The organism is Cyanobacteria bacterium GSL.Bin1 (assembly GCA_009909085.1).
Lineage (GTDB): Bacteria > Cyanobacteriota > Cyanobacteriia > Cyanobacteriales > Rubidibacteraceae > Halothece.
Window position 1 is genome coordinate 1 of the sequence record JAAANX010000036.1, and the last position, 57,671, is coordinate 57,671.

Genomic DNA, 57,671 nt, shown 5'->3' on the forward strand with positions numbered 1-57,671 from the left:
TCTGGGTGTTGATGTTCTGGCACTTGCGATAGGTATTGGCACAAAAACCTTTGTGCAACCTTCCACCTTTGCCCATCGTTTGAGATGCCCGCCTAGAAACGGACTTGAGACGTTTGTCTCGACGGTCTATGTCTCTTCCCGGGTGAATGAATTCACGATGGATTACAGTACCGTCGAAGGTCACGACTGTCACCGTTGCTGTGGTATTGATCCCCAGGTCAACGGCAACAACATTCTCATCTGGCTTCGGCTTCGGAGGAACACAGTGAAAAGGAACCGAAAGATGACAGGCTTTGCTGTTGAAGATGAGGGATGGCGACAACATCTTATTGCCGGGTACTTGATGGCGTTCCCGAAGTCCACTAATCTGAACCGTTGTCCAGATCCAGTCAGACCCAGTAAACACCTTGAGCTCAACCGTATCATAGCCCTGCCACTTGTAGCACTGGCCTTGATAGAGTGCAGGATAGCAGCCCGCATCGGTATTGAGCGTAGGCGGCTTGGCATCCCGCCGTTTACGGGAGAGACCACTTTGCCAATCTCGATACCGTGTCATGTAACTACTAACCTGCCCGATCGCAAAACTGATTGCAGATCTGCGATAGTAACTGGGGAATTTGTGAAAGACTCGATTGAGCTGCGGGTACTTGACAATGGGTCGCTTCGCCGTCGAATGCATCAACCGCTCTACGGCGGGGATCTGCTCGTCAGGTGACAGAATCCCTAACTCTAGCCAGTGCGTCAAGATAATGCCGACCAAATATCTGCACACCCGACGATAGACATTTACCGTTTCACCAAACAGATGGCGCTGTTCAGCACTCGGGTTTAATGTCCATTTGTCAGTACGGATGATTTGGGAAGGCTTTTTGACTTTCATGCTCCTATACTACCATAGTGACAGTAAAAGGTCTTGGCTCAAAGTCTTGGTAAATGGCAAACAAACTCAGGTCGTTTTCTCATAGTGTCGCGCTCCTGAAGGTGCATCTTGTCTTTGTCACGAAGTACCGGCATCCCGTCATAACTGACGAAATAGAGGCTGACATTAAGGCTTTGGCTGAAAGCATCTGCGCGAAAAACGACTGCATTTTAGAGGATGCAAAAGCAGATTTAGGCGCAAAAGACCACATTCATCTATTGATTGACCTGGCGCCAAAGGTGTCAGTGTCCCAACTGTGTAATACCCTCAAAACCGTTACCAGTCGAGAGATTCGCAGGCGTTACGCCCACCAGCTAAAACCGTATTACTGGAAGCCTGTTTTCTGGAAACGTGGATTTAGCGCCATCTCTTGCGGTGGTGCTCCCTTATCGATCCTGAAACAGTACATTGAACATCAGGGCTATGACGATTGACACCCTGCCGCTCCTTAACCCCCACCTCGGGGCAGGTGGGGGAATGCGTCGCTATTTTCGTTCAAAGCTAGAAAAGCGCAATTTGGTTTGAATCATTTTACCGATCAATTGCTAAGCATTACTCTTTTTTTCTCGACGACAGCCAATGGGATAGGGGGAATGATAGGTTTGCTCTCGTTTACCAAACCATTGATAACGATGATCACGAATTTGATCGTAGGCGCGATCGCCGAAAGCTTTTAAGCCGGGGATTTGTCGGTAGAGGGCAACTAATCCTTCAGTAAAGGGAATTTGACGAGCAATTTCTTCTGCCGCTTCACTGCCTTGCCAACGTTGGTCTGGGTTTTGGGCATCGATCAAAATCATCCCCAATTCACAATCTTTTGCAGTGATGTGGAAGCGCTTCAGGGTAGCTTCGTCTTGCATCGGAAGATAATCAAATTGCGCTCCTTGATCCAACTTTTCTAGTTGTTGCACCAAGGAAACACAAAGATTGCAATTGCCGTCGTAAATGACGTGGTACTTCATTTTGAGTTAATGGGAGACTTTTTGTCCAATTTTTGGTTCGGTTCCCGCCAGAATCCGCTCCACATTGCCACGGTGTCGCCAAAAAACATAGAGGGCGGCACAAACGGCAAAGATCATGTAAGGAAGCGGTTCGCCAAAGCTAATCATCAAGATATTAATCGCGATCGCGCTGACTAAGGAACTTAAGGAGACCATGCGGGAGGCAGCTAAAGTCACGCCAAAGGCAGCAACCCCTGCTAAAGCGACACCCGGTGTCATCATCAATAAGGTTCCTAAACTCGTTGCGACTGATTTGCCCCCGGTAAAGTTCAACCACACCGACTTGCTATGACCGAACACTGCCGCTAACGCAGCGAAAATAATCAGCCAAGCGATTGAGTTTTCTGAGAGAGACAGGGCGGGGACCTGCGCTACACTAATCTTAACAATTCCCACGGCGATGGCGCCTTTAAGTAAATCAACCAATAACACCGCAACCGCTGCTTTTGTACCTAAAACCCTTAAGACATTCGTTGCCCCTGTCGAACCGGAACCATACTCGCGAATATCAATCTTTTGCAGCCAGGAACCCGCTAAAAAGCCAGTGGGAATTGACCCTAACAAGTACGCGGTTAGGAGCAAGACAACATTAATGAAAACTAAATTTGACATCATTTGATTGCAACCTATAATTTTTTATTTTTAGCGATCAACACGGAAATTAAATCTAAAAAAACACTAATAAATCCCCGTCTCGCCTTCTTTTTGAGGACGAGACAAAAGAGGAATGACCAGATAAGTCAAGCCAGAAATTAGTGTGAGGAAGACAGCCAGCCAAAATAAGACCTGAGCAAAAGTGAGCCAATTGGTATCAGTAATCGGAGCAATTAATGCCGCGATCGCGATGATTTGGCAAACGGTTTTTACTTTTCCGAGGCGGTTGGCACCGGGGATATCTTGACCGGCAAGATTGGGATTCACTCGCCATCCCGCGATCGCGAGTTCCCGTCCTAAAATCAAGAACACGCCCCAACTCGGAATTGTCCCCCACTCAACTAATATCAAAAGTGGCGCAAAAATCAAGAGCTTATCCACTAATGGATCTAAAAATTTTCCTAAATCGGTAACTTGGTCTAATTGACGCGCTAAATAACCATCGAGCCAATCGGTTGCTGCGACCAGTAAAAAAACGCCTAAGCCCAGCCAGTGGGAAGTAGCAGTGGGCTGAGCAAGAAAATAAAAAATAAACGGAATCCCCAAAAGACGAGATACCGTGATTTGTGTGGGAAGATTAAGCATGAATGAAAACCTACCATCTCAGCCTCCCGATAGGCAAATGGCATCTCCCAAGATTGATGTAGAGAAAATGAGTTCCCTGTTTAAATTTTAAAAGAAAACGCGATCGCGATGGTGCTCCTCTTCGCAATTCAAAACGAGAGAGAGAACCACGGTAGAATCGTATAAACTTAAACCCGCAAGCAGCAGATGAGTTATTTAATTATTGGCGCAAGTCTGAACCCAGATAGCCACAGCCAAGTCTTAGCCGAACAAGCGCAACAACTCTTACAAGCCCGTGGGAAAGAAGCCCAGTGGCTTGACCTTAGAGAAATTCGTCTCCCTATGTGTGATGGCAGTAGGGCTTATGGCGATCCGGTTCTTCCTCCCCTCAGTCAAGCGGTTGCAGAAGCCGAAGGTATTTTAGTTGCAACGCCGATTTACAACTACGATGTCAATGCTGCGATTAAAAACTTTTTGGAATTGACCGGTAAGTCTTGGCAAGAGAAAACCGTGGGCTTTCTTTGCGCTGCCGGTGGACAGGGGAGTTATATGTCAGTAATCCCCTTTGCCAATAGTTTGATGTTAGACTTTCGTTGCTTGATTATTCCCCGTTTTGTTTATGCCACAGGGGATGCGTTTTTAGAAGGCAGATTAGTGGATGAAACGATTAAAACTCGCTTAGCTGAGTTAGTAGATCGTCTTGTGGAAGTCACCACTGCCTTAAACGGGCAAACCGCCAATGTCTCTTAGGAATTGCAGGTGCTGGTCAACCGAAGCCACCGTATTCGCTGTGATCGCGCCACTGGCGGCAACGGCGGGTAAGCCAATCCCTGGAAATGTAGAATCGCCACAGCACAGTAAGCCATCCCACGGGGTGTTGGCACCGGGAAAAAGACCATTTTCGGCATTAATGGCTGGTCCATAAGTGCCGCGATGCCGTCTTAGAAAGCGTTCATGGGTGAGGGGGGTTCCGATTAAAGTGACCTCAGCGCGATCGCGCACCTCAGGAATGGCTCGGGCAATGGCATCCCACAACACTTGCGAGCGTTCTTCCTTCAGTTTTTGGTAAGTGTCACTGCGCCGATCTAACCCTTCCCATAGCGAGTAGGGTTCACTTGCCGGGGTATAAGCATGAATGACGTGCTTGCCCGCCGGTGCCAAATTAGGATCGAGTAGGGAAGGGATTGAGACCAAAACCACGTTTTGCTCTGCTGTTACTCCTTTTTCCCAATCGTTAACCACAATATGATGACAGGGCAAATCCTCGGGTAAATCCGTGCCATCTATTCCTAAGTGCAAGTGCATAAAGCTGGGGCATTGCGGCAACGATTGCTTTTCTTGACGAAACGTTTGGGGAATTTTTTCTGAGGGCAGCAGTTTCAAGGTATCCCAAATCGAAGCATTAGAAATAACTGCCTTGGTTGCTCGCAGTTCTTCCCCACTTTTGAGGCGAACGCCCACAGCCCGCTTGCCAGAGAGTAAAATTGCTTCGACAGTTGTCCCTAAACGCAACGTCCCGCCGTATTTTTCTAAGCCTCGCACCAACGCTTGTACTAAAGCATCACTTCCACCCAAAGGATAATCCAACTGAACATTCGGGCGATACCAATCGGCAAACATAAACGCCATTTCTGCGGCACTGGTGCCATTTGCCGGTAAGCCCGACAGGAGATAACAGAGTAAATCCAGCCAGTTTTTTAAGAAGGGGTCACTAATGGCGCGATCGCGCAACCGTTCAAATGCGCCCATTAATTGCAAAGTTTGACCGCCTTGTTGCATCAACTTCGGCACAAAAGGCAGTAGCGTCCGCACAATCCCCCAATCCGCTCGCACTGCGGTTGGCGGGAGGGCAACCGCAGCACTGGCTAAAGGTGCCATTAGGGTTTGCAAGTTTCGCCACTCCCTCACTGCTTGCTCACCCCGCAACTCCTTTAAGACATCACAGAATTGGTCTGCCCCAACGGCAGTATTAAAGTTGCCTTCCGGTAGCCAACACCCCCAAGTATCGTATTGCACACAGGGTACTTTCTCATCAATGGCATCGAGCACTTGACGCAGCGGATTGGGAGAAGGAGTTGATAAACCCGAATAGAGAGAAGGACCTGAATCAAAATAATATCCCTGACGTTCAAAGCTGTGAGCTGCCCCACCAGGGATGGTATGACTTTCACAAACCGTGACCTGAAAGCCATAACGAGCCAGCAAAGCGGCTGCACTCAAGCCACCCATTCCACTGCCAATTACAATTACATCTACCTCTGCCATTCCTGTTTTTCCTGTTTGAACCCGTTTCTTCTCAATGGTGCCAAACCCGATAAAAAAAGGGGAAATTAATCCCCTTTTCAGAAGCAGGAGGTGTAATTTAGTTCTCCAGAGTTAAAGTATCTGTCCCTTTCACACAATCCAACATTCTTACAGTTGCCGCAGCAGCATAGTTCCTCTGTGCCGGTTGATCGGGCGCAAAATTCGTTCCCGTCTCATTTAAAGGAGAGGCAACGCCACAATAGGCAGACATTTCAGTGACTAAATTGGCAGACCAATGATTACTAATATCGCTGAAATCCAGTGCATTCTGTGTATTTGGCAGTTCTCCCACTTCGCCCAATTGGTTACGAGCATATTTTGCTACTTTATTCTCTACTGCAATCAATTCAGCGCGAGTCACCGGTTGCGTGGGACGAAAGGTTCCATCAGGATACCCAGTGACAATATCGTTTTCTTTCGCCCATTGGATTTTTGCTGCACTCCAACGCTCGCCATCCACATCAGGATAAGGAGAAGCATTTACTTGCTCTGGAAGCATTAGATTCAATTCCGGAATTGCTCTTAAGGCTTCAATGGCAATGGAAACCAGTTGCTCCCGGGTTAGTTCTGCTTCGGGGCGGAAAGTATTATCTTCTTTGAAACCAGAAACAAAACCAATATTAACAGCAGTGGCAATTTCATTACGATACGTATCATTAGCAATATCCCCAAAGGGCAACTCCATCCCCGTGGTCTTGGCTAAATAAACGTGACCGAGCGTTTTCTCCTCATAAGTGCGTTTGGCAAAATCCCATTCCGAGCCCAATTGAATCTTCAAGTAGCCATCAGCCATTCCATTGGTTCGTCCGACAATAATTTCTTCACCCTGATTGTTACGAGGGGTTCCCACTAAAAGGAGTTCATTATCTCGCTCAACAATTCGTAGGAGATAATCTAAACCATAATCTTGTCCGTCAACGCGGATGGAATAACCATTGCTATCTGTCGCGCGCCCACAAATCCCTGTAAAATCAAACTCTCGCAAGAGCGGATCAATCACAACTGGATTTGAACCACTCTCACGCCAACACGCTCGTTGGTCAGATTTTTGTTCCAAGATCAAGAGGTTATAGTTACCTTCGCCAAAAGGCTCAGCAACGGCAACATAATCCTCTTGTGGCACTTCTTTGGCACCAAAATTTTGCGCATTACTGCCTTGAACGCTCAATAGTGTTATCAGAGCGGTTACTGTTGTTAAAGCTGTAAATTGTGTCCAACGCATAGGTGTGTGCTAATTCGGATAAATTGAGGAAATTCATTCAGTGAAATTAACTGTGTCTTCCTCTTAACCTGCTTGATGATTTGAGGAAGGTACTGATTGTTCCTTAGTTTTGAGAAAATCATTGCTATGTCTTTGTCCATAACAATGATTTTCTGCGGAACAAGTGGCAATTGGGCTTTAGTTTTACTCTGAGTGATGATTAATCATTATCAAAGAAAATTTCAAAGAAGCGAATCCCTTGGAAAATCCGAGATACGGGTTCAAGAAATAGGCCCACTGTATCGGAAATTGAAGCCACAGTTGACCGTTCTACGACAATGACATCATTATTCCTGAGGGCAGGATTCGTCTCTGCATCGAGACTGCCGGTTCCTTGATCAAGATCAATTTCAATTTCCCTTTTCGTGACAGTACCGTTGGGGTTCAAACGAACCAGTTCAACCTCTCCTTTATCGGCACGGTTGTTAAAGCCGCCTGCTGCCAAAATGGCTTGATTAAGGGGAGTATTCGGGGGCAATTCTAAGGTTCCTGTGCTTTCTGCTTCTCCAATCACGCTGACTCGAATGGTTTCGGGAGAGAAACTGGAAGAGGCTAAATCTTGGACTTCTGTGGGATTGATGTCTTGAGCACGGGGAACCACTACTGTATCTCCGGGCTGCAATAGAAGATCTTGACTGATATCTCCATTTTGGAGTAATGTCCATAAATTAGCAGAAAGGCGTTTAGTCCCCTGACGAGTGATCCGTTCCACTTCAACATTGCGAATATCAGAGAGGTTGGTAATGCCACCGGCTGCTTCAATAGCTTGCGTTATGGTTGGTGGATTTCCCAAGATGTCTTGTGTGACTTGGCTTGATACATCATAGGTCCCGGGGCGATTGACTTCCCCGACGACAGCGACTTCCACAACTTGGTCTCCGGGCGCGATCGAGCTTTGAGCAAGCGCTCGCGTTTCCTGAGGCTTATTTTCAGAAAGTGTGGGTACCACAATTCGATCGCCATCGCGTAGCGTGACATCTTGAACAAGTTCTCCGTCTTGAACAAGTTTCCAGAGATTAACATTGAGCACATACTCTTCTCCGCCAAAAAAGCGATGTAGCTTGACTTGTCGCACATTAGCCGCACGAGTAATCCCGCCTGCTTCTTCAAGTGCCGTGGTAATGGGCGGAAACCCTTGAACGTTGTTATCGCCAGCAGTCCTTAAAGTATAAGAGCCGGGCTGGTTGACTTCTCCCGCGATCGCGATGCGGACGGGACGGGGCTGTACTAACGCCACAGAAACAATCGGACGCTGTAGAATTCTGGAATAGCGTTGTATAATCAAGTTATTCGCTTGAGGAATCGTCAAGCCCTCGACATTAATCGTACCAACAACGGGCAAACTAATTGCTCCGTCAACCGTAATGCGATAGTCTCCACTATATTCAGGAACATTAAAAATATTAATATTAACGACATCTCCTGATCCTAAAGTATAAGGCGTTTCTTCATAACGAACGGGAGTTTCAGCTTCTTGAGCAACGGGAGAAGTGCCATTGGGTTGAACGGGAGCAGACTCCGCTCCGGGAACGAGAGAAGTACCATTGGATTGAACGGGAGTAGACTCCGCTCCGGGAACGAGAGAAGCACCATTGGGTTGAACGGGAGCAGACTCCGCTTCTTGAGTGGGTGGTTGCAATTTTGAAGGAAGCTGTGCTTGGGCAGATATTCCTGACCATAAATATCCCCCAATAGGGATTAATGTACTGAAAGCAACCATTAACCATCGATCATGAATCTTATAGCGGCAATCAGAGTGATTTTCTTGTTGCCTGAAAGCTGGATTAGGTTGCGTGGTAGCCCTTAAATCTTTTTCCATCAGTTTCCAGTAATTTGCGTAGATTTGACAATTGACTTTCTAAGTAGACTATTCTACGTCGTTTCTTGTTTCTCAGAGGAAGAATTACCATTCCTGTTAGTGGCAGCGAGAGAGCGTTGAGAAGAAGCCGACCCAGCATAATAATTGTGATAATAGGAATAGTAATAATAGTATTCTCCCATACTTCTCTGTTGACATGCATTCGGTACGAGTCCTAAGACGTTTGTTCTTGACAAACGTAGGGTGTCCATAACGTCTCTAAAAAGACTGCGATCAATAACACCTAATCCAACGACCATAATTAAACCACTGGTTAGGGGGGCGAGTAATTTCGCATCGGCAATTCCACCTAAAGGAGGAGTATCATAAATTACTAAATCAAATGAATTTTCCCAATTTTGAGCAAGTTCTTGCATTCTCTCGGAAGCAAGCAGACAATTTGTATCCGGAGGGGTCGGTCCAGAAGTGAGAAGATAGAGATTATCATCAATCGGGGATTCTTGCATGGTCTCTTCCAGACTTAAGCCAGCGGAAATCACATTAGATAACCCATATTGATTGGGAATTTCAAAGGTTTGATGCAGTCGGGGGCGACGCATATCGGCATCGACTAACAACACACGCTTGCCCACTGCTGCTGCTGCTCGGGCTAAATTTAAGGCGACTGTGGATTTCCCTTCTCCAGGAACACAAGAACTAACAATCAAGGATTTGACCGGGTGATCCGGCTTGAGAAAGGAAAGATTGGTATGTAGGGTTTTAAAGGCTTCTGTAAAGGCAAAGAATACCGTTCCTGTAATCAGGGGTTTTTGCTCTTTTCCTTCTACAGAATTTAATCTCGGTTTCGTCTCTGCTTCCGTCTCTGAGTTATCATCAACAGAGCTAAGACCATTGTCTTGCTCTCCTTCCTGTTTTTGTAGTGCTTTGACAAAGGGAATCACCGCTAAAATAGGGAGACCGGTTTTCTCTTTCACTTCCTCCACACTATGGAATTTATTATCGATTTTCTCCGCTAAATACGCCGCCCCAGCACCCGCTAACAGGCCGGCAATTGCCCCTAAAATCAGACCGCGACCTTTACCGGCTATGGGTTCAGTGGGGAGGTTTGGTGGTTCTAAGGTTGACCAAGGTAGCGTTTTTCCTACAGCCTGAATTTGCAACTGCTCTCGGCGACTAATCAGGCGTTCCATGTTAGTTTTGGCAATCTCTAACCTCTGCACCATACTTTCATATTCTTTAGCCAGGTTAGCCAAGTTATTCAAATTATTCCGCACTTCTACTTCTGCTTCTTCCAGTGCCGCTTCACGGACTCTTAAGACACGAAGTTGATTAGTAGCGGTAATTAAATCTTGAGTTAAAGACAGTCGAACCGGGTTTGGGGCACTTACTTGCGAGTTAATTTTTTCACTGACTTCCTCTTGACCTAATATGGCCAAAGCTTCTTGGCGTAGTAATTCTAAAAGTCTTTGTTTTTGTTGCTGTAGGGTTTGGATCTGGGGGCTATCTTCTCTAAAACGCCCAAGCTCGATCGCGATTTGGGTTTCAATTTCTTTTAATTGGTTGAGAAGTTCTTGGTAGCGCGGGGCTTCACTGAGCGCCACTGTTGTCATTGCCTCATCTAACCCTAATCCCAGCTGCTGTAGTAAACTTTCTCGTAAAGAGATATTTTCTGAAATCGCCACTTCTGTGTCTTGTTGGCGCTCTTCCAAATTACTCATTTTTTCTGATAAGAGAGTGCCTCGCTCAACGGGGTCAATAATATTGTTCTGGTTCCGAAATTGTTGAATTTCAATTTGAATAGAATCCACTTTTTCCTGCAATTCTGGCAGTTGTTCTTCAATCAACTGTAAAACTCTCTGCTCCCCTGATCTCTGCTGCTCTTGAGAGTAGCCAATATATTCTTCAGCAATGAATCCAGTCACAGCACTTGCCATTTCAGGATCTCCAGATTCGTAACTCACTTCTATAATTTTTGTTTCTCCCAAGCGTTGTATCGTTAAGTTTCTAATTAAACCTTCGTAAGTGAGTGTTGGATAGTCCTCTTTTAATTGTCTATATATCGGTTGCATTGTCTGAGAACTTTTTAAGACTTGGATTTGTGTCGGATAATCCAGCCCTGAGCTTTGCGATGATAAAGATGCTCGAATGGATTCATTGCTTTCCCCAAGCTGTTCACTTAATTGCTGATACGTTTCGTCGCCAGCAATGGGTTCGACTAAGAGTTGGAAACTACTGCGATATCGAGGGGGTTGGGTTAAGGTCTTTGTCCATATTGCTCCCGTCACAGTCACTGAAACAATCAAAATTAACCAAACCCGACGCCTAATGATTGCTACTATCTGTCGATAATTGAAGGAATCTTCATCTGTCGGGTTCAATATCTCTGGAGGAGAGGTGGTAGCACTCAAGGAGCTTGCTGTAGAAGAAGGCGCATTTGCCAGGGGATACGATTGGTCTGAAGATGCCATATTACTTTGTCCTGGAGTCAATAAAGTTAGAGTAGAAAAATTGTTTGGATTTGATTTTGCTTTCCCATCAATCAGTTTGGAGCAAGTTTAACTAAGCTGTTGAGTTTTTACTTGCTCTAAGCAATTATTAGTCGGTAAATCGAGTAAGACTTCTGCATACTGCTGAGCAATAACTTGGGGAGTAAAATATTTTTTTAGATAACGACGACCCGCTTGACCCATTGTTTCTGCTGTTTTAGGATGTGCAGCTAAAAAGCGAATATATTCAGCTAATCCTTGACTATCTCCATTGACAAAACTTTGGCCGCAACCTGCTTCTTTAATTAATTGCTTAAGGTAAGACTGCTCTTCACAAATGGCAGCTATTGCTCGACCTGCGCTCAACATCCCATAAAGCTTGCTTGGAGCCACTAAACCTTCCATTCCTTCACTGATTGTCACCAAAGAAAGGTCGCAAGCAGTTAGAGAATTGGGCAAATTTGTTTTCGGCTGAAACGGTAAAAATAGACAATTTTTTAAACCCCATTCTTGAATCATTCGAGCATAACAATTGTCGTACTTGACACCACCGCCAATAAATACAAATTGAACCGGATCTTTCCTTAACTCCCAGGCTGTTGCCATAATCGTTTCCATATCATGACAACGTCCCATATTTCCAGAGTAGAGAATCGTGAATGGTTTAACTAAGTTATGTTCAATCGCAAAAGGATTTTCAGTTTTTGGTTTTGGGATTATGTACTCGGGGTCGCACCAACTATGAATAACAGTAATTTTATGAGCAAGATCAGGATTTTTAGAAATAATACGCTGTTTCATGGTTGGACTCAGGACAATAATTGCTTTGGCTTGGTCCCAGATTTTTAAGTTAAGCCAATTCCAGAATTGAGCTAGCCAGTGTTTTTCGGACAGGACATTGAGCTGAATAGCAATATCAGGATAAAGATCGTAAAGTAAGCAAACATACGGAAGATTAAAAATAAGTTTTGCGAAGTAACCGATTAATAAAAGATAGGGTGGTTCTGTTGTTAAAAGTAATGTTTCTCCACGGTAATCAGGTTTCAGCAGTCTTAAGGCAGAATAGAAACAGAATAGTAAGCCATTCATAATACGTCCGCGAAGCCACTTTGGAAAAATTCGGGAAGTTAGGGATCGCCGGATCGTAAGAAATTTCTGCTTTTCTCTACGAGGAGCAATTGGTTGTTTTCCATTACCATAAGCCGGTTGACCAGTAATAATTTTGACTGTTATATCTTGGAAAGTTAGCTGTTGAGCTAACTCTTCAATTAATTGTCCGGTAGCAGCGTGATCGGGTGGATAGAATTGAGTGATAATTGATAATTTAGTCATTCTTTTCTAGATCGCTATAAACTATTCAGCTTTATTTTAATCAAATGAATTTGATTAGTTTGTAATCTATTAAACTCTAAAAAACAGCTTTCTTTTGCCCAAAAAAACTACGTGATACTATTTATTTTTTAAATTATGATTAAACCATTTAAGTATTTTCTTGGGGAGCATTTCACTGTTTGAGGATAGCTCAAACAGATAATAACCCATTGAGGTAGGCACAGCGATGAACAAGGACTTGGGGTACGTTTTCACACTTCCTTTGTGCTCCGGAGATTTTAGTGCGACGGTCCACTTGTTTAACAGCAGACTCAACCGCACCAGATCCAATTGAGCAAATCTGTTCAGCTTGATGGTCCTCGTAGTTGATAATGCGATCACGATGCTGATGCAAGATAACGGCAAAAGTTTTGTGCTGGTTTACGTTTCTAATCAGAAAATCAAGCTTTGGCAACATCATTTTCATCGTTAATATTAGCACTCACCCGTAAACAGCAAATTTTTAAATACGGACTCAGTTGACTGTTAGTAGGAACTTCCAATTGCTGCGCTTGTTGGCTTGTTATTGGCAATTCTCCCAAAATACTTTTCATTCGTTGTTGATACCCTCTACTTGTGTCTGTAACCCTTTCCATAAAAAAACCTACTTCTGGCATGATACACTTCTGTATTTGATTCCTCAATGCTTCTTTAATCACTACAATATTAATCACTTTTTGCTGGTGATGTATCTTCATATAGGGTGTTGGCGATTGCCTGTATCTGTTCTTGAAGAGCTTGCTGTTTTTCTGGAGTCATTGTTTGGTAAGTCAACTCGTCTATTATTTATCCTGCCCGATTTTTAACGTCTTTGCAAAAAACTGAGATGCTCCCTTTTCTTGCACGTAAGATTTTACATTAATTATTATTGAATTCCAATATAAGATAGCAAAAATCAGTTAAATTACTTGAGTTTTTTATTCCGTAATTTTCTTGATTATTGAATATCTATTTCACTCAAATTAAGCTTATTTTACGTAAGATTACAGTTTTAAGGTTGTAATTGATTTTTAAGTCAATACCAAGATCGTACTGAATCAACCATAAAATTCAAACGGCGATTGAGCAACAGATGAAGAGTCTTGGTTGGTGGATCTATGTGACTAAACACTAAAAACCGACTTGATCTCTGTTTCAGGCGGTAACGGTCGATCAACAAGAGTATTTAATTGAGCAGGGCTTTAGACGACTGAAAGGATAACCCCTCTCGGTGCAACCGATGTTTCTACAACGTGAAGATTCAAATCAAAGTCTGATTCGGTTAAAGCGCGATCGCGCTTTTTTTTTAGCAAGCCCTACTGATCTTTTGGTCAAGTAGCTTCAAAAAAATTGGGATGTATTTGTCTCTTAAAAAGCGAGTTTTGACTATTTTCTAGTTTAAAATTCGTTTAAGTTCCTCTATTTCGTATAAGACAGGATTACAATTCCAGCTAAACATAACAAAATTCCAATAATCTTACTAAAACTAATGGTTTCATTGAGGAATAAAAACGCTAAAATTGTTGTCACAATAGGGTATAAACTGGTTATCACTACGACTTTTGAAGCTTCCCCTTGACCAATTGCGCTAAAGAATAAAAGTGTGCCAATACTGGCAAAAATACCGACTGAAATCCCCAGATAAGTCCATCCGTTTTGCCACTGAAATGAAAAAGAATTACGATAAGTCAAAATATAGAGGGGAATACCAAGAGCAGATCCCATTAAAGAATAAATGAGTAAACTCGGTGCATTCAATTCTGAACTCAAGAACTTTGAGAGAAATCCCCACACCCCATAAAAAAATAAACAAATTAAACTTAAAGTTAACCAAGACATAATTTTTTACGCTTAAATTTCTTCACGAGGATCGAAAATTTCGCTCAGCCCCTCTCCTAATAGAGAGAACCCTGAAACCATGAGTGTCATGGCTAACCCCGGGAAGAAAGTAGTCCACCAAATTCCTGTGGGCAGTGCATCGAGGGCTTGGCGAAGAGCATAACCCCATTCGGGTACATTTTCTGGTAAACCTAGACCTAAAAAGCCTAATCCACCTAAGATGAGGATAGCATCAGCTGCATTGAGGGTGAATAACACGGGAACACTTTGAATGACATTAAAAAAGAGATAACGGGACAAAACATGACTGGGAGTAGCCCCCATAGCTCTCGCTGCTTCGATGAAGAGTTCGGTTTTGACGCTGGTGGTGTGGTTACGAACCACACGGTAGTATTGGGGAATATAAGAAATGCTCACCGCGATCGCGGCATTAAAAACACCTCTGCCCACCACAAAAGCCAAAGTGACTGATAACAATAATCCCGGCAGCGTATAAATTGTATCCATCAAAAAGAGTAAGGCGCGATCTAGGCGTCCGCCCAAATATCCACTAATCATGCCAAGCGGCACTCCCAGAATCAAACTGATTGCAGTAGCAATAACGACAACCTGTAAGGCAGCACGGGTTCCAAAAAGCGTACGCGATAAAACATCATAGCCTTGGCGAGTTGTGCCAAACCAATACTCAGCATTGGGTGCTTGATGAATGGGATTACTCAGCGATTCAGTGGGATTAGTCAGCCAACCCCAACTTGCCCAGGTTGGGGCAAAAATGGCAACTGTGACAAAAAATAGCGTCAGCAATAAGCCTAGGGCGAGTAGGATCCGAGAAACGCTTGGACGCAAAAAGAGGGGAATTTGTGGGCGGATACGACTTTTACTGACCATCCAGAAATTAAATTGGTTAAGGGTTACAAGGTGAAACTCTCAGTACAGGACAAAAAATGAAAAGAGGGGTTGCCAAGTGAGACAGGAAACGGGTTTCATGGAAAGTTATCAGACCTAATCCACAAAACCTTATGAAACAGATTAACTTACTTCGTAAAACATTGAAACCATATTGGGCTGGCATGGTGCTAGACTCAAGGAATGAACCCGAACGCGTGCCTACGGCGCGGGCTTTCGCCCTACGGTTTCACAAGCCTTGAGCGTTGCTCAGTTTCTTGGCTCTCTTCCTGATTGCTCTATTAAGAGTGACTCGTTCCCCGGAATTCAATTCCGGGGCTTGCGAGTCACCGTTGGTGAAAACCATTAGACATCTCCAGAAATGAGGATTTGGCAACGGACTGGCAAGGTTTTCAGCTTTGTTTTTGGGCTTTATTGGAGATGTCTATTAACTTAACTGAGGTCGCCACTGGATTCCGAAATACCGCACAGCTGTACTGCCTTGCCAGCGGAGATGATAATATCCTTTTCCCAACAAGTCCATTCCCGCTTTGGCTCGCCATCGGGCGATGGTGGAACTATCCAAAGCATTGATTTCCCGTTTCTTTTGACCGATGCACACTGGTTCAACTGGCAGGTTTTCCAGACACCATTCCAAACTTCGATCGAACAATCCATCTAATGATACTTTTCCTCTTTCCATTGCCATTTCTACTCGATGCCATCCCCACTTGAGATGAAAGACCAAGAGTAGAACGGCACGAGCTAAACTGCCTTGAGAGTGAACTAGACGACCTGTCATCATCACAATTAAGACGATACCGATGCAGTAGGCAGTACCTGATGGTAGCGATCGCACCAGATGATTGACTGCTGCTGCTGTCAACTCAACTAACTTGTCACTAATGAGCTTACCCTGAATGAAATCACCGAATAATCACCGAATAATCACTGATTTTTTCAGGGTTTTAGTTTATACCTGAAAAGGTTCAATAAAAATTTACATTATCTATTCTTTTGCGGTTAACAATAAACCGAAGACAGTTTGAGAAGACACCAAGAGTGCACTTAAACTTTCTGAAGAATTGGGGGTAGTAGTGCCATTTTTCTCGTAAACATCAACATCGGATTGTTAATTACCAGTATTATCAACAAGAACAAATCTGTTCTATCGGCTCAGGTGGTGTCGAATCAGCAATCAAGCAAATCAGTAGTCGTATCAAAATTTCAGGAGCACAATGGAAGGAGGAAAATGTTCCTCAAGTTCTTGCCCATCGATGTGCCTACGTTAATGGACTGATTGGAGTGCAAAGGTGACATGCTACCGTTCTCATGCCATTAGGGCGAACTTAACACCTCACTTGGAAACAGATACAAAGTTTAGCCTTGGTTAATCTCTGCTCCAGAGTCCTAGAACAGCCCTACCCACCACTACTATAGAATTTAGCTAAATCAAGTCAATTAAAGCATCATATTTGGGAGAACTCTCTTGATTAACATATTCTAAAGCCCCCCCCAACTTCCCCATTTACTAGGGGACTTGATATCAGAAAAATGCACGAAGAGGTCTTCTCCCAACTGGTGCCATTGTGTCAAATACTCCCGATAAATCTCCCCCATTCTCGGGTCGCGATTAGCCTCGATAAACAGATTCGTAATCGCTTGATTGTTTTCAATACCCCCTCGGCTCACTAAATGCTGACCGCCCTCATAAGCCAGCATTAGTTTGGTTACGTAATTTTTTTAGTAAGCCCCATCTAGTAGAACTTAAAATTTATGAACAAGCATTTACAAGCATCTCAACCTAATAATTTTGAAGACTTACAAGAAGTAAAGTTAGAACAACCAAACTGGCTACCTTACTTAAGAACGCTACGGCGAAAAGCTTTATTAATTTTTGGTATAGCAGGATTAACTACTTTTGCCGTTTTCTTAAATACCTTACGACAACCCCTTAGTTATGGGGGTGATTTTCGGTTGCTTATCGAACCGTTAACTTCAACTGATAAACTGACAGATCCTTCAACGATTACCCGAACTGAGGGAATCCCTAATGAAGATTTATTAAGTGTAGATTATCCTACACAGGTAGCAATTTTAAAAGGTGAAGGAATGTTACTCAGCATTGCTAAAGAAATTCAAGCGGGAAATCCTGAAGCTAATATTAATAAGCTAATAAAAAAACTAGAGGAAAACCTCTCCGTCCAACGTGTCGGTGATACCCGTAGAGATGAAACTAAAATTATAGAGGTGGCTTATACAGATGTAGAGCCAGAACTAACCAAGCAAGTTTTAGAAGTAACCGCTCAGAAATTTATCAGCTATAGCGCTGAAGAACAACAGAAAAGAATTGATGCTGGGGTTCAATTTATTGATGAACAACTGTCTCAGCTGCAAAAGGAGCTATCTACACTCCAGGTGCAACAAAAGCAACTCCAGCAGGAGTATCAGTTAATTGAACCTAATGCCAGAGGTCAAGAATTATTTTCTCAAGTTCATCAGTTAACGCAACAACAACGAGAAGTTGCTAGTCAATTTAGAGAATTGAATGCACTTCAGAATAGGCTGCAGAAAAGATTAAATCTAACACCGAGTGAGGCTTTAGTCGCTTTAGCTTTGAATCAGGATCCTAACCGTGTTGCTTTATTAGAAAAGCTCCAAGAAATTGAAAGAGAGATTGCTATCACTTCAGCGCGCTTTAGATCCAACACTCCGGTCTTACAAGAATTCAAAGAGCAGCAACAAAATCTGATTGACTTACTTAATCAAAAAACACAGCAACTTTTAGATCAAATTTCAATTCCTGTAGACAGTAATTCTCCAGCTTTAGAATATCAAGACCCCACTCGTCTTAATCAGATCCAACAACTAGTAGATACTACAAATCAAATTGAGGAATTGAGATCGCGCTATCAGTCTTTAACAGCAAGTAAAGAAAAGGTAGCTGAGCAAGCAGATCAGTTTCCCGAAATTGCAAGCCAGTATAGAGAAGTAGAGGAACAAATTGGACTGACCAACCAAATTGTTAATCGACTCAAGAGCCAGAGAGAAATACTGCGTTTGGAAATTTCTCAAAATAAGATGCCATGGGAGCTCGTGAGCGAGCCTCAAATTAACCGAGACGTTAATGGTGATCCTGAAGCCACTGCAACCGATAGAAACAAACAACTTTTAGCAGGGATAGTAGGAGGAATGCTTCTCGGCTCAATAGTAGCACTTCTAGTTGAGAAACGCCGCGATGTTTTTTATGACTCAGAAGATATTCCAGATAAAGTTTCAGTACCACTTTTAGAAACGATTCCTTTTGTAGGGGAAAAATTTAAGGGGTCTTATCCCCAAAAATCAATACCATTTGTCAATGCTATTGAGTCTTTATATACTAAACTTTGTTTAACCTATACTAATCCTTCCATTCAATCTCTAGTCGTGGCATCTGTGGAACCGAATGAAAATCAATCTATAGTTGCTTTTAACCTAGCGCAAGTAGCTGCTGCTATGGGAAATCAAGTGATTCTAATTGATGCTGATTCTCAAGACTCCCAATTTCGTCATCCATTAAACATAGATGATAAGGGAGACTCGGAGCATAGTTTAAGAAAAGATAGTAACTCGGGAGAAGTTATCCGAAGTTCACAAGTGGATAACCTATCTGTTTTGACTTTAGGTGTTTCTTTACGTAAGACTGGTAAAAGGCTTTGGTCGAATCAAATAAAACAACTGATGAAGGCTTGGCAAGAAAAATATGACCTTGTGATATATAATGGTCCTCCTTTATCCCAATCTACGGATATTAATTTTCTTGCTGCTCATACGGATGGAATCATGTTAGTTTCAGAAATTAACAAATCTAAATGTTCTCTGGTAGAAAAAAGCATCAAACAACTCAATGATTATAATTTGAATGTTTTAGGAGTCGTTGCTATTAAACAGGCTTTAAAACAAAAAAACAGTTCAAATCACAATGTATCAGAAAAATATATCATTGATGAATTTCGCAATCCCTATAACAGTGATTTATATGACAGATTTTTTGACTAAAAAGTAAACTAATCAAAAGAAGAGCCTACGGATTTAGAAATTTTTTTTTGCTAATTTTCAAATTAAATGCTTTCTCAATTGGTATTTTACGAGTTGATTTAACATACTCAGTTTGGTATGACCAGAGTGTAACCAGCTTACTCAATATACTCTCTGACCATCTGTTGATCTGGTACACTTTGTTGGCTTTGAGCTTAACTCACGAGGCACCTTAGCTATTGATGAAAAACTCTTGCTTGGCTCTTAATCAAAATTAATACTTGAGAACTTGGAAGCACTTAATGGAAACCTGTAAAATTCTAAATATTAATATATACAATACTTCCCTAAAAGAATTATTAAAAAAAATTAAGAAAGGCGGATTTGTCGTCACTCCTAATCTTGATCATATGGTAAAGCTACAAAAAGACGTTGATTTTTTTGTAGCATATAGTAATGCCGATTATGTGATTTGTGACAGCAAAATTCTACAATGGACTTCTTGGTTTTTAGGTAATAAAATCCAAGAAAAAATATCTGGCTCTGATTTTTTTCCTCAATTTTATGACTATTACAAGCATGATAAAAGTATACAAATTTTTTTGTTAGGAGGTTCTAAAGGAATAGCCGATCTAGCTAGGCAAAACATTAATCATAAAGTGGGCAGAGAAATAGTAGTTGGATCCTATTCCCCATCTTTCAGTTTTGCAAGTAATGAAAGGGAATCAAAAAAAATCGTTAAACTAATTAATGAATCTAAGGCAACCGTTTTAGCTGTAGGCGTAGGAGCTCCTAAGCAGGAAAAATGGATTAACAAATATAGGAATGAATTGAAAAATATTAAAATTTTTCTAGCTATTGGAGCCACCATTGATTTTGAAGCTAAACGTTTTAAAAGAGCACCTAAATGGATGAGTGATAGAGGACTGGAATGGTTATATCGACTATTGTGTGATCCTAAGCGATTGTGGAAAAGATATTTGGTAGAAAGCCTTCCTTTCTTTTGGTTAATTTTACAGCAAAAGCTCAATTTTTATCAATACAAAGAACCGATTTGGCTTATTTTACAGAAAGCTGATTTGCTCTCACAAGAGCAAGTAAATTATATACTCAGTTTACAAAGGGAGAATAGTACACTTTGTTTTAGCGAAATTGTTATACAGAACGGATGGCTCAAAGCAGAAACTATTAATTTTTTTACTCGTGAATTCGATCAATTAGCTAGTCAGCCAAAAAGAAAAACAATCGAACAACTTTGTAGAGCTGCATCTCTATTAAATGAGCAGCAGATTGCTGAGATTTTAAAAGATCAAGAAAGTACAAATTTAAAATTTAAGGAAATAGCTATAAATAAAAATTGGCTAACTCCAAAGACCATAGAGTTTTTACTAAATTATTGCATTCCTAATCCTTCTCAAAAGTAAATATGCCATCAACTGCGACAAAGAAGCTTGCCATTCAAGGTGCTGCTTGGACCGTATTTGGATATGGCTTCAGCCAAGGGCTAAGATTAGTTAGTAACTTAGTTCTAACGCGCTTGCTAGTCCCTGAGCTATTTGGGCTAATGGCTTTGGTGAATACCTTTATTACTGGTCTCAACTTATTTTCTGATGTTGGAATTGGTCCAAGTATTATTCAAAACAAACGCGGCGAAGATCCAGACTTTTATAATACTGCTTGGACAATACAGTTAATAAGAGGCTTTGGGCTGTGGCTTTGTTGCTTTCTTATTGCTTGGCCAGTTGCTCAATTTTATAATGATCTTCGATTAATTTGGTTACTTCCTACTGTTGGCTTAACAACAGTTATTGCTGGCTTTAACTCTACGGCTATATTCACCCTTAATCGCCGAATTGCACTCGGTAAATTAACAAAATTTGAGTTAAAAGTACAAGTGCTTGGAATGATAGTAATGATTATTTGGGCAGCTATTCATCCGAGTATCTGGGCATTGATCATAGGTAATTTTGTTACTAGTATTCTAAAAATGATCTGGAGCCACAGATTAGTTCCAGAAAAAACTAATTTTTTGGCTTGGAATCAAGAGGCTGTTAATGAACTTATTGTCTTTGGGAAATGGATATTTGTATCAACAGCCATGACGTTTTTAGCTTCTCAAACTGATCGATTGCTTCTAGGAAAACTCCTATCACTAGAGATGTTAGGTATTTATACTATTGCTTTTCTATTTGCAGATATGCCGCGCCAGATCATTCAAAAAGTAAGCAATAAAGTAATTTTTCCAGTAGTTTCTCAAATGACTAATCTCCCTCGCTCGAGCCTTCGCCGTAAATTGTTGCAAGAGCGAACTTTAATCCTGATTGGGTTTGCCATTTTCTTAAGCATTTTAATTAGCTTTGGCGATTGGTTGATCATAGCTTTGTATGATGAAAGATATGCTCAAGGTGCTTGGATGTTGCCAATTCTTGCATTAGGTATTTGGCCACGTTTACTATCGGTAACAATTAATCCAGTACTCTTTGCTATTGGTAATCCTAGATATATAGCTTTCGGCAACTTTTTTAAGTTTATATATATGATAATTGGATTGCCCTTAGGATTTTCTATAATAGGAGTTTTAGGAGTTGTAATTGTAATAGCATTAAATGATCTTCCTTTTTATGGAGTAGTTACCTATGGTCTTTGGAAAGAAAACTTATCACCTTTATTGCAGGATATTCAGGCAAGTATACTGCTTATTGGATTACTTTCTCTAATTTTATTTAGTCGCATTAGTCTGGGTTATGGAATTCCTATCAACGGAATTTTACAGAATTTCTCATTTCAATGAGATACAAAATAAAGCCTGAAGCTAATGATAAGCCCATGTAGTATTTTTAATGATTAGTCTTTAATAATTGAATTTCCGTAAAGTGATAACAACTATTCTCACAATTTTAAAGTACAAGGTTTTTCTAAATGTCTTCACCAGTAGACTTGCTCTTCATCACCTGGAATCGTCGAGAATATGTGGAGAGAACACTTTCAAACATCTTGAAAGATCCATCAGATTTTCGACTTTATTGCTGGGATAATGGTTCTAAGGATGGAACAGCAGACCTAATTGCCTCAATTAGTGATACACGTGTAGCTAAACGGCATTTCAATCCAAAGAATGTTGGACAGTTTGAACCATGTATGTGGTTTTTTGAAACAGCGACAAGCGACGTAGTTGGCAAAGTTGATGATGATATACTCCTTCCCCCAGGTTGGACCGAAAAAATTGCACCTATGATTCGCAAACAACCTAATTTTGGTATGCTCGGTTGCTGGATCTTCATGCCAGAAGATTGGGACGAAAATCTAGCACAGCAAAACATAGTTGAACTTTCTGGCGAACGGGTGTTTCGAACGATCACTATTCAAGGACAATCTTTTTTAGCTCGAAAAGAATACCTGCTGCGCTACAAACTTAGTCAACCGAGAGGGCATAGTATTCCTATTAATCGCCCAGCTATGACCTTTGACGGTTTAATTAACGGTTATCCTGTTCCGTTATTATACGCCCATAACATGGATGACCCACGATCACCCCTGAATCTCAAAACAAAATCTGGTGCTCTCGGAACAGAGGCAGCACTGACTGCTCGTAGCCGCGGTTTTCAATCAGCAGAAGATTATGCGAAATGGATTGCGGCAGATGCTCGCCGTCGTCAACAAGAACCTTTTGACAAACAACTAAAACAATTCAAGCTAGTAAGAGATAAAAGTTTGATAGGAAGAATCAAACGGAAACTTTTACCAATTCAAAACTTGATTGACAAGATAGTAGGATTCTAAAGCAAATCTTTATATATAGTAAATTTAGTATCTCATCTAGTTGCCTATATTCTTATTTTTTTAGAAAAGCTATGAGTTTTTTAGTATCCATAGTTATGTTTGGCTGGATTCCATTCATCATATATATTTTTAGGTATTTTGGCCCTCAACAAGCAGTGGTTAGTTGTTTCATAGGAGCTTGGCTGTTTCTCCCAGAGGCAAGCTTCCCTATACAGGGGCTTCCAGACTATACCAAAATATCAGCAACCTGCTATGGCATATTGTTAGCTACTCTTACCTCCTATGGAAAGCCTTTTCGCTTATTTCGATCAGGTTTTCGATGGGGTTGGTTCGATTTAGTGTTAATTGTTCCTGCTGCCTTAATTTACTATGCAAAACATCTTCGTTCATTTCGATTGAGTTGGTTTGATTTACCAATGTTGATTTGGTGTCTGTGCCCTTTTGCTTCTTCAATAGCTAATGGTCTTGGTTGGTACGATGGCTTATCAGCTTCACTCGCACAAACTATATTTTGGGGAGGACCTTATTTTTTGGGGCGCTTTTACCTTAACAGCTTAGCTGGACTAAAACGACTAGCCATTGGTATTTTTTGGGGTGGTCTCATTTATGTTCCATTATGCTTGTATGAAGTCCGGATGAGTCCACAGTTACATAATTTGATTTATGGTTACCATCCTCACTCATTTGCTCAAACAATGCGCTACGGAGGATTTAGACCAACAGTATTCATGCAGCATGGGTTAATGGTTGGAATGTGGATAATGGCAGCCACATTAGTAGGAATTTGGCTTTGGAAAACTGGAGTTCTTAGACAACTATGGGGCATTCCAATGCCTTATCTTGTAATAACTTTAATCATCACCCTGATTTTAGTTAAATCTACTGGAGCCTACGTCTATATGTTAGCTGGATTAGTTATTTTATTTATAGCTCGTTGGTTTCGGACTGCAGTGATGTTGCTACTGTTAACGGCTAGCATATTGTTCTACCTATACTTAGGGTCAAGCGGTAACTTAAATGGCGATCGCGTCGTTTCTTGGGCAGCTACAATTTTTAATGAAGACCGAGCCGGCTCTTTAGAATTCAGGATTGACAATGAAGAAATACTTGCAGAGAAAGCACGTCAGCAACCAATTTTTGGTTGGGGAGGATGGGGGCGATCAAGAGTATATGAAGAAAACTGGGCAGGAGAACTGGTAGATATTACAACTACTGATAGCCTTTGGATTATTACCTTTGGAGAACATGGCTATGTTGGTCTAATCAGTTTAACAACATCAATGCTATTGCCTGTTGTTGGATTTTGCTGCCTGCGTTATCCAGCAAAATATTGGTCTCACCGCCAAGTAGCACCAGCAGCAGTACTCGCTGTAGTAGTCGTTTTGTACATGCTTGACTGTACCTTGAATGCCATGATTAATCCAGTCTTTATACTTGCCTGTGGCGGTATATCCGGGCTAGTACAACAAGAAAAAAATTAGTACAACACCACTCAAATTAAGCCAGCTAAAAGAGTAGGTATAACAAAAATAGTCATAACGAAAATATAAGCTTAGAGATTTTTCTAAAGTGGAAGCACATACCCCTTTAATCACTCAACCCATTTTTCTCGTTGGAGCTGAGCGTTCAGGCACCACAGTTTTAAGACTCATGCTTGATCACCATCCTCAACTTGCTTGGTGTAACGAATTTGAGTATGTAGTTGATCGGATAACTGCCAGTAATGGTTGGCCAGAACTTGAAGAGTATTACAAATGGTTAGAAACTCATCGGATCTTTCAAGCGACTGGTTTTACCATTGACCGTTCTTTAAACTACCCTCAATTAGTTAACAGTTTTTTATGTCAAAAGCGGGAGGCCAGAGGAAAATCTCTTGTTGGTGCTACAGTTCACCGTCATTTTGACCAATTGTTGAAAATTTGGCCTGATGCTCGATTCATCCATTTAATCCGTGATGGCAGAGATGTAGCTCGTTCTTGCATTCCTATGGGTTGGGCAGGGAATGTTTGGACAGGAGCTGAGCGTTGGCTCAAAGCAGAGTCTTTGTGGACACAACTCTGTCAAAAACTTCCAGCAGAGCAGCAAATTGAGATCACTTATGAAGACTTGATTTCCAATCCGATTAATAACCTAACGCGTCTGTGTGAATTTATCGGTATCCCCTTTGATTTAGCAATGCTGAGTTATCCTCAGAAAACTAGTTATGATTTCCCTAATCCAAACTTAATTTGCCAGTGGAAATCCAAAATGTCAAAGCGGGAAATTCAGTTGGTTGAATCTCGGATTTCAACTATGTTACTTGAGCGCGGATATCAACTAAGTGGACTACCACTGCTAACGATTACTTCTACAATGGAGCGAAGACTCAACCGACAAGATTGGTGGTTCCGCGTATGGTTTCGAGTCCAAAAATTTGGTCTGTTACTGTTTTTATCAGATTACTTTTCGCGAAAATTTGGACTGATACATTGGCAGAAGCGGATTCAACTACAACTTAACGAAATTGTAAAAGCTCATCTTAAGTAAATTTTATGCATCTTGCGATAATTATTCTCAACTATCGCACGCCAACCCTTGTCATTGAATGCTTATCTGCTCTTCAAAATCAAGTTGAGGCAGATAAGCATTCTGTCATAGTAGTTGATAATGCCTCTGGGGATGGCTCAGTGACACAAATTGAAAGGGCAATTACTACAAATAACTGGAGACCATGGGTACAAGTTTTACCATCCCCTATCAATGGCGGATTTTCAGCAGGCAATAATTTTGGGATTGAAGCTGTTGTTGCAGATGCTTACTTACTCTTAAATAGCGATACAGTTGTTCAGGCTGGGGCGATTAAAGCATTATTGAATGCTTTGAGAACACATCCAGAGGCTGGCATAATCAGTCCACGTTTAGAGTGGTCCGATGGTACTCCACAAATTAGCTGTTTTCGTTATCATTCCCCAGTTAGCGAGTTAATTGCCTCTGCTGCAACTGGACCAATTACTAAACTCCTTAAATTTTATGATGTGCCCATTCCAGTATCTGACGAACCTATAGAACCGGAGTGGACGAGCTTTGCTTGTGTCCTAATTCGGCGTGCAGTAATCGATCAAGTTGGCTTGATGGATGAGGGATATTTTATGTATTTTGATGATATTGATTATTGTCGCAGAACGAGAGATGCTGGGTGGAAAATTCTCCATTGGCCTGAAGCCCATGTCGTACATCTCCGCGGCGGAAGTGGATCGGTAAAGACTGACGTTGCATCTTGCAAACGTCCTCCAACCTACCTTTATCAATCGCGCTCAAGGTACTTTACAAAATTTTACGGTTCAATTGGACTATTAACTGCTAACTTGTTTTGGCTTGCCGGTCGAAGTATTTCGCTGGTGCGAGAGCTAGTTAATCATAAGCAGCCTCATATTTGTGAATTTGCAGCGCGCGATATTTGGATAAATTGGTTGGAATCCTCGAAACCGTCTTTTATTTCTCGGAGAAATGATTAATAGCAATGAACAATTGTCCCGATTTTATTATTATCGGTGCCATGAAATGTGGTACCAGCACACTGCATGAGCAACTTGCTCTACAACCTAGTATTTTTATGAGTACGCTGAAAGAACCCAACTTTTTCAGCGACGACCAAGAGTATTATCGAGGAATAGAGTGGTATTTAGCACACTTTCAGCAAGCTAGAGCTAACGAATTATGTGGTGAATCCAGTACACACTATACCAAATTACCAACTTATCCCCACACCGTTGAACGCATTTGCCAGCACCTGTCAGGAGTAAAATTTATCTATATAATACGCCACCCAATTGATAGACTAGTGTCCCACTATATTCATGAATGGACGCAAAAAGTGATTTCAGTAGAGATTAATCAAGCTGTTAATCAGCACCGTGAACTGATTGATTATAGCTGCTATAGTATGCAGTTAAAGCCTTATTTTGAGACTTTTGGACAACAATCAGTTTTACCCGTTTTTTTTGAAAGGCTTCTCACTCATAAACAAGAGGAATTGGAAAGAATTTGCCGCTTTATCGGTTATAAAGGTCAACCGATTTGGAATAGAGAACTGGATGCTCAAAATGTTTCAAATGAGCGGATGCGCAAGAGTTGGTGGAGGGACTTTTTAGTTGAAGTGCCTGGACTCAGAGAAATTCGACGTACATTTATTCCTAAAAGCTGGCGCAATTCGATTAGACGCTTATGGATGATCAAAAAAAAACCAGAACTTGAGCTCAAACAAATAGAGTATCTACAAGAAGTTTTTGATAGAGACTTATCTATACTAAGTTCTTGGCTGGGGACTTCACTTTGTTGCGAAAACTTTAAAGCCAAAACTCAGTCTCAATCTTTAGATTGGTTAGAACGCTGAAATCCATATTGGTTCTTAATCTGAGCTATCAATTAGAGTACTCAGAAATTTAGACACCAAAGTAAAGTTATTCTAATTAATAGGAAAATAGTATGGATGAAAGATATTTACTGAAAGTTCTTAATACATCGATGTTTACGGAGAGTGACAGAACAGGGTTATAGCACTCAGAAATTATTCATGAGAGGAAGCCACCTTTGACACAACAAGTATAGAAAATTGGGCTCTCACATCTGACTTTTGATTGCTATAACCCATCTGATCTTTAGAAATTAGCTCTAAAAAAAATGATTAAACTCAGAAGATTATTTTTAATCTTTACGGTAGCATTATCTTTGGTTTTAATCGCGTCCTTTTTAACTAAAGGATTTAATTCCTTTCAAACAACAGTCAAACAGGATATTGACAATAAAATTTATTTATCTTCTCAAAGCAAAGTTGAAACGAATATTGGAACTAATCTGAATAGTATCAACGACTGGTCAAGCCAACTGCCATTTCGCGACGGGTTTCACTCCTCCCGCCCTTGGCTGCCTCAAAAATCCGGCGTCTGGAATACCAATGAATCCGACCAACTTGACCTCGATGCCAACGGTTGGGTTAAGTCCCTTCCCTCCCCAAAAGACAGCACTGAATATACTTACGTGGGAACTCTGCTCTTCCGCGAGCTCGAAGGCAACTATCCCGGAGGAGAATATGTTGTTCTTTATGAAGGGGAAGGAACAATTGAATATGACTTTGATGCCACTCGCGTCCCTGCCGCCTCTAGTCCCGGTCGCGATGTCATTAGGGTCAATCCCTCTAACTCAGGCATTTATTTGAAAATTACTGAGACCGACCCTAACCAAACTGGCAACTATCTGCGCCAAATTCGTGTGCTCCCTGTCACTTCTGAAAACAGTGACCCCAGCGCCCTGTTTAATCCTACCTTCATCGAAAAAATTCAACCCTTTGCCGCTTTTCGCTTCATGGACTGGATGAAAACCAATAACTCAACTCAAAAAGAGTGGAGTCACCGACCCACCTTAGAAGATGCGACCTGGTCCCAAGCGGGAGCTCCAGTTGAAATTATGGTGGAGTTAGCCAACCGCACTGACAGCGACCCCTGGTTTACTATCCCTCATCAAGCCACTGACGAATACGTCATTAATTTTGCCAGCTATGTGCGAGACCATCTTGACCCAGACTTAAAGGTCTATGTCGAGTATTCCAACGAAGTGTGGAACTCTCAATTTGAACAGGCTCAGTGGGTGCAAAAACAAGCTCAACAAGAATGGGGAGAAGGAGGCTACGGCAAGGGACTGGAGTGGTTTGGCAAACGAACCACTGAAATCACTCGCCTGTGGGATGAAGTTTTTGGGCCAGAGAAAGAGCGCGTGATTGGCGTGATGGGAGCGCAAGCGGCTAACCCTTGGACAGCACAAAAGGCTCTGAATTATCAGGCTTGGGCAGAATCTCCTCTGAGCCACGCTGAGTATGGAATTGATGCCATTGCCATTGCGCCTTATTTTGGCAGTTTAGGGAAACCTGCTCATGAAACAGTGGTAGAAAGTTGGACCACTGAAGCCGATGGCGGTCTGAGCAAGCTGTTTGATGAGCTGAGTCAAGGGGGGATTCTGCCGGATGGCCCCCCTGGTGGGGCCTTGCAACAGGCTTACCAAAATATGCAAAATTATGTGGAACTGGCTGAGCAAGAGCAGTTGCAATTGCTCGCTTATGAGGGAGGTCAGCATTTAGTAGGTCGCGGTGGGGTCGAAAATAATACAGCGGTTACGAAGCTGTTTATTGAGGCGAATCGCGACCCGAGAATGGGAGAGCTTTATCGGGAGTATTTGAGTCAATGGCAGGAGTTGGGGGGGGGATTATTTGTCAATTTCTCTGACATTGGTCAAGCGAGCAAGTGGGGCAGTTGGGGTGTTTTGGAATATGTCAATCAAGAGAGTTCTCCTAAATATGATGCTTTGATTGACTTGATTCATTCTCGGTAGTGCTGAGTAATGCTAAACAAGTCATGATGCATCATTGTAATCCACAAAATACCAAATTGTACCAATGTAATTTTCCAACGATATTGAAATGGATTTCTCTGCCAATTCTAAGCTAATTGATCTTTTGAGTGATTCCCTATATGTAAGAACTTACTCGAACGAAGTCGCTAGGGTGTCCGCCTGACGATTAGGCTTGATCTTTATCAGTATCAGCTCAAATAACTGTATCTGTACCAATGAAGATATTATCTACTGCCTGAAGTTCGTTGTCTGTAACTCCAGACGTAAACAAACGTACGGCAATGAATTCGTACCCATGACCAAAGTCAATACTATTTTGAATTGTTGTCCAATCAAATTCCGCAGTGGCAAGGTTTCCTGAATCAAAGAGAGTTATGGATTCGAAAGGCATAGTGTTGCTAATGTTATCGGGAGAATTAGTACTCCAGTTACTGAGCTCAAATCTACCATTAACACCATATATTTGCATACGAAGTGTATTGCTAGAGCCCAGATTTTTGGCATCAAAGCTAAGGCTTTGTACTCCACGCGTTACTAATTGATCGTGGATGACCTGGACTAGTCCTCCTGCACCATGATTGTCAGCATAAACCAAACCAGTTACACTATCATGATTCCACTTACGACCACCAGAAAAGTACCAGCCCCTATTATACCATTGAGTTGTACCCGAATTAGATTTAACTGAAGAAGTAAAATCTCCATTAACGAGAGCATTAGGAAACGGGCTATCCTCAACATCAATTAATTGATTGGTTGTGGCAGTATTTCCTTGAGTGTCTGTCACTTTCAAAGTAACCGAATATGTACCAGCAGAATCATAGACATAGGTCATATATCGTCCGAATCCGTCCAATATACCATCGCTATTAACGTCCCAAGCAAAGGATGCAATGGTATTATCTCCCGCACTAGAAGGAGTATTAGGAAGATCTGACCAAGTTAGAGAGTAGTCTGAGTCATAAGACTGACTAGCGTCAAAAAGGACAGCATAGCCTCCCACGGATTGGGTCGTGAATTGAGCTACTGGAGGATTATCTGCTAGAGGTACATCAAACTTTGGATTTCCCTGAAGATCAAAATAAGGAGTGATAGGGACTACCTCTGTTCCAGGGCTAAGAGGATCAGCGCTGGCTCGATTGCTTACACGACCAGAAGCTGCAACTAGGTGTTGATTATTGTTTTTGAACACTCCATTGATCAATTGACTATGACCAAAAGGTGATTCAGTATCATAACCCTGCATAGAATTTTGAGGAACTGTAGCGCCAAAGTCAAACCCTTCAATATGTACATTGTTGTAAATAACACTGCGAGCATTTTTGTCTGAGTAAATACCTATCCCTTGTGGGCTAGATATATCTGCTCCATCGCGCAAGACTGGATTTTGTATATTTCCAATAATGAGGGCATCCTTGAGAGTTGTATAAGAAGCATAGGAGATCTGAACTCCCGTCTCACGAATTCCCCAAATGTACGAATCTTCAATCAGGCTTTGCTTGTTATGGTCTATACTAAACTGGTCAGTTCCCCAATCATCACGAGTAACTCCTCTAACTTCGATACCACTATCAGCGTTATAAACTGTATTTTTGCGGAAGTCGTGAATAGGAACTTTCCAGGAGCCAATCATATCAGCATTGCCAGCAATATGTTGTAACTCTGCAGGAAGGTTAGCAACCGGTACATCTGGAGGAGTAAAACCATCATTCGTTCCATAGATAATGATTCCGGCATCCTTCATTCCTGTTGTAATGTTATCCTCAAAAGCTGTTGCTGCATAGCTAGTACCGATCCAGAAGCCTATACCTGAATCACCAAAGTCTCTTTCTCCGTTTCTATTTCCTCCAAGTAAGTCAGCCGTCGGATCAGTTTCAGCCCCAGTTCCTTTGATAGCTATGTTACGACGGAAGCTAGCTTGTTCGTTGCCATCTTCTGTAACATAATGCGCGCCAAGAACATCAAAGGAAACATTATCTTCTACTTTCGCACGACTTCCATGTACAACATATCCCCAACCAGGGCTACCCCATACAGCGTTTCCAGTAATACTAGCTGAATTTAGATCGTTAGCATCATGATCAAAAACTTTATGTAAATGAATTGAGTACCGTCCCTGTGGATTTGTCCCTGTTCCTGGAATTAAATTCCCTTGATCATCAAAGCGAGGGTTGTCCCGATAGAGATCTTTGTTAGTGCGTCCCAAATCATAAAAGCCAGTATTATGAATCTCAGTATTATGATCCATAAACATTATGTGCCCCCTTTGACCAATAGGAACACTATCTCCACCTTCTGTGGAAAAACTAATATTGCGATCAAGGTTGGCAACATAAAGATCTAAATCGAAACCGTCTGGAGTGACATGATCGAAGCGTAGCGCATTACCTTCAACATCATTATGAGAAAAGGTAATTTTGTTCCCATCTATAGAAGAGATAGTTAATACTTCATCTTGGGTAATACTATTATCTTGATGGGAACCAGTATTATCCCATTGAGTTCCAGTGACAACAATTTTATCTCCAACCTGCCAGCTACTGGGAACTGATTCAGAGAAAACTAATTTTGTGGCACCGGCTTTATGGTCACCGGCTAAAGTGAGATAAGGTGTTTTTTCAGTCCCCCAGATATCTACTTGAGCTCCATGTTCAGTTACTAAACCACGGCTTAACTGTTTAGAATCCCAGTTTCGATCTATAGCACCCTTTCCTGGATCGACTGGTGCAAAAATAATCTGAGTCTGCGAACCCGCTTGAACAGGAGTAGCTTCGGTACCAATTTCTAAAGTTCCAGTGGAAGAAACTGCTATAAAATCAACAATCAGCTTTGTATCCTTATGTTGAGTAAAGCCAAGCTTGCCATCTATTCTGATCGTCTTAATCCGAGCGTCACTTTTTTGATCATAAGTAACTTCAACGCCTTGCTCAATCAAGACATTAGCATCAGAAACCGGTACCTCTCCACCTTGCCATGTTTGAGGGTCAAACCAAGAACCATTATTAACGGCAATATGGGTAACAGCACTGTGGGGGACGAGGGATAAGACATCTGAATTTCCGTGATCAGTAGTGCTATCAGTTATAGTATCAGTAGTGGCGTCAGAGTCAGCAACCGTTACTGTCAAATTATCCCAACGATAAAGCTCATCCCTAGCGGTAGTCTTCGTTTCTATTAAAATCTGGAAACTGTTGCCCCTAAGTCCCTCTGCCTTGAGAGTTTCTACCTGACCACTGTTAAACATCCCTTGATAGTTAACAATGTTTACTTTATTTTCATCAAGTAAATAAGAAACACTTAAGGAATCAGTGTAGCTTCCTGAAGATTCTAAACCTCCTTCTCCCTGAATATCAAGGGAAAAATTAATGCTAGAAACGGAAGAAATATCAATGACTTCTGATTGCCAAACAGTTAAACCATCAGTGTTTTGGCTAATGAAAGCCTTATTTTGAACTTCAAAGATTGGATTATTAGTTTGGGATATATCTATACCCCAAGCTGTTGTCCCAGTATCAACAGTTGTACCATTTGCTAAGCTGTCGAAATTTTCTTGCCAAAAAAAGGGTGTACTTGACTCACCTGAGATTGTGCTAATATTACCAGTAACAGAGAGATTATCCCACAGATAAGCCTCGTCCCCACCTGTCGTCTTCGTGCGGATAAACAGTTGTAGCGTTTCACCCTTGAGTCCCTCTGTTCCGACCATCTCTACATTACCACTATTAGATATGCCATTGTAGCGAGTGAGAGAAATTTCTTGACCATCAAGGAGATAGGAAACTTCTAGAAAATCAGCATAAGTTCCCGTTGCTTCTAGGTCTCCCTGTCCCCAAATGTCCAGAGAAAAACTAGCAACACCTACTGAAGAAATATCTATTTTATCAGATCGCCAAAGAGCAACTCGGTCTGTATTTCGAGCAATAAACTTTTGCTCTTGCACTTCAAAAATAGGAGTTTGAGTTTTAGATATATCTACACTCCAAGCTGTATCTCCCTCATCCAGTATGGTTCCAGGTAGTAAATCATCAAATGTTTCTTCCCATAGCCAAGTTTTAGAAGTCATTTTTTCTTTCAACAAGAATAGCTTTATATTTTCTTTATTATTAATAAATAAACAATAATCTATTTTTTTTAAACAGTAACAATACTACAAAACTAAAAACTTAAAATGTAAACAATATCAATATTTTCTCTGAAAGTATTTAAAATAAAATACACTTAAATACTTTAACAAAATACACGTAAATAATTTTTGGGAATGATTTGGAAAAGAATGAATTGAAGAATAAGTAAAACTCTTTATAACTTAGAGTTCAAGATACGGTGTTTATAGGAGTTAACAAAGCAAAAAGTAGTCACCAGAAGATATTATCCAGTAAATGGGAAAACGATGTCAAAAAATAAAAAGAAGTTTATCAGACCTTAGAAAATACTGAGTATGCTAAGTATTTATCTTAGAGGTTGTATTATTTAATTATTAAATTCGCGAAAATTTATGAATAATTCACTAATTTCTGCTGATGAGCCAGATTGGAGTCGTGAAAAATGTCGTCGTTGGTGGGATCCCAGTCGTCAACTCCTTAAGACTATTAGAGATTACCAAAGGTGGCGAGAAAGTAACAATCCTCTAGGATACTTTTTTTGCAGTTACTGTGTCATTAAGCATCGTTTTTGGAGCCTGATCACTGGTGCTGATATTCCTTTAAACTGTCAACTGGGGGGAGGACTAATCTTGCCTCATCCTAATGGAATCGTAATTCACCCAGAGGCTTATATCGGCTCAAATTGTCTAGTATTTCAACAAGTAACTATTGTTAAAGACGTTAAAATAGGAGCTCATGTTCATATCGGTGCAGGAGCAAAAATTCTTTATGGTATTACCATTGGCGATTATGCCAAAGTCGGTGCTAATGCTGTAGTTTTAACTGATGTGCCTGCTGGTGCAACAGCAGTGGGTGTTCCTGCAAAAATCAAAGTAAAAAGTTAAGTTAGTTGGTTTTTTGGAGCTTTTATTTTACTGAAAGGATGGTTTAAAGAGTGTGATCTGCTTTTCAACAAGAAATTCAGTAGATGCTAATATGAGTTTGATCGTGTTATTGGCGTAATGATTTACTGTTAATGACTCTTTGCACATATTCTAATACAAGTAGAAATTAATCCCACTGATTAGACAATTTAAATCTTGAATTAGAGAATCGTTATAATATATAATGACTTGTAAAAAAATAAAAGCGGTTACTAATTATAGAACAATGTAATCCAGAATGGTTTTCTGAACCATTAGTGGGATATAATTTTTATGTCAATATTAGTAATTTTGTTGATGTTACATTAGTGACTCATGAAAGAAATAAAAAAGCTCTTGATAAAGTTAAAAACAATCAAAATTAAAAAATAATTTATATAAGCGAAAGTGTTTTTAGCAAGAAACTCTATAAATTAGTAGATTTTTTACCTCTCAAAAAAGAATAAAGGGGTTAAAGGTAGATCCAATTTCAAGAGAATATGTAATACAGGAATTTACTAAAAATATCACCAAGCTGGTTGAAAATGATGAGTTGCGAGAAAATATGTCAGTTAAATCAATAGAAAGAGCAGAAGAATTTGAGTGGGGTGAAAAAGCGAAAAAGATCGTAAAAAAATATCAAGAAATAATTGCTGCAAAAGAATGAATTTAGAACAAGTTTAATTAAATTAGTACTTAAAAGTTCATAATAAATTAGTTGCTGGATAGTTGTGAGACTTGGAATAGTTATTATTGGACGTAATGAAGGTGATCGCCTTGATCAGTGCCTGAAATCAGTTTTTAAAAAAACACCTAGCATTGTCTATGTAGACTCTGGCTCCACAGACGGTAGTGTTGAATTAGCGCAATCATTTTCAGTAGAGGTTGTTGAATTAGATTTATCTATTTCTTTCACTGCTGCCCGAGCTAGAAATGCAGGATTTGAACAACTTCTAAAGGTATATCCTGAACTTGAATTTGTTCAATTTGTGGATGGAGACTGCGAAGTGGTTTCTGGATGGCTAGAAACGGCTAATGAAACACTGACTAACCACCCTGAAATTGCAGTAGTTTGCGGTCGTCGCCGAGAACGCTTTCCCGATGCTTCTCTTTACAACCGCCTCTGTGATTTGGAATGGAATACACCAGTGGGTCAAACTCAAGCTTGTGGAGGAGATGCAATGATGCGAGTTTGTGCCTATTGTAGTGTAGAAGGCTTTAACTCTCAACTGATCGCTGGCGAAGAACCCGAGTTATGTTATCGTCTACGTCAAAAGGGTTGGACGATTTGGCGGCTTGATGCAGACATGACATTACATGATGCTGCGATGACAACCTTTAGTCAGTGGTGGAAACGAAATATTCGTGCGGGTCATGCTTATGCAGAAGTTGCTTGGTTACATGGAAAAGAACCCGAACGTTATTGGGTAAAAGAAACAATCAGTAATTGGCTTTGGGGAGGAATATTACCCGCTTTAATAGTTTTTAGCAGTTGGTGGAGTCATAGTTTAAGCTTTTTTTTATTAATTGCTTATCCTATTTTTATTTATAAGATTTATCGCTATCAACGACAATCCAGCTCTTCTAAAATAGCTGCTTTATACGCTGTTTTTTGTGTCATTGGCAAAATCCCTAATGCAATCGGACAGGGGAAATTTAAAATTAATCAATTTTTATCTCGATCAGCTAATCTTATTGAATATAAAGCTTAAAATTTAAATGGAAACCCTTATTTATTCGGTTACTATAGCAGAAGAATTTTTTCTATCAATTCCTATTTTTGTATTATTTGTAGAATGCCTTAGTGCGGCTTTGCCTGTTCATGGAAAAATAAAAATAAATAATTCAATAAAATTTGACGAAGATGATATTGCTATTCTCATCCCTGCTCATAATGAAGAATTATCAATTAAAACTACCGTTAATGAGCTGTTAAAAGCAGTAAAAAATCCTAAAACAATTATTTCAATTGCTGATAACTGTAATGATAACACGGCATTAATAGCTCAACAAATGGGAATTACTGTTTTAGAACGAAATAGTTCAGAAGAACGAGGAAAAGGCTACGCTCTGGACTATGGGTTAGCTTATCTAGCGGCATCTCCCCCATCAGTAGTGATAGTGCTGGATGCAGATTGTATTCTGTCTCCACAACATTTAAAGATTCTTGCTAAAGAAGCTACTGAAAAACAACGTCCAATTCAAGCAGTCTATTTGATGGAACAACCCTCTAGTTCAACTCCCAGAGATGCTATTTCTGGGTTTGCTTTTATGGTGAAAAATTGGGTGCGTCCAAAAGGATTAAATTACTGGCAATTACCTTGTTTGTTAACCGGGACGGGAATGGCTTTTCCTTGGTCAGTTTTACAAGGTATTTCCTTAGCAAGCGGTAATATTGTAGAGGATATGAAGTTAGGAATTGATCTTGCGATCGCGGGATACCCTCCTTTACTCGCCCCTGAAGCTAAAGTAATCGGTCGTTTACCGAGTACAAACAATGCTGCAACCACTCAAAGAACACGTTGGGAACATGGTCATCTTCAAACAATATTAGAACAGGTGCCACGACTGATCAAAGAAAGCTTGAAGCAACAACGAATTGATTTACTTGCCTTGGCATTAGAATTAGCGATTCCTCCCTTATCATTACTGGTTCTTTTATGGTTGGGAATGACAGTAATTGGAATTGTGAGTAGTGTGTACTTAGATAAGTGGTGGGGTCTAACTGTACAGTTGATGAGTGGTGGATTGTTATTTCTATCTATTTTTATTGCTTGGTATAAATTTGGGCGAAAACAAGTTTCTTTGAAAACATTACTGACCATTCCTTTATATCTGCTTTGGAAAGTTCCTCTCTATTTTTTATTTTTGATTCGTCCCCAGAAAAAATGGGTCAAGACTGAACGAGACATTAACTTGAATCAATAATTTAATTTGGTAGTGATGCAGATTGCATATTTAGTCAATCAATATCCAAAAGTGAGCCACAGTTTTATTCGACGGGAAATTCAAACCTTAGAAAAACTAGGCTGGGAGGTGTTACGATTTGCTGTTCGTGACTGTGCAGAAGAATTAGTTGATGCTGCCGATCAAGAAGAATTACAAAAAACTCATTATATCTTACAAGCAGGCATTATTGTTCTCTTGAATAGTTTATTATTTGTCTTGTTCACTCGTAGTAAACGATTTATCTTTGCACTAAAAAATACTATAGCAATCGGTTGGCGCTCAGAACGGGGTTTACTGATTCACTTGATTTATTTAACAGAAGCTTGTGTTTTGTTCCAATGGTTAAAAAATACGGAGGTAAAGTTAGTTCATTGCCATTTTGGTACCAATTCCACTACCGTTGCCATGATGTGCTATTGGTTAGGGGGACCTAAGTATAGCTTTACAGTACATGGACCGGAAGAGTTTGACAAAGTTAGCGGGATCGCGCTGCCCACAAAAATCAAGAATGCAGCGTTTGTCATTGCAATTAGTAACTTTGGTCGTAGTCAGCTTTTTCGTTGGTGCGATCCGCAACAATGGTCTAAAATTCATGTTATTCGCTGTGGTTTATCAGATGATTTTTTAGAGCAACCTTTCATTTCAATTCCTAATCGTGAGGAAATCAGATTAATTTGTGTGGGACGCTTAACTCCTCAAAAAGGACACCTTTTACTTTTAGATGCTTTACACTACTTAATCTTGAAAGGCTACTGCTGCCAAATTACTCTAGTTGGCGATGGAGAACTGCGCCCTGCTATCGAAAGAAAAATTAAAGACTTGAATTTACAAAAGTATGTAGAAATTACCGGGTGGGCGACAAGCACAGCCGTTCGAGAGAAAATCATAGCATCTCATGTGATGGTTTTACCTAGTTTCGCTGAAGGATTACCTGTTGTTTTAATGGAAGCGTTAGCCTTATCTCGTCCTGTTATTAGCACCTACATTGCAGGAATTCCCGAATTAGTCAAAGAAGGTGAATCAGGTTGGTTAGTGCCTGCAGGTTCAGTAGAAGCTTTAATTGAACGATTAGAAATGCTTTTGCACTTTCCTTGCCATAACCAATATTTAGAAACAATGGGCAAAACAGGAGCAGCTGATGTTAAACAACTCCACTCTATTCAAAAAGAAGCAAAAAAATTAGCTAACTTATTTAAATCTTACTATTAATTTATAAAAGGCTACTTTTTTATTTTTTAGCAACGACTGTAGCGAAAGTAATCCTCTTGTCAATCCCTTAAATTGACTCCAGGCATCACTCATTATGGAGAAACTGAGCAAGACACGATTGACAAAAGCAATTGAGAATTTATATTATTTAGCTATCATCCCCTACCGCTCTTCGACCTAAGTGAACACAAGTGGTTAAGAATAGTGTTCAGTAGCCAGAGTCAGATGTTTAAACCAAGGCATCTCACTCCCGGTGGCTTACGTAGCGTAAGCAGGTATTTCCGAATTGCAACTAGGGAACTATAACTCCTGCCCCAGCATAATTACTTAGTTTAAACCTTGTGAAAGGAGATTTGAAACATAGCTTAAATTCATTAAAAAGAGAAGGGAGATAATGAGCGAAATTTTGCCGATCCATTTGGGGATCCTAGCAGCAGGAAATCCCGAGGACATACGGACTTGGTCAGGTGTTCCTCACTTTATGACTCAAGCACTCAAAAAATACGTTAAAAAACTAACTTATCTTCCAGCCGGTTCTTTAGAGTGGTCGAAAACTGGCTGTTTTGTTCACCGATGGAGCTATCGTTTATTCAAAAAGAAGTACATACCAGGACAAATCCCTTATATTCTTGAGCATAAAGCAAGAAAAGTAGAACAGCTGATTGAGAGTCACGATATTGATGTTTTATTAGCGATAACGATTGATCCTTTAGCCGCTCACTTACAAAACAAAGTTCCTTTAGTTCACCATTCAGATACCACATTTGCAGCCATTGCCGATTATTACCCAACCTACTCGCCAATGTGGAAATTTTGTCGAAACATGGGGAATCAGAACACAGCAGGAGCTCTAAATCACGCAAAAATTTGTACGTTTCCTTCTCAATGGGCTGCCAATTCTGCTATTGAAGACTATGGCATCAGTCCTGAGAAGATAAGAGTGATTCCCTATGGTGCTAACTTAAGTACTGCACCATCGGTTGAAGAGATATTTAAACCCACTGATTCCAGTTCATGTCAGTTGTTATTTATTGGTAGACAATGGGAACGTAAAGGGGGTCCTATTGCCTTTGCCACAATGCTAGAACTGATTAACCGTGGTATCGATGCTAATTTAGTGGTCGTTGGGTGCGATCCGAAAGTCACTCATGAAAAACTGACAGTAATTCCGTTTTTAAACAAGCAGATCCCCGAAGATTTAGAAAGATATATTAATCTCTGGCGACAATCTGCTTTTCTCTTGATGCCAAGTCATCAAGAAACTTTTGGCGCAATCTATGCCGAAGCAGCAGCTAATGGCGTTCCAGTGATTGCTAAAGATACAGGTGGGGTTTCTAGCTGTGTTAAGCATGGGGTTAGCGGTTTTCTCTTAGCAGAGAGTTCCGAGATCGACGATTATGCTAACTTGATTGAGAAAATGTGGACTAACCCTCAACAATATCAGTCTCTCAAAAAGGGGGCTCGCGATCGTTATGAGAATACACTTAATTGGGATGCTTGGTCACAACAGACTGTATCAGCTATTTCTGACGTTATCTATGGATAGTTATTTGCAAAATGAAAAGTAGAGACAATCAATTACCGTTCCAACTCGGAGCAACCTCCCCGATTGCGAGATTTGAAAGTGGGGTTGCAGTTGTCCGTAACAAAATGTTTGTTATTGGTGGACATATGGAACCAAACTTAATTGCTACCAAATCGACTCTGGCTTATGATCCAAAGACTAATCTCTGGACAAAGTGCAAAGATGCTCCTGTAGACATCTCTCACGTGACGGCTGCTGTTGTAGATGACCGATACATCTGGTTGGTTGGCGGTTTTGTCGGACAGCATCCAGGATCTGGTGTTGCTGCCTCCTTTCGCTATGACGTCGCGGATGATTGTTGGGAAACTGGTCCTCCCTTACCGAAGGTTCGGGCATCTGGCTGTCTGGCATTAGTGGGTCGTTACTTGCACTATTGCGGTGGCGTGGGTGGAGATCGCTCTACTAATTTTGATGACCACTGGATTTTAAATGTCGATTATCCCACCCGTTGGGAACGCCAAGCACCTATTCCCTTTGCACGTACTCATGCCGCCACATCAGTGATTGAAGATTACATTTATGCAATTGGCGGTCACTTTGGTCACGATGTTCCTGGATATCCGGGAACAATTGCGCCAAATCCTGATCTCGATTATGTTCATCGCTTCGATCCACAAGCTGATCGCTGGGAGGAAGTTGCGCCGCTTCCAAGAAGACGGTCTCACTGTGAACCCGGTACTTTTGTGTATCAGGGCAAAATTATTTGCATTGGGGGAAGAAACAACTCACCCAATGCTAGATCGCGTTATGAAAAAACGCTTCTTGCCTATTATTTTCGCCGCGCGATCGGAAAAGTCAAACAAATTTTAGAGTCAAATTCATCCTCTAACAAACCATGGTTAGATGATGTTATTGCTTATGATCCCAAGCGCGATCGTTGGGAGGATCTTGGTAAATTGCCACAGGCACTCTATGCACCTGCTGCTTCAGTAATAGACCGCGACATTATTATTACCAACGGTGGCACAGAAGGTTGGCAAAAGCCTTCAGATAAAACCTTACGGCTTGAATTACCGCTGTAGATTAAATGGTACGCTGCTGGTGGAATAAAATTAGCGATGATGATCCTAATTTCATTTCTCTCCAACTGGCTTCCCAGCAAGATCTCTTTGAAAATCAAGCTTTTCTAGCTCTTTTTCAAGTGTTTTAGGATAGGGTAAAGATAAAAGATCAAGCATACGGGCAATGCGAGAACGCCAGTCATGATAGGCAAGAGCATAAGAATAATTACGGCGATGAGCAGCTTGAAGCCGCTCTTGATCAGCAAGTAAAGCTTCTAGAAAGGGAACAACCGCCTCAGCTTCGTCAGGAATCTCTATCGTTACATCTTCCCAAAATAGTAATTCTTCTGCTTCCGGACAACTTGGTTTTTGACCAACTACCATGCATCCTGCGGCTAAACATTCAGACCAACGCGTGGGGAGAAAAGAAAAGGGAATCTCTCGCTGTCGGCTTACTTTCATTGGATCATAAGCCAGAGCAATGGTGCTACGAGTAAGAAGATTCCAGAAAAATTTACTATGGGCATAGAAATCATTGATGGCTTTGATTTCCATATGGTCAGTATGATAAAAAATTCTTGGAGACTGGAAATCGTTAAAAGCATTAACTAATACTTGAGTGTGTTCCTTTTTCTGACGACCATAACCAATAACATCAATAAAGCGCTCAGTATTTTGAGAACCCAATTTGAGAACATCACAACCGACGGGAATAACTGAGACCGGTATATTGTATAGTTGTTTATATGTTTCTTGATCTCCTGATGCCGATATAAACAGATGATTAAGAGATGAGATCGCTCGGTCATGCCAGGATATTTTTCGTTTCCAACTACTTTTTGAGCGTTCGCTTAGTGGAATAATCGCATCAAAAATATAAGCGATGATCAAATCAAACTGTGATTTTATGTTGCCAATACTTTCCAGAATTCTTCCCACTTCGCCAATCGATAACATCACCAGAATGAGAACTTGTTCTTCACCATTTTTTTTTAAAGGAATTTCTGTTTTTAGCGAAGACTTAAATTGATTTTTACTTATAAATAATTTAGAGATACTTTTGAGAGATCCTTCGATTTTCGGTAGCACTAGTGTTCCTTCTAAAGAATGGCACAAAACATCTTCAAATTCAACGAGACATCGCTGAGCAGGAATTTTAGTAATAGAGCGTAAGCTAAAAATGTAATAATTAGGCAATTTCTAGTTCCCCTATGAACAGTAAATTGATTAAAATTTTAAAGTATAAAATTGCTTTTCTAATCAATCTTAATAGACTCGCAAGAAGGAAAGTTGATCACCAACCCTCAACGGAGTTGACGACCTTCTCAGGACTCTAGATAAATTAGCTTTGAATTCGTAAAGATGTCATGCTGGTGATTGAGATCTTTAGAATTAAAAAAAGGGTTGAAGAGGTTTCCCCGATTAATCTGCTTGTAAATTTGGAGGGCTCGGGTTTCCGGCAATTCTACATCAGCGAAACTAAGCATTTGACCCGGATCAATCACCGTTTTAACAGTAGCATCTTCTAGCAAGCACAATGGCAGATGATTTGGATGTTCAGCAATGCTCACTGCCTCACCCCGGACATCAAAACTACCTAATCCACGAGCGATATATTCTCCAGGTAAGAGTTTCCGCTTGGCTATTGCAGCAACATTATATTTTGGAGCTGGGGAATTGGTGAGCAAAGGGGAAGTCCCAGCAAAAACTTCAGTGATGGTGCGTGGTACTTCAAGATAACATAAATGAAAGGGCTTAAGGAAAACATAGGCAGATCCCTCTCTAGTTCGCAACTTAGCAAAGGGACCATAATCACCTTGTCTATCCGCTTCTCTACTTTCTGCTAGGATAAAAACTCCTGGTGGTGAATCTTGATAAAGAACATAATCGCTCAAGGGTTGAGCAAACTTCTGGGCTTTACTTACTAATTCATCACTCTCTTCTAAAGAAGATAAAGTCAAGCCTAGCATGCCATCACAAGCTATTGCTGCTCCTAAGCCATTTGCAACCAATGCTTGTTCTATTTGCAGCTTTGAGCCATCAGTAAAGGAAACTGTCTGATCCAATCGCAATCCTTGTTTTTTTGACCAATATTCCATTTCTTGACGAGAGGGATTAAGGTTGAGAAATCCTTTAATGTTTCCATATACTAAAGGATTAAATCCTGCAGAACGAACTTCACGATTGAGTTGAGCCAAACAGCCAGGTTGGTCGCCATGAGCTTCTGTTATGTAACCGAGAGTTGCCAAATAACTACCAGTAGTCAGCTGTAATTCAGAGTTCATCGTCACTACTGGTAAACCTTCTTCTAAGACCTTTTCGAGAACCGCTGTTGCATAAATTACATCTCCCGAGCCTTCAACTACTAGGTCGCTATTCGCAATGAGCTCATCAACCTCATGTGTTAAACGTTCTTGAGGAAAATTTTTGAGTGTTTCTTTGGGACGACGAGTTAGAATCTTAGACACGGACCAATCAGTTGATTGTTCCAAAAGACGAAATATGCCAGTGGCAATGAACCCTGTTCCAATGATTCCAATTTTTTTACCCATTATTATTTATTAGCTTATCCTTACCTAACCCAATGAACAGAGTAATCATCGTATAGGATTCACCACTGACCATACGACGGTTGAAAAGCCTTAATTAGTCTCGAATGACGAGAAAAACTTAAGTATTTTCTACCTTGCGGTACTCCTCATATTGGGGAAATAACTTAATTATACAGCCTAGTGTCTGTTTTGATCAGACAATGTTTGTTAATTAACATACATTATTTAAGTGTACGGACTAAGAGAATGTTTTAGATACTCTCTGATCACTCGTGTTTTACCATTTTGAGGTGCGATCACTGTGTGCCAGGAGCGGAAATCTGAGATACTGATTGGATGAACCAATCAAGCAAGACCTTTCTTAAGCTGAGGCGATGGAATCCGTGCTAGGGTTAGTTTTGGTCTTGTAGTACATCTGGTAATAATAAAGGCGGCGGATCGCTCAAGAAGCCACTCTGGACAAACGCAGAATAGATCCCTGTTTCCATTGCAATTAGTTCTCGTTTGAGTTGCTCGTTTGCCACTTTCTTCAGGGAAGGATTTTTCTTGGCATAATCTTCAATTTCTTGTTCAAGCCGTTTCAACTCCTCTTGTACACAATCCCGATATTTATAGAAACGTGGATCAACTTCCCAACGTTGGGTCATTTCTTCCTCGTTGAGATGAGTCAGAATTTGTTTGAGGGCAACGGTGCGGGCAATGAGTTCAAGATACTTTTCTTGCAGGTGTTCTTCATATAAAAATCCGAGTTGTTTGAGCAACCATTTACTACTTAAGCCTTGCACTAAAAGGGTAAATAAAACGACACCAAAGACAACAGCTTCTAGGGTTTGACTTTGCACTAAAACAATGGGAACACTTAAGGCAAGCGCGATTGAAATCGACCCTCGTAACCCCGACCACCATAAAACCGTTTGTTCAGCGAAACTGATATTACTATACTCGAATTTATTACCGAAATAGCTAGTGCCATAAATCGCGATCGCGCGCATCGCAACAACCGTCACAATTGCAATGCCAATGGGATATATATTGGCACCAAGGTTACTAAAATTAATTTTGTCACCAATGAGTAAGAAAACAATCGAATTCACTAAAAAGGCAACAAATGCTAAGAACTCAGAAAGCACTTGTTTTTTATGAGGATTCATTTCTGAAACACCGAAAGTGCCTAGAATCAAGCCAGTGACAATTACAGCAACTACTCCGGAACCACCGAGTTCTTCTGTGAATAAATAGGTTCCATATGAGGCAACAAGGAGTAATGAACGTCCTAAAAATCTTAAATCAGAGCGGTGAATCAGATAAGAAAAAATCAGTCCAATAATCCCACCCATAATTAAACCGATGCCGGCTAAAGTCCCAACATTTTTGAGCAAAGCAATCAGATCAACTTGGGTGAAATCTAAATCGGTTGGTAAATCCATTAGTAAGACAAATACCCCGATCGCGATGGCAACATTAAACAAATTTTCTCCGTCTGTTAAAGCAACTAAACGTTGATTGACCCCTAATCTGCCAAATAAAGCCGTAATGGGAGCTGGGGCAGTTGCTGATAAGCTTGCTCCGGCTAAAAGAGCAATTAAAGGAGAAATATTCGTGAAGCTAGTCAGGGTAATTGTGACCCCGGTAATCGTGAGGAAAACCCCAATGACTGCACAAAGAAAAACGATATTAATATCATGTTTAACGAGTGACCAATTCAAATCTAGGGCTGTTTTCAATAACAAGGGAGGGAGAAAAATAAACAGCGTTACTTCAGGAGGAACATTAATTAAGCGCACATCCAGTAAGGCTAAAATCAACCCCACAATCACCAAAAGAAGTGTATAAGGAATATCGCGGAAACGTGGGAAAGAACGAGATAAAGTTGCGACGGCCAACGAAACAGATAAAACTAGTAGAAACTGCTTTAAATGTTCCTGTAAGGGAGCTTCGCCCACTACATTTTCGAGTGCCATAATATCAGGATGGAGTTGAGGAGTAAGAACGGGAATTGAAAAAATGAAAAATAACAATTGACAATTCAGAATTGGCAATTGGTTAAAATTAAGGGGAAATAAACATCATTTTATGTGATGCTTAAATGATTCATCCCTTAAACATTTTTTTAGTGGAGGTTAAGCTTTTACGGTAGATTTTCAGTTAGAACTCAACGTTTAAGGACGGTTTGGTCTCCAACTGAACCAGTCATTTGTTCCCTCTTTCGCTAGCATAAAACAAGAGCTGCGCTCTGTCACCTAACAAAAGAGAGAATAAGAGGGAGAGTCAAAATCATTTCGATCAGCCTCTCACTACTATTAGAACAATATTAAAACAAATTTTACGAATTTTGAAAAAAACTTTTTGCCAAACGACTCAATAATAATCACAGTATGATTACTTAAACTCAACTGAGATGATAAAGATTACAAATGAGTTTATACAGACAACTCCCCTTAATTGGTTGGCGTGAAGTGATTGCTCTCCCCCAACTTAACATTCCAAAAATTAAAGCCAAAATTGATACGGGCGCGCGCTCTTCTGCCTTGCATGCCTACGCGATCGAGCATTACGATCAGCAAGGACAAGCGATGATCCGATTTTGGGTACATCCTTATCAAAACAACACTCAATTGAGCATCGAAGCAGAAGCGAAACTACTGGAAATGCGAGAGGTCCGTAACTCCGGTGGGGTTGCCCAATTACGTCCTGTCGTTGAGACCGTAGTAGAATTGGGCGAGAGGAAATGGTCAATTGAATTGACCTTAACCAATCGAGATGTCATGGGTTTTCGGATGCTTTTAGGTCGTCAAGCTGTACGAAATCAGTTTTTTGTTGATCCAGGACAGTCTTATCTGCAAAGTCAAGCCATAGAAAAAAGATGAAAATAGCAATTCTGTCACAAGATGGGTCTCTTTACTCCACACGCCGACTCAAAGAAGCAGCGGCGCAACGAGACCATGACGTGCAGGTCATTAATTATCTTCGCTGCTACATGAATATTACTTCCCATAAACCAAGCGTTGTGTATCAAGGAAAACCATTAGAAGAATATGATGCAGTTATTCCCAGAATTGGCGCGTCTAGAACCTTCTATGGCACAGCAGTGGTTCGACAATTTGAATTAATGGGAGTGTTTAGTGCCAATGAATCCCAAGCCATTTCGCGATCGCGCGATAAACTGCGTTGTTTACAAATTCTGGCCCGGGAAGGGATTGGATTACCCGTAACCGGGTTTGCTCATGCTACCCAAGATATTGATGGCTTAATTGAAACGGTTGGTGGTGCCCCCCTCGTGATTAAACTCCTAGAAGGAACTCAAGGGATTGGGGTTGTGCTTGCCGAAACTCATCAAGCCGCAAAATCAGTGATCGAAGCATTCCGGGGTTTAGAGGCCAATATTTTAGTCCAAGAATATATTAAAGAAGCCAAAGGGGCTGATGTTCGCTGCTTTGTCGTTGGTGGAAAAGTCATTGCAGCGATGAAGCGTCAAGGGGCAGAAGGGGAATTTCGCTCCAATCTCCATCGTGGGGGCAAAGCAGAGAAAGTCAAACTGACCCCAGAAGAACGGAGTACAGCCGTGCGTTCAGTGAAAGCGATGGGGCTGCGAGTGGCGGGGGTTGATTTGTTACGTTCCAATCATGGTCCGGTTGTCATGGAAATCAACTCTTCCCCCGGCTTAGAAGGGATTGAAAATGCTACTGGGATTGATGTTGCCGGAAAGATCATCGAATTTATCCAAAAAAATGCTGTTCCCAATAAACTCAGCGATCGCATTCCCTATTAAACAGTTATCAGTTAGTGACTCCCTAATGACCAATGACCAATGACTAATGACTAACTAAGAATGACCGATATCAAAATTGTTGGGGAAACCATTACTCCAGGTAAACGTTGTGAACTGGAAATTCCAGTGGCACGGTTGATTACACACACCCTGCTTTCTCTCCCGGTGACAATTTTACATGGGGTAGAACCGGGACCTTGCTTGTGGTTGAGTGCAGCGATTCATGGGGATGAGGTTAATGGGGTAGAGATTATCCGTCAAGTCTTAGAACAAGTGAACCCCCAAACCTTACGGGGAACCCTGATTGCAGTTCCCATTGTCAATGTCTTTGGTTTTTTGGAACAATCGCGCTATCTACCGGATCGCCGCGATCTCAATCGCTGCTTTCCGGGTTCTCCTGAAGGATCTCTGGCCTCTCGTTTAGCTCATTTATTTATGCGGGAAATTGTGAGTCGCTGTACCCATGGCATTGATTTACACACAGCTTCGGATCATCGCACCAATTTCCCCCAAATTCGTGCCAACCTGAAAGATCCAGAGACTTACCGTTGTGCCAAAGCCTTTGGTGCGCCAGTCATGATTCATGCCACAACTCGCGATGGTTCCTTACGACAAGCTGCAGCGAAAAAAGGAATTCCGATTCTATTGTATGAAGGGGGAGAAGCGTTACGGTTTGATCCTGAAGCGATTCGTGTGGGTACGAACGGTATTCTTGGCGTGATGAATATTTTAGGAATGACCCAATTTTCTCCGGTAACTGCTTTTACTGCTGTGGAAATTGAAAAAACGAAGTGGGTGCGTGCTTCTCGCGGGGGCATTTTACGTTTACAAGTCCGTCTGGGCGAGTCAGTGCTGAAAAAACAGATTCTCGCGACAATCGCCAACCCTTTTGGCAAGCAGGGCGTGAAAGTGCGCTCTCCTGTAGCCGGATTAGTGATTGGACAGACCCAAAATCCCTTAGTCAATCAGGGGGATGGCATCATTCATTTAGCAGCCAATCCTTCTGAGTAATGAGAGAGGGTGATTGAGTGACAAAGTAGCAGGATGAAAAGGCAATTCAACCTCATCTATAATCTTGTTTTCCTGGACTCCCCTTCTCCCACTCACCCCCTCTCAATTATTGTGAGTATGTAATCGCAACCAGAGGGTGATGCTTAAAGGGCACCGGCATTGGCTAAGCCTAAAATCACTCCTGCCCCTAAGACATGACCAAAACTGAGGGTTGCTAATAATTCAGGAACGCCAAACCCTTCTAGAATGGCTGGTTTGGGGAAAGGAAGTTCTGGACCGCCCCCATAGTTTTGAATGGCAAAACGACCAATCGCTATACTAAAAACATTACAAATAATCATAACCATTGCAACGGAAGGACCCCAAGCAATTGTTGCCGGTGTGGTAGATTGAACAGCAGCCAGTAAAGTTAACATCAGTTATCTTTTTTTCCTCCAAGCTATAGACTAAAGGCATTATAAGAAGATTTCTAAATGCAACTCTAATTTTTCTTGCCGAAGTAACGATCTATTTACACTAATTCATATTTCTGAACAAATGCGAGTCAAAATTTGCGGGATTACGAATTTAGAACAAGGACGCGCGATCGCGCAACTTGGGGCAACGGATCTCGGGTTTATTTGTGTGCCAAAATCTCCCCGCTACCTCTCTCCCGAAAAAATCGCTACCATTATCCCTTATCTTCCCTCACCAACCACGACAATTGGTGTCTTTGCCAATACTGAACTCGCAGAAATTTGTTCAGTCGTTGAACAAACTCACTTTACGACTATCCAACTCCACGGGAAAGAATCCCCTGCTTTTTGTCAACAACTCCGTTCTCAACTTCCGCATATTGAAATCATTAAAGCGATTGCAGTTAAAACACCAGACTCTTTAGCACTAACAAAAGATTATTCGTACTTTGTTGATTCCTTTCTCCTCGATGCCTATGCCCCCCAACAGTTAGGTGGAACGGGAAAATCGTTTAATTGGGATTATCTGCAAAACTTTGACCCGCCCCGTCCTTGGTTTCTCGCGGGTGGACTCACTCCCCATAATATTCAACAAGCCCTGAGTGTTGCTCAACCAGACGGTATTGATCTTTCCAGCGGCGTGGAGAATTTACCGGGCGATAAAAATCTAGAGTTAGTCGCTGAATTATTCCAGAGATTGCAGTCATTAGTCATTAGTCATTAGTCATTGGTCATTGGTCATTCTCTTTATCCTTCTGGGTCAATTTGTCGTTTTTGCTACATTCGCTGTAACATATCAGTGAAAAGTGGGAATCACGTTAAAGTAGCAAAGTAGAGAACTACACAATAGGACTCAAAGAACAGTGACGCAAACAAATTTAGATTTTCTTCTCCAAACCGACCCGACCGTCTCGGGTATGATGCAGAAAGAATTGCAACGACAAAGAGAACACCTCGAACTAATTGCCAGTGAAAACTTTACCTCTCCTGCTGTTATGGCAGCCCAGGGGTCTGTTCTCACCAATAAATATGCTGAAGGACTGCCCAAAAAGCGTTACTATGGCGGGTGTGAATTTATTGATCAAATTGAACAACTTGCTATTGACCGGGCAAAAGAACTATTTGGTGCCGCTAGTGCCAATGTTCAGCCTCACTCCGGCGCGCAAGCAAACTTTGCCGTTTTTCTAACCCTACTCAACCCCGGCGATAAAATCATGGGGATGGACTTATCTCACGGGGGACACCTGACTCATGGTTCCCCTGTGAATGTTTCCGGGAAATGGTTTGAAGCGATTCATTATGGAGTGAGTCAAGAAACCGAACAACTCGACTATGACCACATTTTAGAAGTCGCCCGCCAAGAGCGTCCAAAATTAATTATCTGTGGCTACTCAGCTTACCCGCGGATTATTAATTTTGAAAAATTCCGCGCGATCGCGGATGAAGTAGGGGCTTATCTCTTAGCCGATATCGCTCATATTGCCGGTTTAGTTGCTAGTGGTCATCATCCGAACCCCATCCCTCACTGTGATGTTGTTACCACAACCACTCACAAAACCCTTCGTGGTCCTCGTGGTGGTTTAATTCTGACGCGCGATCCTGAATTAGGCAAAAAATTAAACAAATCGGTATTTCCGGGGACGCAAGGGGGGCCATTAGAGCACGTTATTGCTGGGAAAGCAGTAGCATTTGGTGAAGCCCTCAAACCGGAATTTAAAGCTTATTCCGGACAAGTGATTGCCAATGCCCAAGCGATGGCAGAACAATTACAAAAGCGAGGCTTAAAAATTGTTTCTGGCGGTACAGACAATCATCTCCTGCTGGTGGATCTGCGCTCAGTCAACCTCACTGGAAAACAAGCGGACCAATTAGTCAGTGACGTCAACATCACAGCTAACAAAAATACCGTTCCCTTTGACCCCGAATCTCCTTTTGTTACCAGTGGCTTGCGCCTCGGTTCTCCAGCAATGACGACACGCGGTCTCGGAACAGAAGAATTTGCTGAGATTGCCAATATCATCGCTGATCGTTTACAAAACCCTGAAGATGAACAAGTGAAACAAGCTTGTACTCAACGGGTAGCAGCTTTGTGTGAGCGATTCCCGCTCTATCCCCATTTAAAGGCACCTGTTCCGGCAATGGTCTAGTGAGCCAGTAAATCCACGAGCTTGTTATCTATTGCTCAGCAGTGTCATTATTATAGACGTGTCCATGGTAAGTGGAGAAAATAATGCCTGCTGAGTTATACTACCTTTTGGCTTTCGGACTCGGAACAGCATTTGTTATTGCAACGACTCCCGTCGTGAAAACAATTGGCCTAGCGACAGGACAAGTCGATCAACCAGATGCACGAAAAATTCACAAAACCCCCATTGTTCGCATTGGGGGCATTAGTATTTTTGTTGCTATTTTGGGGACAGCCCTGATTCTCTACTTTTCTCAAGGGTTCGCATTCTTAACCCCGCAACAACTGCAAGACCTAATTCGCATTGTTTTTGGAGGCTGTGCCTTTTTTTTAATGGGATTAGCGGACGATATTTGGAATTTATCTCCCTTCAAACGATTGGGACTGCAATTTCTTGTCATCGGAGGTTTGTGGTGGCAAGGTTTAACCATTGATTTAACCTTTTTACCTTGGGAAAATGTCCTACTCATTAATCCGTTGAGTTTTGTGATTACTTTCCTTTGGTTAGCAGGAGTTGCCAATGCGATCAATTGGCTTGATGGTATGGATGGCTTAGCCGCAGGCGTGACCGGGATTATTGCTTTGGGGATTGTATTTGTCGCTCTGGAAAATGGCAGTAATGGCGTGGCGCTTCTCATGGCAATTGTAGCGGGAAGCGCGATCGCGTTTTTATGGTATAACTTTCATCCGGCAACAATTTTTATGGGAGATAGCGGCTCGAATTGCCTGGGGTTTCTCCTAGCTGGGGGGAGTTTAGTCGGAATTGCTAACGAACCTGGCTTGGGCAATACCCTCGCACCGTTTGTTTTCTTAGCGGTTCCCATTGGGGATATGTTGATTGTGATTAATGCTCGCTTGCGCAACGGTCAATCTCCGTTTTTTGCTGACAAAATTCATATCCATCATCGCCTCCTCGCTAAGGGACTTTCCCAAACCATGACCGCCTTATTGGTTTATAGTGTGACCCTATGGACAGGAACGATTGGGTTAGTTTGCTGTGGCATTGAGCAACCGTGGATTTACTTTATTCCCGCTACGATATTACTGTTAGTCATGATTTGGCAAGTGCAACCCAGCCGTAAGATAGAAGAAAAGGAATGATGAGCGCGGAAATTATTTGTGTGGGAACCGAACTCCTGTTAGGAGATATTTTAAACAGTAATACTCAATATTTAGGACGACAATTAGCCGATCTGGGAATTCCTCATTACTTCCAGACGGTGGTTGGCGATAACCCAGAACGGATTAAACAGGTCTTGAAAATCGCCAGTGATCGCGCCCAAATTTTAATATTTACAGGGGGGTTAGGACCGACCCCCGATGATCTCACCACGGAAACCATTGCCAGTTTTTTTGCAACGCCCCTTGAAGAAAGACCGGAGTTAATTACAGATATTGAAGCCAAATTTACCAAACGGGGGCGCAAAATGTCTCCCAGCAACCGGAAACAAGCCCTGATGCCAGTGGGAGCAAAAGTGCTTCCCAATCCCATGGGCAGTGCCGCGGGGATGATTTGGCAACCGCGCGAAAATTTAACCCTGATGACCTTTCCCGGTGTTCCTTCCGAAATGCGACGGATGTGGGAAGAAACGGCTGTTCCCTTCCTAAAAGCACAAGGTTGGGGTGCCAATGTCATTTTGAGTCGCACCTTGCGGTTTTGGGGGATTGGCGAATCCAATTTAGCGGAAAAAGTCAGTGCCTATTTGGAGATGGAAAACCCTACTGTTGCCCCTTATGCCTCCAAAGGAGAAGTTCGCCTGCGCATTTCTGCTCGTGCCGAATCTCAAGATAGCGCGATCGCGCTCATTCAACCCATTGCAGAACAAATTCAAGCGACCGCTGGACTGGATTATTTTGGTGCCGATGAGGAGACATTAGCCAGTGTAGTGGGGAAACTTCTCCTCACAGCCAAACAAACCGTTGCGGTTGCCGAATCTTGTACCGGTGGCGGTTTAGGAGCAATGTTCACCTCAGTTGCGGGCAGTTCGGGTTATTTTCTCGGTGGTACGGTTGCCTACAGCAATGAAATCAAACAGGCTTTACTAGGGGTGAAAGCAGAGTCCTTAAATCAAGAAGGGGCAGTCAGTGGAACGGTTGCGCAGCAGATGGCATTAGGGGTGAAAAAGCAGTTTCACAGTGATTGGGGCTTAAGTATTACGGGGATTGCGGGACCCGGGGGTGGTACTGCCGAAAAACCAGTGGGATTAGTGTATGTTGGCATTGCCAGTCCCGATCAAACCACGGATCAGCTAGAATTACGGCTAGGAGAACAACGCTTACGAGAGACCATTCGTCATATCAGTGCGTGTCATGCTCTCGACCAATTACGACGCAAATTGTTGTTAGCCAACGAATCAGGATGATGGAAGCCTTTAGCCCCGTTCCCCCCAAATGGACCAATGATGCCGTTCATTCCCTCGACTTTTATTGTCCCCATTGCGGAAACGAACCCAGAAAAGCCCAACGGGTGTGGATTAACCGTCGGGCACCAGTCATTGGGGATAACTATGAACGCAAATGGCAAGAATTCTATCAATGCGACTGTGGAGAAGCCTGGTGGGCATGGAGTAATGATCGTCCCCCATCTGAACTCGCGCAACGGGATAATTCTGTCGAAGACTAACTGGAAAATCTTTCAAAGGAGTGAAGGGCAGAAGCAGTGGAAGATGTAGGGTGAAGGGGTGACTTGTGCCTAATGACATAATAACGGGCGAGGGGATGAATAGTCACCAATTGACGAACCCTGTTGCCTATTCCCTAATAACCAAGAACGAATAACAAACGATAGGAGCGGTTTATGAGTTACGATTACGATTTATTTGTGATTGGCGGTGGTTCTGGTGGGATTGCTGCTGCCCGTCGCGCCACTGAATATGGGGCAAAAGTGGCATTAGCCGAATTTGACCGTTTAGGCGGCACTTGTGTCAATCGAGGCTGCATTCCCAAAAAATTGATGGTCTATGCATCTCACTTTCCGCACTGGTTTGAAGATGCCAAAGATTATGGTTGGTCAGTGGGAGAAGCCTCACTCAACTGGAAAAAGATGACCACAGCAGTCAATGGGGAAGTGGATCGCCTCAATGGCGTCTATCAGCGAATGCTAGATAAAGCAAATGTTACCGTTTATCAGGGCTATGCTCAATTTGTTGATGCCCATACCCTTGCCATTGGCGAGGAAAAAGTCACAGCCGATAAAATTTTAATTGCGGTGGGCGGGATTCCAGAAAGAGCCGCTGTTCCTGGCATTGAACACGCGATTATCTCTGATCGTATGTTTACCTTACCCGAGCAACCGAAGCGGTTTGTGGTTCTCGGTGGGGGGTATATTGGCGTTGAATTTGCTTGTATTCTCAATGCTTTGGGTTCAGAAGTCACTCAGATTATTCGCCGTCCCTATATTCTGCGGGGCTTTGATCATGATATTCGCGAACATCTCCAAAATAGTCTGATTGAGCAAGGGGTAAAAGTTTGGGGAAATACGAAAATTAAGGCGATTGAACAAACAAAAGATGGGTTGAAATTAACGACAACCGGCGATCGCGCAGAAACGATCACAGCCGATGTGGTCTTAGCGGCAACCGGACGCATCCCGCGCTTAGAAAAGTTAGGATTAGATCAAACCGGTGTTGAAGTGAAAAATGGCGCGATCGCGGTAAATAATTATAGCTGTACCACGGTTCCCAATATCTTTGCCGTTGGGGATTGTACGGATCGCATTAATCTCACCCCTGTAGCAATTCAAGAAGGACGTGCTTTTGCCGATACCGAATTTGGCGGGAAAGATCGGATCATGAGTCACGAAAATGTGCCTTCAGCCGTATTTACGAGCCCAGAAGCAGCCACAGTCGGCTTCACTGAAGGCGAAGCGAAAGAGAAATATGGTGAGGATGCCATTCAAATTTACCGAGCAAGATTTGGTTCCACCTACTTTAGTTTGACCCAGCGGAAAGAAAAAGTCATGTTGAAGCTGGTTGTGGAAAAAAGCAGTGATCGCGTTCTCGGGGCGCACATGGTGGGCGAAGCGGCTGCGGAAATTATGCAAGGGGTTGCCATTCCGATTAAAATGGGCGCAACCAAAGCTGATTTTGATGCGACGGTTGCCATTCACCCCTCGGTTGCCGAAGAATTTGTCACCATGCGTTAACCATTCAATCCGTTAGGGGTAGAACTTGCCCCTAACGTTGTTCCACTTGCTGCAGTAATGCTTGACGTTGCGGTTGTAAGGCTAAATCTAAATCGGGAAAATAAGCAGAGGTGGGAAAAAGCGAATTCAACCAGACAACGATGGGGATATTCTCCACCACTTGGAAATAATCAGAGGGGGTTGCCCCGCCCAAATGTCGCATATTCACGCCAAATCCCAGCCGTTGCCGTCGGTACTGCCAAGTAGGCGCCTTTTGTTTCAACCAACTCTCAAACGTCTCTGCATTCGTCATGCTCGTTAAGAGAGCCTCTAAACGTTCCTCGGGAATCATTTCTTTTCTGGCTCGAATCCAAGCTTGTTGTAAGTGTTGGGAGCGTTGTTCCGGTTGTACCCAAGCCAAGAGTAACTGCTGCGCTGGGCTGGGAGAGAGAGTTTTCTCCACACTGGCTACAGCTTCCCCGGTGCTAATTTTTAAGACCGCTTGACTCAAGGGTGAGCCATACTCTTGAAGATCTTCTTTCGCCCCTGCTAAATTGCCTTGCCACCACAAGAAGCTGCCTCGAATTTGATGGAGATCAGTCTCCAACTCCGTAGAAAGATTATCAGAATTTAAAAGTTGACTACATTGCGCGATCGCGCTTGCCATCACCTGGGGATAAATCGGTTGCAACCCTGGTAATGTCCAAAGGGGACTCGTCATAAAAATGGGATTGCGCAAGACTTCTAAACTAAAGGCTTGTACAGCTAACTCGGTTTGATTGTGAGCCAGCAGACTTAAGCCTAAACTATAGAAAACGCCCCGTTTTGCCGGGAGTAGTTGTGCCGACTGAGCAAAGGATTGAGTCGCCTCTTGAGGATTCCCTTGCTTGAGTTGTAACCAGCCTAAGTTCGTATAACCAAATTCGCGATCGCGCGATGCTTCTAAGCCGGCTTCAAACCAATTGACGCTTTGGGCTAATAAGTCTTGATGCTGTGCTGCATTACCGGCGGTTAACGCCCTTTCTCCTAAATTCCAACCCAATTGATAAGAATAGTAAGGCTCCCAAGGAACCAGTTTATGGGCTTGGGTTAACCGTTCTACGAAGCCCTCCCAATTGGGTTCAGCTTGCGCTAAGGCACTGAAGCCTTGACTCGAAACTTGCCACCCGCGATGAATGGGAAAGAGCCAAATCAAAACGGCAACGGTAAAGCCTAACCCCGCTAAGCCGAGTTGTGGTGCAGAAGGAAGGGTGACAAAATCTTTTTGTCGTAAAATTGACGCGATCGCGGCTAAATAAATTACTAACGTCCCACTAATCGCAATATTATCCAACTGATAATCTGTGAGACTGACAACAACGTAACCGAACAAAGCGCAGAACAAACTCCCTGCAATGATTAAGTCTGTGCTGTCTAATTTTGTCGCAAACCAACGCCAGACTAAGTAGCCAAATAAGACGACTGCCCCCAATTGGATCAGCACGCCCCACAAACCCAGCTCGGCAAACAGCTGTGCCGGTGTACTGTGCAACTGATAAATTAGTTGTGCTTCATATCCAGCCCAGTCTGGCAAATATTCCTGATATAACCAAGGGACATTCCCTAAACCAACACCAGTAAATAAATCACTCTTCCCCATTTGCCAACCGGTCGTCATTGTAATCAGGCGATAAGCAAATTGTCCGCCCCCTTCTCCTGAGAATAGTGCCAACAAGAGACTCCGTAGACGATTATTGGCAAAAATAAAGAGTAAGACGACAAGGACACTGCCCAAAGCACTCAGTACTAACCAAATGCGAGGAATGGCACTGCGAAGGAGCGCGATCGCTAATGCCGTGAGGAGAACTGCCAGTAAGCCCAACCAACCACCCCGAGAACTGGTGGTGTATAAATCCATCAAACCCAAACCAATGCCACTCCACCACAGCCAGCGTCGCCAACCGGGTTCTAAAATCGCCAGTGCTGCCAGTAAAGGGAGGGCTAAGACTAAATAACCGGCTACATAATTTTGATGCCCCAAGGGTGCCCAATTTCGTAACTCTAAAACAGATAAATCAAAACGAACGCTCGCCCCAACGGCTTCTAATTGCTCTAAACGGTCTAATTCGGGGAAAAGGGTTTGCGTTCCCCAAAGCGTAAGGCTAATGAAGATAAAAGCGAGACTTAAATAACCTTGCCAGCGTAAGCAACGGTAACGCCGTTCTGGATGGTCAAACCAATAGTTAAGGGTATAAAGGGCAACAATGAAACATAAACTAGCCCAGCTATACCAGCGAGCAGGATTAGGCAGTTCTGCAAAAATAGTGGTAACAATCAAGCTGGCAATGACAACTCCTACCCCGAAATCCAGGTTGTTGCCCAGTTGTGGAAAACATCTTGCTCTGAAACTGATTCCCAACCCCCACAAGACTGGACAAAGCAAACCTACTTGCCAAATCAATACCCACGGCCAAACCACCATTAAACTATGGCTATCGGGCATTAAAGTAAAGAGAGCATAAAAGCCAGCGGTTAGTAAGGCCAGAAGTTGACCACTGCTAGATTGAGACGGCGAGGAAGTGCGATTC

44 protein-coding genes and 3 pseudogenes (1 of these 47 running past the window's edge) are annotated in these 57,671 nt (G+C 42.0%); 27 read left to right on the forward strand and 20 right to left on the reverse strand.

The window, feature by feature from the left end:
• A partial coding sequence (locus tag GVY04_02935; GenBank protein ID NBD15118.1) for a transposase occupies positions 1 to 880 on the reverse strand: 880 nt, incomplete at its 3' end.
• A 53-nt stretch (positions 881 to 933) separates the two neighbouring features.
• Between GVY04_02935 and tnpA the strand changes: the two genes are divergently transcribed.
• A complete protein-coding gene (tnpA, locus tag GVY04_02940) occupies positions 934 to 1,353 on the forward strand; it encodes an IS200/IS605 family transposase (GenBank protein ID NBD15119.1) in 420 nt (139 codons plus the stop codon).
• A 111-nt stretch (positions 1,354 to 1,464) separates the two neighbouring features.
• Here the strand turns inward: tnpA and GVY04_02945 are convergent, their stop codons facing one another.
• From GVY04_02945 to pgsA, 3 genes are all read right to left on the reverse strand, one after another.
• Complete coding sequence (locus GVY04_02945; protein NBD15120.1) at positions 1,465 to 1,881, reverse strand: DUF393 domain-containing protein; 417 nt, start codon at positions 1,879 to 1,881, stop codon at positions 1,465 to 1,467.
• Positions 1,882 to 1,887: 6 nt separating this feature from the next.
• Positions 1,888 to 2,535 (reverse strand): glycerol-3-phosphate 1-O-acyltransferase PlsY, encoded by a 648-nt coding sequence (plsY, locus tag GVY04_02950; GenBank protein NBD15121.1) that lies wholly within the window; start codon positions 2,533 to 2,535, stop codon positions 1,888 to 1,890.
• A 63-nt stretch (positions 2,536 to 2,598) separates the two neighbouring features.
• Positions 2,599 to 3,159: a CDP-diacylglycerol--glycerol-3-phosphate 3-phosphatidyltransferase gene (gene pgsA, locus GVY04_02955; protein NBD15122.1), complete on the reverse strand. Its 561-nt coding sequence runs from the start codon at positions 3,157 to 3,159 to the stop codon at positions 2,599 to 2,601.
• 186 nt (positions 3,160 to 3,345) lie between these two features.
• On the opposite strand from pgsA, the gene GVY04_02960 reads away from it, so the two are divergent.
• Positions 3,346 to 3,888 (forward strand): NADPH-dependent oxidoreductase, encoded by a 543-nt coding sequence (locus GVY04_02960; protein NBD15123.1) that lies wholly within the window; start codon positions 3,346 to 3,348, stop codon positions 3,886 to 3,888.
• Here GVY04_02960 and GVY04_02965 read toward each other — a convergent pair.
• From GVY04_02965 to GVY04_03005, 9 genes and pseudogenes are all read right to left on the reverse strand, one after another.
• A complete protein-coding gene (locus tag GVY04_02965; GenBank protein NBD15124.1) occupies positions 3,859 to 5,403 on the reverse strand; it encodes an FAD-dependent oxidoreductase in 1,545 nt (514 codons plus the stop codon). The two genes, GVY04_02960 and GVY04_02965, sit on opposite strands and share 30 nt — an antisense overlap.
• Before the next feature lie 97 nt (positions 5,404 to 5,500).
• Entirely contained in the window at positions 5,501 to 6,664 is a 1,164-nt protein-coding gene (locus tag GVY04_02970) for a DUF3747 domain-containing protein (protein NBD15125.1), read from the reverse strand.
• Between the two features lie 199 nt (positions 6,665 to 6,863).
• On the reverse strand, positions 6,864 to 8,423 hold the full coding sequence (locus tag GVY04_02975) for a sugar ABC transporter substrate-binding protein (GenBank protein ID NBD15126.1): 1,560 nt from the start codon (positions 8,421 to 8,423) through the stop codon (positions 6,864 to 6,866).
• 152 nt (positions 8,424 to 8,575) lie between these two features.
• The gene (locus GVY04_02980; protein ID NBD15127.1) at positions 8,576 to 10,990 is read right to left on the reverse strand and encodes a polysaccharide biosynthesis tyrosine autokinase; all 2,415 of its coding nucleotides are present in this window, start codon (positions 10,988 to 10,990) and stop codon (positions 8,576 to 8,578) included.
• Between the two features lie 87 nt (positions 10,991 to 11,077).
• Positions 11,078 to 12,340 (reverse strand): glycosyltransferase, encoded by a 1,263-nt coding sequence (locus GVY04_02985; GenBank protein ID NBD15128.1) that lies wholly within the window; start codon positions 12,338 to 12,340, stop codon positions 11,078 to 11,080.
• Positions 12,341 to 12,530: 190 nt separating this feature from the next.
• Positions 12,531 to 13,138: pseudogene (locus GVY04_02990) on the reverse strand (hypothetical protein).
• 639 nt (positions 13,139 to 13,777) lie between these two features.
• Positions 13,778 to 14,197: an EamA family transporter gene (locus tag GVY04_02995; protein NBD15129.1), complete on the reverse strand. Its 420-nt coding sequence runs from the start codon at positions 14,195 to 14,197 to the stop codon at positions 13,778 to 13,780.
• A 12-nt stretch (positions 14,198 to 14,209) separates the two neighbouring features.
• Positions 14,210 to 15,085 carry an ABC transporter permease subunit gene (locus tag GVY04_03000; protein ID NBD15130.1) on the reverse strand — a complete coding sequence of 292 codons (876 nt, stop codon included), beginning with the start codon at positions 15,083 to 15,085 and terminating at the stop codon, positions 14,210 to 14,212.
• Between the two features lie 511 nt (positions 15,086 to 15,596).
• A pseudogene (locus tag GVY04_03005) lies at positions 15,597 to 16,004 on the reverse strand (hypothetical protein).
• A gap of 191 nt (positions 16,005 to 16,195) precedes the next feature.
• Here GVY04_03005 and GVY04_03010 point away from each other — a divergent pair.
• A pseudogene (locus GVY04_03010) lies at positions 16,196 to 16,399 on the forward strand (ISKra4 family transposase).
• A 186-nt stretch (positions 16,400 to 16,585) separates the two neighbouring features.
• Here GVY04_03010 and GVY04_03015 read toward each other — a convergent pair.
• A complete protein-coding gene (locus GVY04_03015) occupies positions 16,586 to 16,804 on the reverse strand; it encodes a hypothetical protein (GenBank protein ID NBD15131.1) in 219 nt (72 codons plus the stop codon).
• A 54-nt stretch (positions 16,805 to 16,858) separates the two neighbouring features.
• Here GVY04_03015 and GVY04_03020 point away from each other — a divergent pair, with 54 nt between their 5' ends.
• From GVY04_03020 to GVY04_03060, 9 genes are all read left to right on the forward strand, one after another.
• Complete coding sequence (locus GVY04_03020) at positions 16,859 to 19,120, forward strand: AAA family ATPase (GenBank protein NBD15132.1); 2,262 nt, start codon at positions 16,859 to 16,861, stop codon at positions 19,118 to 19,120.
• Between the two features lie 281 nt (positions 19,121 to 19,401).
• Positions 19,402 to 20,523, forward strand: a complete 1,122-nt coding sequence (locus GVY04_03025) for a WecB/TagA/CpsF family glycosyltransferase (GenBank protein ID NBD15133.1) — start codon at positions 19,402 to 19,404, stop codon at positions 20,521 to 20,523.
• Positions 20,524 to 20,525: 2 nt separating this feature from the next.
• Positions 20,526 to 21,890, forward strand: coding sequence for an oligosaccharide flippase family protein (locus GVY04_03030; GenBank protein NBD15134.1), 1,365 nt, complete (start codon positions 20,526 to 20,528; stop codon positions 21,888 to 21,890).
• A gap of 128 nt (positions 21,891 to 22,018) precedes the next feature.
• The gene (locus tag GVY04_03035) at positions 22,019 to 22,879 is read left to right on the forward strand and encodes a glycosyltransferase (GenBank protein ID NBD15135.1); all 861 of its coding nucleotides are present in this window, start codon (positions 22,019 to 22,021) and stop codon (positions 22,877 to 22,879) included.
• A gap of 71 nt (positions 22,880 to 22,950) precedes the next feature.
• Complete coding sequence (locus GVY04_03040; GenBank protein ID NBD15136.1) at positions 22,951 to 24,360, forward strand: O-antigen ligase domain-containing protein; 1,410 nt, start codon at positions 22,951 to 22,953, stop codon at positions 24,358 to 24,360.
• An 88-nt stretch (positions 24,361 to 24,448) separates the two neighbouring features.
• Positions 24,449 to 25,405, forward strand: coding sequence for a sulfotransferase (locus tag GVY04_03045; GenBank protein ID NBD15137.1), 957 nt, complete (start codon positions 24,449 to 24,451; stop codon positions 25,403 to 25,405).
• A 5-nt stretch (positions 25,406 to 25,410) separates the two neighbouring features.
• Positions 25,411 to 26,373, forward strand: a complete 963-nt coding sequence (locus GVY04_03050) for a glycosyltransferase (protein ID NBD15138.1) — start codon at positions 25,411 to 25,413, stop codon at positions 26,371 to 26,373.
• Between the two features lie 5 nt (positions 26,374 to 26,378).
• Positions 26,379 to 27,251: a sulfotransferase gene (locus GVY04_03055; GenBank protein NBD15139.1), complete on the forward strand. Its 873-nt coding sequence runs from the start codon at positions 26,379 to 26,381 to the stop codon at positions 27,249 to 27,251.
• Between the two features lie 287 nt (positions 27,252 to 27,538).
• Complete coding sequence (locus tag GVY04_03060) at positions 27,539 to 29,239, forward strand: cellulose-binding protein (protein ID NBD15140.1); 1,701 nt, start codon at positions 27,539 to 27,541, stop codon at positions 29,237 to 29,239.
• 214 nt (positions 29,240 to 29,453) lie between these two features.
• Here GVY04_03060 and GVY04_03065 read toward each other — a convergent pair whose 3' ends face one another.
• Positions 29,454 to 32,504: a PKD domain-containing protein gene (locus GVY04_03065; GenBank protein ID NBD15141.1), complete on the reverse strand. Its 3,051-nt coding sequence runs from the start codon at positions 32,502 to 32,504 to the stop codon at positions 29,454 to 29,456.
• Positions 32,505 to 33,755: 1,251 nt separating this feature from the next.
• Here GVY04_03065 and GVY04_03070 point away from each other — a divergent pair.
• The 6 genes from GVY04_03070 to GVY04_03095 all read left to right on the forward strand — a co-directional run bounded on the left by GVY04_03070 (position 33,756) and on the right by GVY04_03095 (position 41,030).
• Entirely contained in the window at positions 33,756 to 34,247 is a 492-nt protein-coding gene (locus GVY04_03070) for a serine acetyltransferase (protein ID NBD15142.1), read from the forward strand.
• Positions 34,248 to 34,990: 743 nt separating this feature from the next.
• On the forward strand, positions 34,991 to 35,977 hold the full coding sequence (locus GVY04_03075; GenBank protein NBD15143.1) for a glycosyltransferase: 987 nt from the start codon (positions 34,991 to 34,993) through the stop codon (positions 35,975 to 35,977).
• Positions 35,978 to 35,984: 7 nt separating this feature from the next.
• Positions 35,985 to 37,193: a glycosyltransferase gene (locus tag GVY04_03080; protein NBD15144.1), complete on the forward strand. Its 1,209-nt coding sequence runs from the start codon at positions 35,985 to 35,987 to the stop codon at positions 37,191 to 37,193.
• Between the two features lie 15 nt (positions 37,194 to 37,208).
• The gene (locus tag GVY04_03085; protein ID NBD15145.1) at positions 37,209 to 38,423 is read left to right on the forward strand and encodes a glycosyltransferase; all 1,215 of its coding nucleotides are present in this window, start codon (positions 37,209 to 37,211) and stop codon (positions 38,421 to 38,423) included.
• Between the two features lie 394 nt (positions 38,424 to 38,817).
• On the forward strand, positions 38,818 to 39,969 hold the full coding sequence (locus GVY04_03090) for a glycosyltransferase (protein NBD15146.1): 1,152 nt from the start codon (positions 38,818 to 38,820) through the stop codon (positions 39,967 to 39,969).
• Between the two features lie 11 nt (positions 39,970 to 39,980).
• Positions 39,981 to 41,030 carry a hypothetical protein gene (locus GVY04_03095; GenBank protein ID NBD15147.1) on the forward strand — a complete coding sequence of 350 codons (1,050 nt, stop codon included), beginning with the start codon at positions 39,981 to 39,983 and terminating at the stop codon, positions 41,028 to 41,030.
• A 51-nt stretch (positions 41,031 to 41,081) separates the two neighbouring features.
• Here the strand turns inward: GVY04_03095 and GVY04_03100 are convergent, their stop codons facing one another.
• The 3 genes from GVY04_03100 to GVY04_03110 form a co-directional block, all read right to left on the reverse strand.
• The gene (locus GVY04_03100) at positions 41,082 to 42,206 is read right to left on the reverse strand and encodes a glycosyltransferase (GenBank protein ID NBD15148.1); all 1,125 of its coding nucleotides are present in this window, start codon (positions 42,204 to 42,206) and stop codon (positions 41,082 to 41,084) included.
• Between the two features lie 128 nt (positions 42,207 to 42,334).
• Positions 42,335 to 43,561, reverse strand: a complete 1,227-nt coding sequence (locus GVY04_03105; protein NBD15149.1) for an NAD(P)-dependent oxidoreductase — start codon at positions 43,559 to 43,561, stop codon at positions 42,335 to 42,337.
• Between the two features lie 392 nt (positions 43,562 to 43,953).
• The gene (locus tag GVY04_03110) at positions 43,954 to 45,522 is read right to left on the reverse strand and encodes a sodium:proton antiporter (GenBank protein NBD15150.1); all 1,569 of its coding nucleotides are present in this window, start codon (positions 45,520 to 45,522) and stop codon (positions 43,954 to 43,956) included.
• Between the two features lie 453 nt (positions 45,523 to 45,975).
• On the opposite strand from GVY04_03110, the gene GVY04_03115 reads away from it, so the two are divergent.
• From GVY04_03115 to GVY04_03125, 3 genes are read left to right on the forward strand one after another with little or no spacing between them, the layout of a single operon-like run.
• Positions 45,976 to 46,428 (forward strand): ATP-dependent zinc protease, encoded by a 453-nt coding sequence (locus GVY04_03115; protein NBD15151.1) that lies wholly within the window; start codon positions 45,976 to 45,978, stop codon positions 46,426 to 46,428.
• Positions 46,425 to 47,330, forward strand: a complete 906-nt coding sequence (gene rimK, locus GVY04_03120; protein ID NBD15152.1) for a 30S ribosomal protein S6--L-glutamate ligase — start codon at positions 46,425 to 46,427, stop codon at positions 47,328 to 47,330. The genes GVY04_03115 and rimK overlap by 4 nt, the downstream gene beginning before the upstream one ends.
• 60 nt (positions 47,331 to 47,390) lie before the next feature.
• Positions 47,391 to 48,341, forward strand: coding sequence for a deacylase (locus tag GVY04_03125; protein NBD15153.1), 951 nt, complete (start codon positions 47,391 to 47,393; stop codon positions 48,339 to 48,341).
• Positions 48,342 to 48,484: 143 nt separating this feature from the next.
• On the opposite strand, the gene psaK is transcribed toward GVY04_03125, so the two are convergent.
• Complete coding sequence (gene psaK / locus GVY04_03130; protein NBD15154.1) at positions 48,485 to 48,757, reverse strand: photosystem I reaction center subunit PsaK; 273 nt, start codon at positions 48,755 to 48,757, stop codon at positions 48,485 to 48,487.
• Positions 48,758 to 48,878: 121 nt separating this feature from the next.
• Here psaK and GVY04_03135 point away from each other — a divergent pair, with 121 nt between their 5' ends.
• The 6 genes from GVY04_03135 (at position 48,879) to gorA (ending at position 55,125) form a co-directional block, all read left to right on the forward strand.
• Entirely contained in the window at positions 48,879 to 49,520 is a 642-nt protein-coding gene (locus tag GVY04_03135; protein ID NBD15155.1) for a phosphoribosylanthranilate isomerase, read from the forward strand.
• A gap of 139 nt (positions 49,521 to 49,659) precedes the next feature.
• On the forward strand, positions 49,660 to 50,943 hold the full coding sequence (locus tag GVY04_03140; protein NBD15156.1) for an aminotransferase class I/II-fold pyridoxal phosphate-dependent enzyme: 1,284 nt from the start codon (positions 49,660 to 49,662) through the stop codon (positions 50,941 to 50,943).
• Positions 50,944 to 51,026: 83 nt separating this feature from the next.
• Complete coding sequence (locus tag GVY04_03145; protein ID NBD15157.1) at positions 51,027 to 52,082, forward strand: undecaprenyl/decaprenyl-phosphate alpha-N-acetylglucosaminyl 1-phosphate transferase; 1,056 nt, start codon at positions 51,027 to 51,029, stop codon at positions 52,080 to 52,082.
• Entirely contained in the window at positions 52,082 to 53,344 is a 1,263-nt protein-coding gene (locus tag GVY04_03150; protein NBD15158.1) for a competence/damage-inducible protein A, read from the forward strand. The genes GVY04_03145 and GVY04_03150 overlap by 1 nt, the downstream gene beginning before the upstream one ends.
• Positions 53,344 to 53,604: a hypothetical protein gene (locus GVY04_03155; protein ID NBD15159.1), complete on the forward strand. Its 261-nt coding sequence runs from the start codon at positions 53,344 to 53,346 to the stop codon at positions 53,602 to 53,604. The genes GVY04_03150 and GVY04_03155 overlap by 1 nt, the downstream gene beginning before the upstream one ends.
• Positions 53,605 to 53,778: 174 nt before the next feature.
• Positions 53,779 to 55,125, forward strand: a complete 1,347-nt coding sequence (gorA, locus tag GVY04_03160; protein NBD15160.1) for a glutathione-disulfide reductase — start codon at positions 53,779 to 53,781, stop codon at positions 55,123 to 55,125.
• A gap of 31 nt (positions 55,126 to 55,156) precedes the next feature.
• Here the strand turns inward: gorA and GVY04_03165 are convergent, their stop codons facing one another.
• Positions 55,157 to 57,671, reverse strand: the 3' portion of a protein-coding gene (locus GVY04_03165; protein ID NBD15161.1) for a polymerase. The gene runs 2 nt beyond the window's last position; only the last 2,515 of its 2,517 coding nucleotides appear in the window; only part of the start codon is in view: it crosses the right edge, with 1 base visible at position 57,671; its stop codon occupies positions 55,157 to 55,159.

What these genes read in the sequence shown, in the direction of transcription:
- tnpA (NBD15119.1), top strand. Translation starts at nt 934, where the DNA reads ATGGCAAACAAACTCAGGTCGTTTTCTCATAGTGTCGCGCTCCTGAAG.
- GVY04_02945 (NBD15120.1), bottom strand. Translation starts at nt 1,881, where the DNA reads ATGAAGTACCACGTCATTTACGACGGCAATTGCAATCTTTGTGTTTCC.
- plsY (NBD15121.1), bottom strand. Translation starts at nt 2,535, where the DNA reads ATGATGTCAAATTTAGTTTTCATTAATGTTGTCTTGCTCCTAACCGCG.
- pgsA (NBD15122.1), bottom strand. Translation starts at nt 3,159, where the DNA reads ATGCTTAATCTTCCCACACAAATCACGGTATCTCGTCTTTTGGGGATT.
- GVY04_02960 (NBD15123.1), top strand. Translation starts at nt 3,346, where the DNA reads ATGAGTTATTTAATTATTGGCGCAAGTCTGAACCCAGATAGCCACAGC.
- GVY04_02965 (NBD15124.1), bottom strand. Translation starts at nt 5,403, where the DNA reads ATGGCAGAGGTAGATGTAATTGTAATTGGCAGTGGAATGGGTGGCTTG.
- GVY04_02970 (NBD15125.1), bottom strand. Translation starts at nt 6,664, where the DNA reads ATGCGTTGGACACAATTTACAGCTTTAACAACAGTAACCGCTCTGATA.
- GVY04_02975 (NBD15126.1), bottom strand. Translation starts at nt 8,423, where the DNA reads ATGGTTGCTTTCAGTACATTAATCCCTATTGGGGGATATTTATGGTCA.
- GVY04_02980 (NBD15127.1), bottom strand. Translation starts at nt 10,990, where the DNA reads ATGGCATCTTCAGACCAATCGTATCCCCTGGCAAATGCGCCTTCTTCT.
- GVY04_02985 (NBD15128.1), bottom strand. Translation starts at nt 12,340, where the DNA reads ATGACTAAATTATCAATTATCACTCAATTCTATCCACCCGATCACGCT.
- GVY04_02995 (NBD15129.1), bottom strand. Translation starts at nt 14,197, where the DNA reads ATGTCTTGGTTAACTTTAAGTTTAATTTGTTTATTTTTTTATGGGGTG.
- GVY04_03000 (NBD15130.1), bottom strand. Translation starts at nt 15,085, where the DNA reads ATGGTCAGTAAAAGTCGTATCCGCCCACAAATTCCCCTCTTTTTGCGT.
- GVY04_03015 (NBD15131.1), bottom strand. Translation starts at nt 16,804, where the DNA reads ATGCTGGCTTATGAGGGCGGTCAGCATTTAGTGAGCCGAGGGGGTATT.
- GVY04_03020 (NBD15132.1), top strand. Translation starts at nt 16,859, where the DNA reads ATGAACAAGCATTTACAAGCATCTCAACCTAATAATTTTGAAGACTTA.
- GVY04_03025 (NBD15133.1), top strand. Translation starts at nt 19,402, where the DNA reads ATGGAAACCTGTAAAATTCTAAATATTAATATATACAATACTTCCCTA.
- GVY04_03030 (NBD15134.1), top strand. Translation starts at nt 20,526, where the DNA reads ATGCCATCAACTGCGACAAAGAAGCTTGCCATTCAAGGTGCTGCTTGG.
- GVY04_03035 (NBD15135.1), top strand. Translation starts at nt 22,019, where the DNA reads ATGTCTTCACCAGTAGACTTGCTCTTCATCACCTGGAATCGTCGAGAA.
- GVY04_03040 (NBD15136.1), top strand. Translation starts at nt 22,951, where the DNA reads ATGAGTTTTTTAGTATCCATAGTTATGTTTGGCTGGATTCCATTCATC.
- GVY04_03050 (NBD15138.1), top strand. Translation starts at nt 25,411, where the DNA reads ATGCATCTTGCGATAATTATTCTCAACTATCGCACGCCAACCCTTGTC.
- GVY04_03055 (NBD15139.1), top strand. Translation starts at nt 26,379, where the DNA reads ATGAACAATTGTCCCGATTTTATTATTATCGGTGCCATGAAATGTGGT.
- GVY04_03060 (NBD15140.1), top strand. Translation starts at nt 27,539, where the DNA reads ATGATTAAACTCAGAAGATTATTTTTAATCTTTACGGTAGCATTATCT.
- GVY04_03065 (NBD15141.1), bottom strand. Translation starts at nt 32,504, where the DNA reads ATGTTTAACAGTGGTCAGGTAGAAACTCTCAAGGCAGAGGGACTTAGG.
- GVY04_03070 (NBD15142.1), top strand. Translation starts at nt 33,756, where the DNA reads ATGAATAATTCACTAATTTCTGCTGATGAGCCAGATTGGAGTCGTGAA.
- GVY04_03080 (NBD15144.1), top strand. Translation starts at nt 35,985, where the DNA reads ATGGAAACCCTTATTTATTCGGTTACTATAGCAGAAGAATTTTTTCTA.
- GVY04_03085 (NBD15145.1), top strand. Translation starts at nt 37,209, where the DNA reads ATGCAGATTGCATATTTAGTCAATCAATATCCAAAAGTGAGCCACAGT.
- GVY04_03090 (NBD15146.1), top strand. Translation starts at nt 38,818, where the DNA reads ATGAGCGAAATTTTGCCGATCCATTTGGGGATCCTAGCAGCAGGAAAT.
- GVY04_03095 (NBD15147.1), top strand. Translation starts at nt 39,981, where the DNA reads ATGAAAAGTAGAGACAATCAATTACCGTTCCAACTCGGAGCAACCTCC.
- GVY04_03105 (NBD15149.1), bottom strand. Translation starts at nt 43,561, where the DNA reads ATGGGTAAAAAAATTGGAATCATTGGAACAGGGTTCATTGCCACTGGC.
- GVY04_03110 (NBD15150.1), bottom strand. Translation starts at nt 45,522, where the DNA reads ATGGCACTCGAAAATGTAGTGGGCGAAGCTCCCTTACAGGAACATTTA.
- GVY04_03115 (NBD15151.1), top strand. Translation starts at nt 45,976, where the DNA reads ATGAGTTTATACAGACAACTCCCCTTAATTGGTTGGCGTGAAGTGATT.
- rimK (NBD15152.1), top strand. Translation starts at nt 46,425, where the DNA reads ATGAAAATAGCAATTCTGTCACAAGATGGGTCTCTTTACTCCACACGC.
- GVY04_03125 (NBD15153.1), top strand. Translation starts at nt 47,391, where the DNA reads ATGACCGATATCAAAATTGTTGGGGAAACCATTACTCCAGGTAAACGT.
- psaK (NBD15154.1), bottom strand. Translation starts at nt 48,757, where the DNA reads ATGTTAACTTTACTGGCTGCTGTTCAATCTACCACACCGGCAACAATT.
- GVY04_03135 (NBD15155.1), top strand. Translation starts at nt 48,879, where the DNA reads ATGCGAGTCAAAATTTGCGGGATTACGAATTTAGAACAAGGACGCGCG.
- GVY04_03145 (NBD15157.1), top strand. Translation starts at nt 51,027, where the DNA reads ATGCCTGCTGAGTTATACTACCTTTTGGCTTTCGGACTCGGAACAGCA.
- GVY04_03150 (NBD15158.1), top strand. Translation starts at nt 52,082, where the DNA reads ATGAGCGCGGAAATTATTTGTGTGGGAACCGAACTCCTGTTAGGAGAT.
- GVY04_03155 (NBD15159.1), top strand. Translation starts at nt 53,344, where the DNA reads ATGGAAGCCTTTAGCCCCGTTCCCCCCAAATGGACCAATGATGCCGTT.
- gorA (NBD15160.1), top strand. Translation starts at nt 53,779, where the DNA reads ATGAGTTACGATTACGATTTATTTGTGATTGGCGGTGGTTCTGGTGGG.